The sequence below is a fragment of the Pseudaeromonas pectinilytica genome (assembly GCF_054780855.1).
Genome location: NZ_BAAGVN010000354.1, coordinates 1 through 48,826, shown reverse-complemented (window position 1 = coordinate 48,826; position 48,826 = coordinate 1). Strand labels below are relative to the sequence as shown.

Annotated in this window: 49 protein-coding genes; 23 read left to right on the top strand and 26 right to left on the bottom strand. The window is 57.0% G+C overall.

Going from position 1 to position 48,826, the window contains the following annotated elements:
• Positions 1 to 150: 150 nt before the first annotated feature.
• From nth to rsxA, 7 genes are read right to left on the bottom strand one after another with little or no spacing between them, the layout of a single operon-like run.
• Positions 151 to 783 carry an endonuclease III gene (gene nth, locus ACYVG7_RS18545; RefSeq protein ID WP_460884579.1) on the bottom strand — a complete coding sequence of 211 codons (633 nt, stop codon included), beginning with the start codon at positions 781 to 783 and terminating at the stop codon, positions 151 to 153.
• 23 nt (positions 784 to 806) lie between these two features.
• Positions 807 to 1,520 (bottom strand): electron transport complex subunit E, encoded by a 714-nt coding sequence (locus ACYVG7_RS18540; protein WP_460884578.1) that lies wholly within the window; start codon positions 1,518 to 1,520, stop codon positions 807 to 809.
• Positions 1,517 to 2,149, bottom strand: coding sequence for an electron transport complex subunit RsxG (gene rsxG, locus ACYVG7_RS18535; protein ID WP_460884577.1), 633 nt, complete (start codon positions 2,147 to 2,149; stop codon positions 1,517 to 1,519). Before rsxG ends, ACYVG7_RS18540 begins: the two co-directional genes overlap by 4 nt.
• A gap of 3 nt (positions 2,150 to 2,152) precedes the next feature.
• Positions 2,153 to 3,235 carry an electron transport complex subunit RsxD gene (gene rsxD, locus ACYVG7_RS18530; protein ID WP_460884576.1) on the bottom strand — a complete coding sequence of 361 codons (1,083 nt, stop codon included), beginning with the start codon at positions 3,233 to 3,235 and terminating at the stop codon, positions 2,153 to 2,155.
• 2 nt (positions 3,236 to 3,237) lie between these two features.
• Positions 3,238 to 5,541: an electron transport complex subunit RsxC gene (gene rsxC, locus ACYVG7_RS18525; RefSeq protein ID WP_460884575.1), complete on the bottom strand. Its 2,304-nt coding sequence runs from the start codon at positions 5,539 to 5,541 to the stop codon at positions 3,238 to 3,240.
• Positions 5,538 to 6,089, bottom strand: a complete 552-nt coding sequence (gene rsxB / locus ACYVG7_RS18520; protein ID WP_460884574.1) for an electron transport complex subunit RsxB — start codon at positions 6,087 to 6,089, stop codon at positions 5,538 to 5,540. Before rsxB ends, rsxC begins: the two co-directional genes overlap by 4 nt.
• Before the next feature lies 1 nt (position 6,090).
• Positions 6,091 to 6,672 (bottom strand): electron transport complex subunit RsxA, encoded by a 582-nt coding sequence (rsxA, locus tag ACYVG7_RS18515; protein WP_460884573.1) that lies wholly within the window; start codon positions 6,670 to 6,672, stop codon positions 6,091 to 6,093.
• 263 nt (positions 6,673 to 6,935) lie between these two features.
• Here rsxA and ACYVG7_RS18510 point away from each other — a divergent pair, with 263 nt between their 5' ends.
• Both ACYVG7_RS18510 and tyrR read left to right on the top strand, forming a co-directional pair.
• Positions 6,936 to 7,832 (top strand): DMT family transporter, encoded by an 897-nt coding sequence (locus ACYVG7_RS18510; RefSeq protein WP_460884580.1) that lies wholly within the window; start codon positions 6,936 to 6,938, stop codon positions 7,830 to 7,832.
• 170 nt (positions 7,833 to 8,002) lie between these two features.
• Positions 8,003 to 9,586: a transcriptional regulator TyrR gene (gene tyrR / locus ACYVG7_RS18505; RefSeq protein WP_460884572.1), complete on the top strand. Its 1,584-nt coding sequence runs from the start codon at positions 8,003 to 8,005 to the stop codon at positions 9,584 to 9,586.
• 110 nt (positions 9,587 to 9,696) lie between these two features.
• Here tyrR and ACYVG7_RS18500 read toward each other — a convergent pair whose 3' ends face one another.
• Together ACYVG7_RS18500 and ACYVG7_RS18495 are read right to left on the bottom strand one after the other, a co-directional pair.
• Complete coding sequence (locus tag ACYVG7_RS18500; RefSeq protein ID WP_460884571.1) at positions 9,697 to 10,440, bottom strand: UDP-2,3-diacylglucosamine diphosphatase; 744 nt, start codon at positions 10,438 to 10,440, stop codon at positions 9,697 to 9,699.
• Positions 10,441 to 10,527: 87 nt separating this feature from the next.
• Positions 10,528 to 11,019 carry a peptidylprolyl isomerase gene (locus ACYVG7_RS18495; RefSeq protein WP_460884570.1) on the bottom strand — a complete coding sequence of 164 codons (492 nt, stop codon included), beginning with the start codon at positions 11,017 to 11,019 and terminating at the stop codon, positions 10,528 to 10,530.
• A gap of 238 nt (positions 11,020 to 11,257) precedes the next feature.
• On the opposite strand from ACYVG7_RS18495, the gene ACYVG7_RS18490 reads away from it, so the two are divergent.
• The 10 genes from ACYVG7_RS18490 to pmrB all read left to right on the top strand — a co-directional run bounded on the left by ACYVG7_RS18490 (position 11,258) and on the right by pmrB (position 19,491).
• Positions 11,258 to 11,461, top strand: coding sequence for a hypothetical protein (locus ACYVG7_RS18490; protein WP_460884569.1), 204 nt, complete (start codon positions 11,258 to 11,260; stop codon positions 11,459 to 11,461).
• Positions 11,462 to 11,555: 94 nt separating this feature from the next.
• Positions 11,556 to 11,756, top strand: coding sequence for a hypothetical protein (locus ACYVG7_RS18485; protein WP_460884568.1), 201 nt, complete (start codon positions 11,556 to 11,558; stop codon positions 11,754 to 11,756).
• A 107-nt stretch (positions 11,757 to 11,863) separates the two neighbouring features.
• Entirely contained in the window at positions 11,864 to 13,243 is a 1,380-nt protein-coding gene (cysS, locus tag ACYVG7_RS18480; RefSeq protein WP_460884567.1) for a cysteine--tRNA ligase, read from the top strand.
• A gap of 209 nt (positions 13,244 to 13,452) precedes the next feature.
• Positions 13,453 to 14,094, top strand: a complete 642-nt coding sequence (locus ACYVG7_RS18475) for a thermostable hemolysin (RefSeq protein WP_460884566.1) — start codon at positions 13,453 to 13,455, stop codon at positions 14,092 to 14,094.
• Positions 14,094 to 15,551 (top strand): AMP-binding protein, encoded by a 1,458-nt coding sequence (locus ACYVG7_RS18470; RefSeq protein WP_460884565.1) that lies wholly within the window; start codon positions 14,094 to 14,096, stop codon positions 15,549 to 15,551. Before ACYVG7_RS18475 ends, ACYVG7_RS18470 begins: the two co-directional genes overlap by 1 nt.
• Positions 15,548 to 16,207: a TenA family transcriptional regulator gene (locus ACYVG7_RS18465; protein WP_460884564.1), complete on the top strand. Its 660-nt coding sequence runs from the start codon at positions 15,548 to 15,550 to the stop codon at positions 16,205 to 16,207. The genes ACYVG7_RS18470 and ACYVG7_RS18465 overlap by 4 nt, the downstream gene beginning before the upstream one ends.
• On the top strand, positions 16,204 to 17,046 hold the full coding sequence (locus tag ACYVG7_RS18460) for an SDR family oxidoreductase (protein ID WP_460884563.1): 843 nt from the start codon (positions 16,204 to 16,206) through the stop codon (positions 17,044 to 17,046). The genes ACYVG7_RS18465 and ACYVG7_RS18460 overlap by 4 nt, the downstream gene beginning before the upstream one ends.
• Positions 17,043 to 17,687, top strand: a complete 645-nt coding sequence (locus ACYVG7_RS18455; RefSeq protein WP_460884562.1) for a hypothetical protein — start codon at positions 17,043 to 17,045, stop codon at positions 17,685 to 17,687. Before ACYVG7_RS18460 ends, ACYVG7_RS18455 begins: the two co-directional genes overlap by 4 nt.
• A 41-nt stretch (positions 17,688 to 17,728) precedes the next feature.
• Complete coding sequence (locus ACYVG7_RS18450; protein WP_460884561.1) at positions 17,729 to 18,391, top strand: response regulator; 663 nt, start codon at positions 17,729 to 17,731, stop codon at positions 18,389 to 18,391.
• Complete coding sequence (gene pmrB, locus ACYVG7_RS18445; protein ID WP_460884560.1) at positions 18,388 to 19,491, top strand: two-component system sensor histidine kinase PmrB; 1,104 nt, start codon at positions 18,388 to 18,390, stop codon at positions 19,489 to 19,491. The genes ACYVG7_RS18450 and pmrB overlap by 4 nt, the downstream gene beginning before the upstream one ends.
• Here pmrB and ACYVG7_RS18440 read toward each other — a convergent pair whose 3' ends face one another.
• Complete coding sequence (locus tag ACYVG7_RS18440; RefSeq protein ID WP_460884559.1) at positions 19,492 to 20,010, bottom strand: WbuC family cupin fold metalloprotein; 519 nt, start codon at positions 20,008 to 20,010, stop codon at positions 19,492 to 19,494.
• Positions 20,011 to 20,211: 201 nt separating this feature from the next.
• Here ACYVG7_RS18440 and ACYVG7_RS18435 point away from each other — a divergent pair, with 201 nt between their 5' ends.
• Complete coding sequence (locus ACYVG7_RS18435) at positions 20,212 to 20,463, top strand: TIGR02647 family protein (protein WP_460884558.1); 252 nt, start codon at positions 20,212 to 20,214, stop codon at positions 20,461 to 20,463.
• On the opposite strand, the gene ACYVG7_RS18430 is transcribed toward ACYVG7_RS18435, so the two are convergent.
• The 6 genes from ACYVG7_RS18430 to ACYVG7_RS18405 form a co-directional block, all read right to left on the bottom strand.
• The gene (locus ACYVG7_RS18430; protein WP_460884557.1) at positions 20,430 to 20,810 is read right to left on the bottom strand and encodes a hypothetical protein; all 381 of its coding nucleotides are present in this window, start codon (positions 20,808 to 20,810) and stop codon (positions 20,430 to 20,432) included. The two genes, ACYVG7_RS18435 and ACYVG7_RS18430, sit on opposite strands and share 34 nt — an antisense overlap.
• Entirely contained in the window at positions 20,807 to 21,835 is a 1,029-nt protein-coding gene (locus tag ACYVG7_RS18425) for a substrate-binding domain-containing protein (protein ID WP_460884556.1), read from the bottom strand. The genes ACYVG7_RS18430 and ACYVG7_RS18425 overlap by 4 nt, the downstream gene beginning before the upstream one ends.
• Positions 21,836 to 21,863: 28 nt before the next feature.
• Complete coding sequence (locus ACYVG7_RS18420; RefSeq protein WP_460884555.1) at positions 21,864 to 23,273, bottom strand: glycoside hydrolase family 32 protein; 1,410 nt, start codon at positions 23,271 to 23,273, stop codon at positions 21,864 to 21,866.
• A 13-nt stretch (positions 23,274 to 23,286) separates the two neighbouring features.
• On the bottom strand, positions 23,287 to 24,657 hold the full coding sequence (locus ACYVG7_RS18415) for a sucrose-specific PTS transporter subunit IIBC (protein ID WP_460884554.1): 1,371 nt from the start codon (positions 24,655 to 24,657) through the stop codon (positions 23,287 to 23,289).
• Positions 24,658 to 24,763: 106 nt separating this feature from the next.
• On the bottom strand, positions 24,764 to 26,275 hold the full coding sequence (locus ACYVG7_RS18410; protein ID WP_460884553.1) for a carbohydrate porin: 1,512 nt from the start codon (positions 26,273 to 26,275) through the stop codon (positions 24,764 to 24,766).
• Positions 26,276 to 26,699: 424 nt separating this feature from the next.
• Positions 26,700 to 27,629: an aminoimidazole riboside kinase gene (locus ACYVG7_RS18405; protein WP_460884552.1), complete on the bottom strand. Its 930-nt coding sequence runs from the start codon at positions 27,627 to 27,629 to the stop codon at positions 26,700 to 26,702.
• Positions 27,630 to 27,878: 249 nt separating this feature from the next.
• Here ACYVG7_RS18405 and ACYVG7_RS18400 point away from each other — a divergent pair, with 249 nt between their 5' ends.
• The 5 genes from ACYVG7_RS18400 to ACYVG7_RS18380 all read left to right on the top strand — a co-directional run bounded on the left by ACYVG7_RS18400 (position 27,879) and on the right by ACYVG7_RS18380 (position 34,821).
• The gene (locus ACYVG7_RS18400) at positions 27,879 to 28,415 is read left to right on the top strand and encodes an arsinothricin resistance N-acetyltransferase ArsN1 family B (RefSeq protein ID WP_460884551.1); all 537 of its coding nucleotides are present in this window, start codon (positions 27,879 to 27,881) and stop codon (positions 28,413 to 28,415) included.
• Positions 28,416 to 28,578: 163 nt separating this feature from the next.
• The gene (gene ydiJ, locus ACYVG7_RS18395) at positions 28,579 to 31,632 is read left to right on the top strand and encodes a D-2-hydroxyglutarate dehydrogenase YdiJ (protein ID WP_460884550.1); all 3,054 of its coding nucleotides are present in this window, start codon (positions 28,579 to 28,581) and stop codon (positions 31,630 to 31,632) included.
• An 88-nt stretch (positions 31,633 to 31,720) separates the two neighbouring features.
• On the top strand, positions 31,721 to 32,143 hold the full coding sequence (locus ACYVG7_RS18390; RefSeq protein ID WP_460884549.1) for a hotdog fold thioesterase: 423 nt from the start codon (positions 31,721 to 31,723) through the stop codon (positions 32,141 to 32,143).
• 144 nt (positions 32,144 to 32,287) lie between these two features.
• Complete coding sequence (locus ACYVG7_RS18385) at positions 32,288 to 34,201, top strand: DEAD/DEAH box helicase (protein ID WP_460884548.1); 1,914 nt, start codon at positions 32,288 to 32,290, stop codon at positions 34,199 to 34,201.
• Positions 34,202 to 34,461: 260 nt separating this feature from the next.
• On the top strand, positions 34,462 to 34,821 hold the full coding sequence (locus ACYVG7_RS18380) for a hypothetical protein (RefSeq protein ID WP_460884547.1): 360 nt from the start codon (positions 34,462 to 34,464) through the stop codon (positions 34,819 to 34,821).
• Between the two features lie 73 nt (positions 34,822 to 34,894).
• On the opposite strand, the gene ACYVG7_RS18375 is transcribed toward ACYVG7_RS18380, so the two are convergent.
• Together ACYVG7_RS18375 and ACYVG7_RS18370 are read right to left on the bottom strand one after the other, a co-directional pair.
• A complete protein-coding gene (locus ACYVG7_RS18375) occupies positions 34,895 to 36,232 on the bottom strand; it encodes an RsmB/NOP family class I SAM-dependent RNA methyltransferase (protein ID WP_460884546.1) in 1,338 nt (445 codons plus the stop codon).
• 176 nt (positions 36,233 to 36,408) lie between these two features.
• Positions 36,409 to 36,870, bottom strand: coding sequence for a methyltransferase family protein (locus tag ACYVG7_RS18370; protein ID WP_460884545.1), 462 nt, complete (start codon positions 36,868 to 36,870; stop codon positions 36,409 to 36,411).
• Positions 36,871 to 37,041: 171 nt separating this feature from the next.
• Between ACYVG7_RS18370 and pdxH the strand changes: the two genes are divergently transcribed.
• Positions 37,042 to 37,680 (top strand): pyridoxamine 5'-phosphate oxidase, encoded by a 639-nt coding sequence (pdxH, locus tag ACYVG7_RS18365; protein ID WP_460884544.1) that lies wholly within the window; start codon positions 37,042 to 37,044, stop codon positions 37,678 to 37,680.
• A gap of 64 nt (positions 37,681 to 37,744) precedes the next feature.
• Positions 37,745 to 38,200, top strand: coding sequence for a GNAT family N-acetyltransferase (locus ACYVG7_RS18360; protein ID WP_460884543.1), 456 nt, complete (start codon positions 37,745 to 37,747; stop codon positions 38,198 to 38,200).
• Between the two features lie 98 nt (positions 38,201 to 38,298).
• Here the strand turns inward: ACYVG7_RS18360 and purB are convergent, their stop codons facing one another.
• The 4 genes from purB to ACYVG7_RS18340 all read right to left on the bottom strand — a co-directional run bounded on the left by purB (position 38,299) and on the right by ACYVG7_RS18340 (position 42,036).
• Entirely contained in the window at positions 38,299 to 39,666 is a 1,368-nt protein-coding gene (gene purB / locus ACYVG7_RS18355; RefSeq protein ID WP_460884542.1) for an adenylosuccinate lyase, read from the bottom strand.
• 24 nt (positions 39,667 to 39,690) lie between these two features.
• Positions 39,691 to 40,311, bottom strand: a complete 621-nt coding sequence (gene hflD / locus ACYVG7_RS18350; RefSeq protein ID WP_460884541.1) for a high frequency lysogenization protein HflD — start codon at positions 40,309 to 40,311, stop codon at positions 39,691 to 39,693.
• 2 nt (positions 40,312 to 40,313) lie between these two features.
• A complete protein-coding gene (gene mnmA / locus ACYVG7_RS18345) occupies positions 40,314 to 41,423 on the bottom strand; it encodes a tRNA 2-thiouridine(34) synthase MnmA (RefSeq protein ID WP_460884540.1) in 1,110 nt (369 codons plus the stop codon).
• An 82-nt stretch (positions 41,424 to 41,505) separates the two neighbouring features.
• Positions 41,506 to 42,036, bottom strand: coding sequence for an NUDIX hydrolase (locus tag ACYVG7_RS18340; RefSeq protein ID WP_460884539.1), 531 nt, complete (start codon positions 42,034 to 42,036; stop codon positions 41,506 to 41,508).
• A gap of 292 nt (positions 42,037 to 42,328) precedes the next feature.
• On the opposite strand from ACYVG7_RS18340, the gene icd reads away from it, so the two are divergent.
• The gene (icd, locus tag ACYVG7_RS18335; RefSeq protein ID WP_460884538.1) at positions 42,329 to 43,582 is read left to right on the top strand and encodes an NADP-dependent isocitrate dehydrogenase; all 1,254 of its coding nucleotides are present in this window, start codon (positions 42,329 to 42,331) and stop codon (positions 43,580 to 43,582) included.
• A gap of 102 nt (positions 43,583 to 43,684) precedes the next feature.
• Here the strand turns inward: icd and cspD are convergent, their stop codons facing one another.
• On the bottom strand, positions 43,685 to 43,903 hold the full coding sequence (gene cspD / locus ACYVG7_RS18330) for a cold shock domain-containing protein CspD (RefSeq protein ID WP_460884537.1): 219 nt from the start codon (positions 43,901 to 43,903) through the stop codon (positions 43,685 to 43,687).
• Positions 43,904 to 44,153: 250 nt separating this feature from the next.
• Between cspD and clpS the strand changes: the two genes are divergently transcribed.
• Together clpS and clpA are read left to right on the top strand one after the other, a co-directional pair.
• On the top strand, positions 44,154 to 44,474 hold the full coding sequence (gene clpS, locus ACYVG7_RS18325) for an ATP-dependent Clp protease adapter ClpS (protein WP_460884536.1): 321 nt from the start codon (positions 44,154 to 44,156) through the stop codon (positions 44,472 to 44,474).
• Positions 44,475 to 44,520: 46 nt separating this feature from the next.
• Complete coding sequence (clpA, locus tag ACYVG7_RS18320) at positions 44,521 to 46,812, top strand: ATP-dependent Clp protease ATP-binding subunit ClpA (protein WP_460884535.1); 2,292 nt, start codon at positions 44,521 to 44,523, stop codon at positions 46,810 to 46,812.
• 56 nt (positions 46,813 to 46,868) lie between these two features.
• Here clpA and infA read toward each other — a convergent pair whose 3' ends face one another.
• The 3 genes from infA to aat all read right to left on the bottom strand — a co-directional run bounded on the left by infA (position 46,869) and on the right by aat (position 48,572).
• Positions 46,869 to 47,087 carry a translation initiation factor IF-1 gene (infA, locus tag ACYVG7_RS18315; protein ID WP_460884534.1) on the bottom strand — a complete coding sequence of 73 codons (219 nt, stop codon included), beginning with the start codon at positions 47,085 to 47,087 and terminating at the stop codon, positions 46,869 to 46,871.
• A gap of 67 nt (positions 47,088 to 47,154) precedes the next feature.
• Positions 47,155 to 47,868, bottom strand: a complete 714-nt coding sequence (locus ACYVG7_RS18310) for an arginyltransferase (protein ID WP_460884533.1) — start codon at positions 47,866 to 47,868, stop codon at positions 47,155 to 47,157.
• Positions 47,865 to 48,572 (bottom strand): leucyl/phenylalanyl-tRNA--protein transferase, encoded by a 708-nt coding sequence (aat, locus tag ACYVG7_RS18305; protein WP_460884532.1) that lies wholly within the window; start codon positions 48,570 to 48,572, stop codon positions 47,865 to 47,867. The genes ACYVG7_RS18310 and aat overlap by 4 nt, the downstream gene beginning before the upstream one ends.
• Positions 48,573 to 48,826: the final 254 nt, after the last annotated feature.

The following is a 48,826-nucleotide window of genomic DNA, read 5'->3' as shown; positions in this document are numbered from 1 at the left end:
TTTTGGCGATTAAATCAGATCACAAACGAAGCCTTTTTTCTATCTATTTCAATTGGTTGTAGCTAAAGATCCTGTACATGAATGACTATTAAATAAAAAAGCCCCGGCATAGTGACCGGGGCTTTAATTCGAATTAATTGTTTATCTCTGTTATTCAGCCTTTTCCTTGAACTCGCACAGATCTTCAATCAGGCAGGAGCCACAACGGGGTTTACGGGCGATGCAGGTATAACGGCCGTGCAGAATAAACCAGTGATGCACATCCAGCTTGAATTCCGCCGGGACATGCTTGAGCAGTTTCTGCTCCACTTCGTCGACATTCTTGCCGGGGGCAAAACCGGTGCGGTTGGCAACGCGGAAAATATGGGTATCCACGGCGATGGTGGGCCAGCCGAAGGCGGTATTGAGCACCACGTTGGCAGTCTTGCGGCCCACACCGGGTAGTGCCTCTAGTGCGGCTCGATCCTCCGGTACTTCACCGCCGTGCAGGGTCAACAACTGCTGGCAGGTCTTGATCACATTTTCGGCCTTGGCGTTATACAGGCCTATGGTCTTGATATAGGACTTGAGGCCATCCAGGCCGAGCGCCAGGATGGCGGCCGGGGTATTGGCGACCGGATAGAGCTTGGCGGTGGCCTTGTTCACCCCGACATCGGTGGCCTGCGCCGAGAGGATCACCGCAATCAGCAGCTCGAACGGTGAGCTGTAATGCAGCTCTGTGGTCGGGTGGGGATTGGCCTCGCGCAGACGCTCGAGGATCAGTCGACGTTTATCCTTGTTCATGGAGCCAGATCCTCGTATCCGTCCTAGAGAGTCGTCATCCGTGCGCGCTCGACCTGTGCCTTGACCCGCAAGGTGCGGCGGGAGAGGCGGGCATCGATCAGATTCTTGATGGCGATGATAAAGCCCAAGGCCAGAAACGCGCCCGGTGGCAAGATGGCCAGCAAGAAGCCGCTATCGGCGGTAAACAGTTCAATCTTCAATCCGGCGGCCCATGGCCCGAGCAGCTGCTCGGCACCGGCAAACAGGGTGCCTTGGCCGAGGATCTCGCGCAGCCCGCCCAAGACCAGCAGCACCAGAGTAAAACCGAGCCCCATCATCAGGCCATCAAACAGCGCCAGCAGTGGCGGGTTGCGGTTGGCGAACGCCTCGGCCCGGCCAATGATGACGCAGTTGGTCACAATCAAGGCGATAAAGATCCCCAGAGCCTGGTACAAGTCATAGAGGTAGGCGTTCATGACCAGCTGCACGCAGGTCACCAGGGCCGCAATGATCATCACATACACCGGGATCCGGATTTCATTCGGCACCCAGTTGCGCACCAGGGAGATGGCCAGGTTGCTGAGCATCAGCACGGCAGCGGTTGCTACTCCCAGTCCCAAGGCGTTGGTCGCCGAGGTGGTGACGGCGAGGGTCGGGCAGAGACCGAGGATTTGCACCAGCGCCGGGTTATTTTTCCATAACCCTTGCTTGGCGATGTCGGCGAGTTGCCCTGATGCTTTGAGTTCGCTGTCGCTCATGGTGTCTCCTGGCAAGCCGGGGCCTGCGTCAGTTCCTGGGCATGTTGTTGCAGCAGCAACAGCACATTTTTAACGCCTTTGACCACGGCTCTGGGCGTAATGGTGGCGCCGGTGAACGAGTCGAACATACCGCCATCTTTACGCACGGCCCAGCGGGGATCTGGATCACCCAGCAACGCCTGACCGGTGAAACTATCGATCCAGTTCGATTTGCTGCGCTCTATCTTGTCGCCCAGTCCCGGGGTTTCGCGGTGAGCCAGTACCTGGACCCGACTGATTTTTCCATCCGTGGTCACCGCCGTCAGTAAGCGGATCGCCCCGGAGTAACCCTGGGGCGCCACCGACTCGATGATATACCCGGTCACCGTCTCGCCCTTGCGTGCGATATACACCGGATGCGGCAAGTCGTCGCCCAGCAATTCGGGCAGGCGCAACTGCACGCAGCTGGCAGACAAGTCGTTATCGTACAGCTGCGCAGGCAGTAGCTCGCCCAGCGTTTGCTGCAACTGTTTCTGGCTCTGTCCGGCAATGCGACCACGGGTGAAGTGGTCGGTGACAGCCACCAGTGCGGTGCAGCCCAGGGCAAACAGGGCCAGACGTACGCCATTTTTTGTCATGGAATGAAACATCGTCTAGCCTCCTTTCGAATTGCTGCGGGTGCCATAAACCGCCGGCCGCGTCATGGAATCGAGCAGGGGCGTGCATATATTGGCCAGCAGCACGGCAAATGCCACGCCATCGGGGTATCCGCCCCAGTGGCGGATGAGGAACACCAGTCCACCGATCAGGGCGCCAAACAGTAAGCGGCCCCGGGGTGTGGTGGCGGCGGTCACCGGATCGGTGGCGATAAAGAAGGCTCCCAGCATGGTCGCGCCGGATAACAGCTGCAGCGTCGGGGAGATAAAGTGGACCGGATCCAGATGCCAGGCGATGGCGGAGCAAGCCGTCAGGCTGAGCAAAAAGGCGGTGGGAATATGCCAGGCGATGGTGCCCAGTCCGATGAGAAACAGGCCGCCTGCCAGGAAGGCCAGATTCACCCACATCCAGCCGATACCGCCTGCGCCCCACTGACCGAGTGCGGTAAATTGCGGCTCTTGTTGCACCTGTTGTACCGCTTTACCAAGGCCGAGCTGGGTCTTCATGGTATCCAGCGGCGTGGCGCTGGTGGTGCCATCCACGCTCTGGCGGATCTGCATCAGGCTCACTCCGTCACCTGTGCTGCCGTGGAGGATCAGCGCCGCGGCGCGGGTCAGATCCGGTTGTTGCTGGCTCACCCCCTGGGGCGGCATCCAGCTCGTCATCTGGCTGGGAAAGGAGACCAGCAGCAACACATAAGCCACCATGGCCGGATTAAACGGATTCTGACCCAGGCCGCCGTAGAGCTGCTTGGCAACGATGATGGCAAAGGCCGTCCCCAGAACCACCAGCCACCAGGGGGCCAGCGGCGGCAGGGCGACGGCAAGCAACGCCGCGGTCAGAATGGCACTGCTATCGCGCAGCGCGGGTCCTATAGAACGTTGCCGCAACAGCAGCACCAGGGATTCAGTCAGCAGGGCGGTCAGAGTGGCCAGCAACAGCTGGATGATGACGCCATAGCCGAAGAAATGAACTTGTACCGCCACACCAGGTAACAGGGCCAGCAGGACCATCCGCATCATGGTGGTGGTGGTCTGCTGGCTATGGCCATGGGGCGCGCTTGCAATGGTAAATGCCATGGTCAGTGAGACTCCGTGGAAGAGGGTGGGGTTGGGTCGGCGGGTGCGGACGCTGATTGCTCGGCTTGCTGGGCCGCCACTTGCTCGGCCTTGCGCGCCTTGGCGCGGGCCACAGCCGCAGCAATGGCCGCTTTCTTGGGATCCTCGTGCGCTGGAGCCTCGGGCGCGGCGGGTGACTCGTCTGCGGCGGACATCGCAGGCTGGGTCGCAGCGGCTTGTTGCTCCGCTTTGCGAGCCTTGGCACGGGCCACAGCCGCAGCAATCGCCGCTTTCTTGGGATCCAGCGCCGCAGTTTCGGACGCTGGTGCCTCGGGCTCGGGTGTCTCGGCTGGCTGGGTCGCAGCCGCTTGTTGCTCCGCCTTGCGAGCCTTGGCGCGAGCGACAGCCGCGGCAATCGCCGCCTTCTTGGGATCCAGCTCCGTAGTCTCGGGCGCTGGTGCCTCGGTAGCCGTGCTAATAGCAGGCTGAGTGGCCGCAGCTTCCGAAGGTGTGACGGGGGCGTCCGACGCCGCTTGTTGCTCCGCCTTGCGCGCCTTGGCACGGGCCACAGCGGCGGCAATCGCTGCTGTTTTCGGGTCAGTGCTGGTTTGAGCCGGGTTGTCTTGGGCTGGGCTGGCAGCCGTCAAAACCGGGGTAACCGCAGGGGGCTGAGTCGCGGACTCTTGCTGGCGTTGCAGAGCCTGCTGCTTACGGGCCGCGCGAGCGGCCTGAATGGCTTCACTGCCCAGATTGGGGATCCCGGGAGTGGTCGCACTGGCCGCCAATTCTGCTTGCCGGGCCTTGACCCGGGCCAGGGCGGCGGCAATCGGATCACTACCGCCAGCTTGTTGGGTCATCTGCTCACGGCGGGCCTGACTGGCTTGCTGGTGGCGATTTTCCCGGCTCAGACGGTCCGCTTCGAGTCGCTGTTTCTTGGCCTCAAAGCGCTGCTTGGCACGTTCGGCTTGCTGCGCTTCCTCCTCCAGTCGACGCAATTCGGCTTTTTCTTCCCGATAGTACTGCACCAGCGGAATGCTGCTGGGACAGACCCAGGCGCAGGCACCACATTCGATGCAGTCATCGATATGGTACTCCTGGGCCTTATCGTGCTCGCCGGCTTTGCTGTACCAATAGAGCTGCTGCGGCAGCAGGCTGACCGGGCAGGCGTCGGCACATTGGCTGCAACGAATACAATTCATCTCTTCGCCCGGCGGCGGCAACTCCACCTCGCTGGGGGCCATCAGGCAGTTACTGATCTTGACGATAGGCACATCGGCATGGGGCAGGGTAAAGCCCATCATGGGGCCACCCATAATGATGCGTTGCCGGGGCTCGGGATTGAGTTGGAACTGGCCCAGTAACCAGCGCACCGAGGTGCCCAGGCGCACCCAGGCGTTGCCCGGCTTGCCGAAGCGATCCCCGGTCAGCGTGACCACGCGGCGGATCAGGGGTTCATCGTCTATGACCGCCTGGCGCACGGCGAACACGGTGCCGACGTTGAGCATAATGATCCCGAGGGTCAGGGAGCGTTTGCCCGACGGCACCTGGCGCCCGGTTAGAACTTCGATCAGTTGCCGTGCGGCGCCCGAGGGGTACTTGGTCGGGATCACCCGGACCTGGACCTGCTCGCCATCGACCACGGCCTGCATGGCGGCAATCGCCTGAGGCTTGTTATCTTCAATGGCGATCAGCACTAGCCGGGGTTTGAGGATATGGCGGACCACCTCGATCCCCTCGGCGATGCGTTGTGCCTCCTCGCGCATCAGGCGATCATCGCAACTGATGTAAGGCTCGCACTCCGCGCCATTGATGATCAGGATTTCAACCTTTTCTCGCCCTGTGGCCAGTTTCACATCGGTGGGGAAACCGGCGCCGCCCAAACCGGCGATCCCGGCTTCATGGATGCGACCAACGAGCTCCAGCGGTGTCAGGCTCTGATAATCCGGCAGCGGGAAGCGCTCACGCCACTCATCCAGACCATCGGGTTGGAGATGAATACACAGCTCGCTGAGTCCGGAGGGGTGGGCCACGGTATGGGGCTCTATGCTGCTGATGATGCCCGAGGTCGGGGCATGGATCGGCACCTGCATCCGGGATTCGGGTCGGGTCAGCGGCTGGCCGGTAAGGACCCGGTCGCCCGGTTTCACGATCACCTCTGCACTGGAGCCGATATGTTGCTTGAGGGGCAGTACCAGCAAGGGTGGAATTGCCGCTTCGACCAGCGGCACCTCACTGGATTCGAGCTTGTGTTCTTCAGGATGGATACCACCGTGGAAGTCCCAGAGCTTGCCACTCCAGATCTTGTCAATGACACGACTCAGAGTCATTTGATCATCCTTACCGGAATAGTTTCCAGATCCCAGTTCCAGGAGTCCGGGGTGGTGGGAACGTCGATCATCTCGATGCAGTCGGTCGGGCAGGGATCGACACAGAGATCACAGCCGGTACATTCACTCTTGATCACGGTATGCATCATCTTGGCGGCACCGACAATGGCATCCACCGGGCAGGCCTGGATGCACTTGGTGCAGCCGATACACAGATCCTCGTGGATAAAGGCGACCCGTTTGATGGGGCGTTCGATTTCGTCGCTACTGGGCACCTCAACCCCCATCAGGTCAGCGATGCGCTTGATGGTGGGTTCCCCGCCGGGAACACATTTGTTGATGACATCGCCATTGGCAATCGCCTCGGCGTAGGGGCGACAGCCCGGATAGCCGCACTGCCCGCACTGGGTCTGGGGCAGCAGGGCGTCGAGTTTTTCCACAACCGGGTCGGCGTCGACCCGGAAGCGAACAGCGGCGTAGCCCAGCAGCAGGCCGAATAGCAATGCCAGCAGCGCAAATAGCGCGAGAACAATCAGAATATGGCTCATGTCAGGATTTGATCAGTCCGGTAAAGCCCATAAAAGCCAGCGACATCAGGCCGGCAGTAATCATGGCGATGGCGATGCCACGAAACGGCAAGGGCACGTCCGCGGCGGCCAACCGCTCCCGCAGGGTGGCAAACAGCATCAGAACCAAGCTGAATCCCAATCCGCCACCCAGGCCGTAGACCACACTCTGCAAGAAGTCATGACGTTCGGTGACGTTGAGCAGTGCCAGGCCCAGAACGATGCAATTGGTGGTGATCAGCGGCAAATAGATGCCCAGCAGGCGATAGAGATCCGGGCTGGTTTTGTGCACCACCATCTCGGTAAATTGCACCACTACGGCGATGACCAGGATAAACGCCATGGTGCGCAGATAGGCAATATCCAGCGGGATCAGCAGCCAGTGATCCACCAGATAGGAGAGAGCCGAGGTCAAGGTCAATACGAAGGCGGTAGCCAGTCCCATGCCGACCGCGGGCTCCAATTTTTTGGAAACCCCCATGAAGGGACATAAGCCGAGAAATTTGACCAGTACGAAGTTATTGACCAGCACAGTACTGATGAACAGCAGCAAATATTCACTCATAACATCGGTTGGCTCCGGAAAAATGGCCGTCATTATCGTCCCTTGGCGAGCCCATAACAACCTCAAAAACCGTATAACAACTCGGGATCGGCGGTATATGGCTGGCGATCCTGAGGTCTGCTCGCTAGACTGACCGCCCGTCTCTCAATACCAGCGTTTTATGCTGTATTTCTCCCGGATTCTCCCTGGAATTACCGCGTATTGGCTGTGGATATAGCAAGGAATGATGAAAAGTGTCTAACTCCTCGCCAAGCTGGCTGCCGATGGCCGCGCTGACTCTGGCAATGGCGCTCTGGTCCAGTGCTTTTATCGCCTTGAAGAACATTCTGGCGGTCTGGGGCCCGGGACAGGTTATTTTTGCCCGTATGCTGGTGGCCTCGATCTGCTTCTTGCTGCTGCTGAAATATTGGCGGCGCATCCGTTATCAAGCCGGGGATTGGCGCTGGCTGGCACTGATGAGCCTGGCCGAGCCCTGTTTGTACTTCTCTCTGGAGGCCAATGCCCTGACTTATACCAGCGCCGGGCAGGCTGGCATGGTTACTGCGACTCTGCCGCTGATGGTGTCGTTCACCGCATTTTTCATGCTGGGGGAGCGTATCTCCTCCCGTCAGTTACTCGGCTTTTTGCTGGCCATCAGCGGTGTGGTGTGGCTCACCATGGCCGGTGACCATCAGGCCAGTGCGCCTGCGCCCTTGCTGGGTAACCTGCTGGAGCTGGGAGCCATGGCCTGTGCCTCGTTTTATGCCGTGTTGTTGAAGAAATTATCCAGTCGTTACAGCCCGCTGTTTCTCACTGCCATCCAGGCGTTTACCGGCGTGCTATTTTTCGCCCCCATGGCCTGGTTTGAACCGGTGCCTTTGCAGCTGGGCTGGCAAGAGTTCAGCTATGTGCTCTATCTGGGGGCTTGTGTCACGCTTGGTGCCTATCTGTTGAATAACTGGGCGATCACCAAGCTGCCGGTCACCATGGCGGCGGCCTACAGCAACCTGATCCCGGTCTTTACCCTGCTGCTGGCTTATCTGCTGCTGGGTGAAACCATGAATAGCCAACAGTTGCTGGCCTGCGGTGTGGTGTTTGCCGGTGTCGTTCTGAGTCAGTTGCGCTCCCGAACGGCGCTCGCCACGGCACAGCCTGTGACTGCCGGGGAAGGCGCTTCCTGACCGGGCCCAGCCTTCGGTCGATAAGCTGTCGCCAGCTTTGCGCTATCGCCAGACTGTTTTACTATGCAGATCAAAGCAGAAGCCGGACGTGCGTTGGGGGATAGGCTTATTTCTCAGCGCCGTACTGATGTCCGGGTCTGGAATCTTCGTTGTTACTCCGCTGAGGTCTCATGCGTCTACAAGTCAGTTGTGAAGATCGGCTCGGCCTGACCCGCGAATTGCTGGCTCGGCTGGAAGAGCATGCCATCGACTTGCGCGGGATCGAGCTGGATGTCAGTGGTTTTATCTACCTGCACTTTCCGGAATTGGGTTTTGAGCGCCTGCAGCAGCTGATGCCGGAAATTCGCCGCATCAAGGGCGTGCTGGATGTCAAAACGGTCCCCTTCATGCCCTCGGAGCGCGAGCACCATCAGGTGCAGGCGCTGATGAAGGCGTTGCCGGATCTCATCTTCACCATCGATGTCCGCGGGAAGATCTCCCATGTCAACGATGCGGTGCTGAACATATTGCGACTGGATCTCAAAGATGTACTCGGCCTGCAAGTCGGCTCCTTTCTCAAAGGATTCAACTTCCCATCCTGGCTGCAGGAGGGCGCGCGGCAGGGGGAAACCTGCAAGCTGGCCTTTGCCGGTGAGGATTATCTGGGCGATATCTTGCCGATCGCCATTCCCGAGCCGCGACTGGCTGGCGCGGATAGTCACTCGGTACCGGCCAGTGCGCTGGCCGGTGCTCTGGTGATCCTCAAGTCAGCCCGTCGGGTCGGCCATCACTTCAATCTGCTGCAATCCCGGGATGAGAGTCGCTTCGAGCTGTTTATGGCCCACAGCAGCGTGATGCAAGCCTTGCTGCATCAGGCTCGCCGACTGGCGGCCCAGGATTTGCCGCTACTGATCCAGGGTGAAACCGGCTCTGGCAAGGAGATGCTGGCTCGGGCTTGCCATCGCGAGAGCCTGCGGGCGCAAGGCCCTCTGCTGGTGCTCAATTGTGCCGCCTTGCCGGATGAAGTCGCCGAACATGAACTATTCGGCTCGGCACCTGGAGCCTTCGGTGCCCAGTGGCCGGGTAAGAAGGGGCTGCTGGAGCAGGCCAGTGGCGGCTCTTTCTTGCTGGATGAGGTCTCCGGGATGTCACCGCTGCTGCAGAGCAAATTGCTGCGGGTGCTGCAGGATGGCCGCTTCCATCGCGTCGGCCAGACCGAGGAGGTGCGGGTCGATGTGCGGATCCTCTGTACCTCGCGGCATTCATTGCAGGAGCGGGTGCAGCAAGGGTTGTTTCGTGAGGATCTGTTCTTTCGCCTCAGCGTGTTGCAACTGGAGATGCCGCCCCTGCGTCAGCGTCAGGCGGACATACTGCCGCTGGCCCAACAATTGGTGGTCCAGATCTGCGATGAACTGCAGCGCTCTCGACCGCGTTTTTCCCGCCATCTGGATGAATTCTTGCTCGGTTATCCCTGGACAGGCAATGTGCGCCAACTGCGCAATGCCCTCTATCAGGCGTTAACCCTGCTCGAAGGCGATGAGTTGGAGCCCCGGGATCTGCGTTTGCCCCATGTGGAGGCGGCGGCGCACTCGCTGGAGCAGTGGTTTGATGGCTCCTTGTCTGATGCGAGTAAACGCTTCGAGAAGGCGATGCTGGAGCGGCTCTATCCGCTTTATCCATCCAGTCGGCAATTGGCGGTTCGTTTGGGCGTCAGCCATACCGCGGTGGCCAATAAACTGCGGGAATATGGCATTGGCAAAAAGCATGAACCCTGATGAGTGTTGGCTGGGGGAGAGAATGCGGGTCAGTGAAGGGGCTAGGGTGAGCGGTTTGCGCTAGGAAAAATCAGCCCCACCGCGAGCGGCGAGGCTGACAGATATGAAGACTAATCGGCGGTAGTGACCGCTTTTTCGATCAGTTGCAACCCTTGATGGCTGGCTTCCAGATAGGTGAACTTTTCATCCCAATCCCCCAGTACGATACGCTCGGCCGGTCGGCGGCGACCGCTGGTTTCCAGCACCTCGAATCCCAGATCATGGCGAGCCGGTTTATGGGTATGACCGTGGATCATCAGGCTGGTCTGGTGATGGTGCATGATGTGGGTGACGGCTTCCGGGGTCACATCCATCAGCATCAGGGATTTGCCCTTCTTGCCCTGCCGCATCTTGCCGGCAATCTCCATCCGTTTGGACAGCGGGAGGCGCAGGAAGATCCAGCGTAGCCAGCGCCAACTGGTGATGCGGCGAAAGCGCTGGTACTTCTCATCCAGGGTGCACAGTTGATCCCCATGTAACAACAAGGCTCGACGACCGTAGAGCTCGAGGACGAACTCGGCGGGTAGCAGAGTCATGCCCGCTGCCCGGGCGAAGGCCTTGCCGATCATGAAATCCCGGTTGCCATGTATGTAGAAGAGGGCCGTGCCCTGCTGACTCAAGGTTGCCAAGGCGCTGGCAACTTCCAGCTGCAGCGGTGAGCGCTCGTCATCGCCAATCCAGAATTCAAAGAGATCGCCCAGGATATAGAGTGCCTCGGCTTGAGGCGCTTGTTGCTGCAAAAAACGCAGGAAGGCAGCAGTCAGATCGGGTCTGTGCTCGCTTAAATGCAGATCAGAGATAAACAGGGTTGTCATCGCGGCTCGGTACTGAGGGCTGGGTTCGCCCGCTAGAGAGAAATAAGGGCATGGTCGCAACCATGCCCTCGATACATCAGGCTGCCTTTAGGCAACGGTGACGCGTTCGATGATCACATCTTCCTTCGGCACATCGCTGTGGCCACCGGCACGGCCAGTCTTGACCAGCTTGATCTTGTTGACCACGTCCATGCCTTCGGTGACGGCACCGAACACACAGTAGCCCCAACCTTGGGTCGATTCGTTTCTGAAGTTCAGATAATCGTTATTGACCAGGTTGATGAAGAACTGGGCGCTGGCAGAGTGGGGATCGCTGGTGCGAGCCATCGCCAGGGTACCGACTGTGTTACCCAGGCCATTGTTGGCTTCGTTCTTGATGGGGGCGCGGGTCTCTTTTTCTTTGAGCCCTGGCAGGTAACCACCGCCCTGGATCATGAAGTCGTTGATCACCCGATGGAACAGGGTGCCATCGTAATGGCCGTCACGGCAGTATTGCTCGAAGTTGGCACAAGTTTCCGGTGCCTTGTCGGCAAACAGTTCGATGGTGATATCACCGTGATTGGTGTGCAGTGTGATCATGAAACGGTCCTCGTCACTGGGGGCGGATTGAAAGCCGGAGCCTGATGCTCCGGGTGCATGGAGCGACTTTAATGCTGCCCCATGCCAAGTGAGAGCGATTCTGCGGTCTTGGCTTCCGAATGTCTACCCTTTGCCCCCGAGTTGAAGTGGTCCGGCAGGCCAGCAAGACGAAGCCCTTCTATACTTGTAGCAGCGCAACAGACGAGGCTGGCAGGTTAGAGCCCGCCGGGAGGTGGTGATGATGTACGAGGAGCGGGATGTCGTGCTGGAGTTACCCATCGGCTATATCCGGGAACATTGCACCTCCTGGTCACGCTTGTGTCACGAGCTAGGGTTGGAGGCCGAAGGTCTGGAGCAGGGGGTCTACCTGAGCAATGATCGGGTGAGCCTGGATCTGGCGATGGCCAAACGCTACGGCCTGTGTCAGGAGTGGTGGCTGTAGTCTGGAGCTGATGCGGTGTCGAGTGCACCGCAGAGTCGAAACAGTGGGTTGGTCACCTGGCTGAACGTCATCCGCGTGGTGACAGGAGGTGGTTGTGCTGCACGACAATGAGGTGTTTATCGAGTTGCCCTTAAGCTATCTGCATGACAAGTGCACTGGCTGGGATTCCTTGTGTGAGGAGGTTGGTTTGCCGCCAGATTGCCTCGAATATGGTTACTGCGAGCCGGATCAGACCGTGCGGTTGAGCCTTGAATTGGCCAAGAGTCATGATCTGTGTCGGGGCTGGCAGCTATAGGCGCGTCGGATTTATCCTATCGAGGGGGCTCGCGGTGCGGCCCCCTCGTCAATTCTGCCGATAGCCGCTAGAATGTCCGTTCGCTTTTTTAGGGACAGGTCATCTCCATGCTGAAGATTTACAACTCACTCACGCGTCAAAAAGAAGAGTTCAAGCCAATTCGCCCCGGCCAGGTGGGCATGTATGTGTGTGGGGTGACCATTTACGATCTGTGCCATATCGGTCATGGCCGCACCTTCGTCGGTTTCGATGTGGTGGTGCGCTATTTGCGCTACCTCGGCTACAACGTCACCTTCGTGCGCAATATCACCGATGTGGATGACAAGATCATCAAGCGCGCCGCCGAGAATCAAGAATCCTGTGAGGCGCTGACCGAGCGGCTGATTGGCGAGATGCATGCCGACTTTGATGCCCTGAACCTGCAACGTCCAGATATCGAACCCCGTGCCACTCTGCATATCGATGAGATCATTGCCCTGGTCGAGCAGTTGCTGGCCAATGGTAACGCCTATGTGGCCGAGAACGGTGATGTGTTGTTTGCCATCGACAGCTATGCCGACTACGGTCGTCTCTCGGGCCAGGATCTGGAACAGCTGCAAGCCGGAGCCCGAGTCAGTGTCGAGGAGGCCAAGCGTAATCCGCTGGATTTTGTGCTGTGGAAGATGTCCAAGCCGGGTGAGCCGACCTGGGAATCGCCCTGGGGGCCGGGACGTCCGGGCTGGCACATCGAGTGTTCAGCCATGAACTCCAAGCATCTGGGCAATCATTTTGATATTCACGGCGGTGGCTCGGATCTGATGTTCCCGCACCACGAGAACGAGATTGCCCAAAGCTGCTGCGCCCACCATACCCAGTACGTCAATACCTGGATGCACACCGGTATGGTGATGGTCGACCGGGAAAAAATGTCCAAGTCCCTGGGCAACTTCTTCACCATCCGTGATGTGCTGAAGGTCTATGACGCCGAGACGGTCCGTTACTTTTTGATGTCGGGTCACTATCGTAGCCAGCTCAACTATTCCGATGAGAATCTCAATCAGGGCCGTGCGGCTCTGGAGCGTCTCTACACAGCGCTGCGTGGCCTGCCGGTAGTGGCGGCGGCTGGTGGAGAGAGCTTTGTTGACCGTTTCCGTGCCGCCATGGATGATGATTTCAACACGCCGGAAGCCTATTCGGTGCTGTTCGATCTGGCCCGTGAAGTGAATCGATTGAAGAGTGAGGGCGCAGCGGAGGCTCCGTCCTTGGCTGCCCGGCTGCGCGAGTTGGGCGGCGTGCTGGGTCTGCTGGAGCAGGATCCGCAAGCCTTCCTCCAGGGCGGAGCCGAAACCGATAGCGAAGTGGCGGAGATTGAAGCCCTGATCAAGGCTCGTAATGATGCACGGGCGGCGAAGGATTGGCCCGCCGCCGATGCGGCCCGCAACCGTCTCACCGAGATGGGCATAGTGCTGGAAGATGGCGCCCAAGGCACTAGCTGGCGCCGTAAGTAACCGAACCGATTGCCCAATGGATAAGGAGACAAGCCAGCGCTTGTCTCTTTTTTTTGCAACTTGATGCAGTGTCGCTTCCTTTAATCCGGTGCGTCATTTCAGCATGCCAGCATGCTGCTCCACACTATTTCCTATTTTTTTCATCACATAAGCAATCGTTAAGCTTGGCTCTCTAGTCTGCAGATATAGCATCCATCGTGGAGAGCGATATGCAACTAGCCACTCAATCTTCTGTTCCCCCATATCATCTGGATCTGCATCTGGCGCCGGATGATGCCACCTTGAGTTTTGTTCGCCAGCGTTTTGCCCGGCACCATGGGGCCAACATTCAGCAGCTACTGCCCTGGCAGTGCACGTTACGGGATGAACAAGGGCAACTGCTGGCCAGTGCCGGACTCAACCCTGCGGGCAGTGGACCACTGTTTCTCGAACATTATCTGGAGTCTCCGGTTGAACAACAGCTGGCGGCCCGTTTGCAGCAACCTGTAGTGCGGGACGACATTCTGGAGGTGGGGAATCTGGCCGCCTGGGATGGCCATGCCCGCTTGCTGATCCTGTCCTTGATCCAGTACCTGGCTGAACAGCGCTATCGCTATGTGGTGTTTACCGCCACCGATCAGGTGCGAGCACTTTTTCGGGCATTAGGGCTTAAGCCTCAATATCTGCAGACGGCCAGTCGGGAGCGGATCCCGCATCCGGAGCAATGGGGTCGTTATTACGAGCATGACCCACAAGTGGTGGCTGGCGATATCCGTCTGGGACATCAGCAATTGCTGCAACATCCCCAATGGCAAGCCAAATTACAGCAATTACCACGCTGCGAGCAGCGTTTACCTCGGGTGGAGGTGTGATGAAATTACTCCATAGTCTGGCCGTATGGTCTGAATTACAGGGCAATAGCGTTGCCTTGCGCGATGAGCGCGATGAAGTGACCTATGGTGAGCTCTGGTCGCGAGTGACCCGGGAAGCCGAGGCGTTAACCCAGCGGCTGGAAGAGCGTCATCTGTCAGGACGTCCGGTGGCACTGTTGGCCGACAACGGTATCGATTGGGTGGTGCGCGATCTGGCGTGCATGCTGGCCCAGATCCCCTGCGTCCCGGTTCCTCCCTTCTTCAATGCCGAGCAACGAGCCCATTTGTTGCGGGATAGTGGCTGCGTGCTGTTATTAGCGCAGACGGAGCAGGGCTGGACCGAGCAGTGGCTCGATAACCAGGCGGTTTCTCTGCCTTCCGGTACCTGCAAGATCACCTACACCTCGGGCAGTACCGGTGAGCCCAAAGGCGTCTGCCTCGGGGCCGGATCGCTGCAAAATACGCTGGAGGCATTGGCCGAGCGTATCGGCTCTTCGGGCGTCACAGAGCATCTGTGCACCATGCCATTGGCCGTGTTGCTGGAGAATCTAGCCGGGGTTTATCTACCGCTGTGGCTGGGCAAGCGGGTCTCGTTGCCGGGATTGAGCAGCCTGGGGCTCGGCTCCATGCAGCGCCCGGATCCGGCGCGATTTATCGCCACCCTGGCTGCGAGCCATGCCGATAGTCTGATCCTGTTGCCTGCCACCTTAGGGTGGTTAGTGACCGCAACCCAGTCGCACCTGTTGCCAGCTGAACGCTGGAAGCTGCTGGCTGTCGGTGGCGGCAAGAGTGGGCAGCAACTCTTAGCGCAAGCCGATGCGCTGGGCTTGCCCGTCTATGAAGGCTATGGCTTGTCGGAAGTCGGCTCTGTGGTGGCTCTCAATGGGCCTGAGTGCCGTCGACTGGGGAGTGTGGGTAAACCCTTGTCTCATTTGGAAGTCCGTCTGGCCGATGACGGCGAGGTTCTGGTCCGCGGCAATGCCATGCTGGGTTACATCGGTGACCCGGAGGTTCCGTCCACGGCTGACTGGCTGGCCACCGGGGACTGGGGTGAATGGGATGCCGATGGCTTTTTGACCATCCAGGGGCGGAAAAAATCGACACTGGTCACCGGCTTTGGTCGCAACGTGGCTCCGGAATGGGTGGAGGCCGAGTTGGCCACTGTGCCCGGAGTCTTGCAGTGCTTTGTCTACGGGGATGAAGAGCAGGGGATCCAGGCGCTGTTGTTTGCTCCCACCCTGGCAGGTACCCAGGAAGGCGACGAGTTGTTGCAAGCCTGCAATAACCGATTACCCGACTATGCGCGCCTGCGCGGATGGCAATTTATCCGTGACCCATTGAGCCGTGAGCGCGGTGAGCTCACCGCCAATGGTCGAGTTCGACGCCACATTATATTCCAGCAACGCATCCAGCAGGGTGCAGCGAGCTCAGTGATTTTGAATGAGGAAGTATCATGAGTTTTTATCAGCGACTGGTGAGTGAAACAGCGGCAGGCCGCGATTATCTGCTCTCGGCTCCGGCCATTCTGGCGTGTCAGCGCGGCGAGGTCACGCTACCTCGCTATATCGCCTTTCTGACCCAGGCTTACTACCACGTGCGGCAAACCATTCCGTTGCTGATGGCCTGTGGTAGCCGCCTGGGAGAGCCCCATCGCTGGCTGCAGGATGCGATCACCGAATATATCGAGGAGGAGAAGGGGCATGATCGCTGGATCCTGAATGATATCGCGGCGTGTGGCGGAGATGCTGCACAGGTGGAGCGGGGGATGCCGCACTTTACCACCGAGCTGATGGTCAGCTACGCCTGGGATAGCGTGACGCGCGGTAATCCGGTGTCATTTTTTGGCATGGTCTATGTGCTGGAAGGAACCAGCGTCAACCTGGCAACCCCGATGGCGGAACTGATCCGGGCACGACTCGGCCTGCCGGAACAAGCCATGAGTTATCTCACTTCCCACGGCAGCCTGGATCAGGAGCATATCGTGTTCTTCCAGCGGTTGATGGATCAGTTGACTCATGAAGCCGATCAGCGAGCGGTGATCCATATGGCCAATGCCATGTTCCGCCTGTATGGCGATCTGTTCCGCGCCTTACCCATGGAGTCTGCAGCATGAAATTCGCCATCATCACGGGTGCCAGTGGCGGTATCGGCCGCGCCGTTGCCGAGCGGTTGGCCGCCGAAGGCTGGTCCCTGCTGCTGATTGCCCGGGATGGGGCCCGCCTCTCCCAGCTGCGGCTGGAGCTGGGAGAGGCCTATCCGGCGTTGCGGGAGCAGATTGCCTGGCTGGCATTGGATTTGACCGCTCTTGATGCCATGGACGAGTTGCTCAGTTATCTGGGCGAAACCCAGCAGACGGTGGACTTAGTGATCCATGCCGCCGGTTGCCAACGCTTTGCCTGTCTTGGGGATCAGGATGACAGTGCCATGGAGCAGCAACTGGCGCTGAATTTGCGGGTGCCGATGCAGCTGACTCGCAGCCTGCTACCCGTCATGGCCCCTGGCAGCACCATTGTTACCGTGGGGTCAACCTTCGGAGCCATCGGCTATCCGGGTTTTAGCGTCTACTGCGCGACCAAGGCCGGATTACACGCATTCAGTGAAGCCCTGGCCCGCGAGTTGGGACCTGATGGCCCGCGAGTCTGTCTGTTAGTGCCGCGCGCCACGGCTACCGAACTGAATCACGGCGCGGTCGATGCCATGAATCAGGCGCTGGGCACCGCAGTTGACTCACCGGCTCGCGTCGCCAGCGAGTTGATGCAATTGTTGGCCAGCCGTCAGCGTCGCCGTTTTATCGGCTGGCCGGAGAAGTTCTTCGTGCGCCTCAATGCTTTGCTGCCCTGGTTGGTGGATCGGGCCATCGGCGCCCAGCGCGAGCAGATCTGTGGATTTGCAACCATTCGTCCGGCGGCCCGTCAGGCGCCGGTGTTACCTACTGAGGAGAAACAATCATGAAATTTTGGTCCGTAACATGGCTCGGTGGCGCTCTGCTGGCCGGCTCTTTGGTGGGTATCTCCCTGCAGGCCGCTGAGACCGAACCCTATCTGGCTTTTCAGCAGCGCTGGGCCGAGGCTCAGTACCAGCAACAAGGCGATGCGCAGGAACAGGCTCTGGCCAGCCTGGCGGATGAAGTTCGAGCAGCCAGCGCCGCACGCCCCGATGATTTGCCCCTCAAGACCTGGGCCGGGATCATCGTCGGTAGCTATGCGGGCGCCAAAGGCGGGCTAGGCGCGCTGTCATTGGCGGAGGAGGCCAAGGCTGATTACGAGGCAGTGATCGCCAAGGATGCCTCGGTGCTCAAGGGCTCTGCCCTGACGTCGCTGGGAGTACTCTATTACAAGGTTCCCGGCTGGCCGTTGGGCTTTGGTGATGAAGAGCGCGCTGCCTTCATGCTGCAGCGCGGTCTGAACCTGAACCCGGAGGGTATCGACAGCAACTACTTCTATGCCGATTTTCTGGTCAGTCAGGGCAAGAAGGAAGAGGCAAAATCCTATTTACTCAAGGCCAAGGCGGCGGCTCCTCGTCCGGGCCGGGAAATTGCCGATGCCGGTCGGCAACGCGAGATCGCGGCGTTACAGGAAAAACTCGAGCAGTGATAGCATGCGAGGTAGTAACGGCCTCGTGATGGGATTGAGCCATGAAAATTCTGGTAGTTGAGGATGACACCCTGCTGCGGCAGGGGTTGCAACAGGCGTTGAGTCAGGAGCAGTACAGCTGTGATGTCGCGGTCAATTGCGCCGAAGCGGACTCGCTGATCAAGGTGAGTGAGTATGGGCTCATCATTCTGGATCTAGGTTTACCGGATGGCGACGGCATGAGCCTGCTCAAACGCTGGCGGCAACGGGGCATGGTACAACCGGTGTTGATCCTGACTGCCCGTGATGCGCTGGATGAACGGGTCGCCGGGCTGGATCGCGGGGCTGATGACTATATGGTCAAACCTTTCGCCCTGGCCGAGTTGTTGGCCCGGGTGCGGGCCTTGTTGCGGCGGGATCAAAAACTGGCCAGCAACCAGATCATCAGCGGCGATTTGATGCTCGATCTGCAGCAAAAAACCGTCACCCTGGCCGGGGCGCCGGTGGTCTTGACCCGTCGCGAGTTCGCCTTGCTGCGGCGGCTGGTGATGCAGGCGGGCAAGCTGGTCAGCCGTGAGCGCCTGCAGGAAGATATTTATGACTGGCAAGACGATATCGGCTCCAACGCTTTGGAGGTACATATCCATCATCTGCGGCGTAAATTGGGTACAACCCGGATCCGGACGGTGCGTGGTGAAGGATATTGCCTGGAGCTGCAGGCATGAGTGCGTTGTCACGAGGACGTAACTGGCTGAGGCAGCAAGGATTGCGCAGTCGTCTGTTGTGGTTGTTAGCCTCGATTTTGTTACTGACTCACTGTGCGTCCACCTACTGGGTCTGGCACGAAAGCCAGGAGCAGATTAGCGAGCTGGTGCATCTGGCGCTCGATCCCGGCCACTCCAGCCATGAGCTAGCCAAAGAACAGCGGGAGACCATAGCCGCCTTGTTTGTGCCACCCATGGTGTTTGGTAGTTTGGGGCTGCTGCTGGCCTATCTGGCCATCAGCTGGTTGACCAGCCCTCTGGAGCGATTGCGTGATTTGTTGCAACAGCGCAGCTCCAGCAATCTGGAGCCCTTGCAGATGGACGCCTCGGGGCCGGAGTTACAGGCGGTCGTCGATGCGATGAACGGTGTCTTGTCCCGACTGTCCCTGGCATTGCAGCGGGAGCGGCAATTCAGTGCCGATGTCGCCCATGAGCTGCGCACACCGCTGGCCGGGGTACGGCTTAATCTGGAGCTGATGCAGCAAGCGGGTGTTCACGGAGTGATAACGCTCATTGAGCGGCTGGATGGTCTGCATCATACCGTCGAGCAGTTGCTGAATATGGCGCGGGTGGAGCGCAATCTGATCATCGGCGTGGCGGGGGATGTCGAGTTCGCCCGGGATGTGTTTGCGCCTCTGGAAGCGGAATGTCGGCAGATGCTGGCACGGCGTGGTTTGACGTTGGTGGCAGAGGTCGAGTCGCTGCGCCTGCAAGGTGAGGTGTCACTCCTGCAGATGCTGGTTCGTAATCTGGTGGAGAATGCCAGCCGTTACGCGGATGCAGACAGTGAAGTCCGTCTGCAGTTTCGGCGACTGGTGTTACCTGAAGGCGAATTTGCCGAACTGGTGTTGAGTGATCAGGGCCCGGGAGTGGCGGCCGATAAGCTGGCCCGTCTTACCGATGCCTTCTCGCGACTCGACAGCCGGGGGAACGGTATTGGTTTGGGGCTGAATATCGCCGCCCGGATCTGTGCCTTGCATCAAGCGAGCCTGCAGTTTGACAACATTGCCCAACCTCGAGGCTTGCGGATCCAGGTCCGCATTCCGCTGCATTCATCCTGATCATCGCCAGGTTGTTTTGCAGCCCGAGTTTGATGACTCAGGATTAACCTGGGCCAACGTCAGATGGGTCATGTCCATGCCCGGTGTCGCCTGTTGCAACCAGTCGCGAGCGAGCGTCGCCTGAGGGCTGGTTTCTTGCGGAGACCAAGCCGGAACTTGGGCTTCGACAAAGGGGCCGGGTTTGACTTCAAAAAAGCAGAATGGCTGGTGGACACTCAGGGTGTGGATCAGTCCGGGCGGAAGTTCGAGCACTTGGCCGACCGTCAGTGTCTGCCGGGTCATGATCATGCCTTGCTCATCCAGCGTCAGCAAATCCCCCTCACCGAAGAGTGGCTGGAGTAACTCCCATTGTCCTGAATGGAGATGTGGGCGGAAATAGGTGCCCGGTTGTGCGGCCACGACTAATCGCTGAACCCGATCCTGGTGGTCACTATGCCATAGCTGGTGTGTCCGGAGTCGTGGAGAACTAAGAGCCTGCGTCAGCAGTTGCTGGCAAATATCGTGATCAATCATTTTCATGGCAACTCCTGATCTGTATCTGAACAGTGGTGATTCCCGAGGCCAGGGCTGGAGCTGTCTCTGCTTCACCGTCATTACGAGCTGTAAGCTGTCCACCCTCGATGGAGATGAAACCAGAGAGTTTGCGCTGACACGCATTTGTGAAGGGGTGGCTCTGTTATGGTGAAGCTGTCCCCAGTTGTCCTCGTAAGGAATCACACTATGCGCGCAAAACAGCTTTCGCAATCGGCCTTCATTCAAGATCTGGCCTTGTTAGCTCGTTACGATCTGACCAATCTCGAGTTGGGCATCAAATTACGTCAGGACTCCGATCCCGAGCTGCGGGAATCGGCGATGCGTCTATTTCAGAAGGGCATCATCACTGCCGCAGACGGTGGTTACCTGACCCCGTTCGGGGTCAGCCTGCTGGAGTATCTGGATCATCTGTTGAATGCACTGACCGACGCGGATTGAGCCAACGTCGGCTCGGCCAGTTGTAACAGATCCAGTTTTTCTAACTCCCACCCTTGGTTTCCCGGCCGCATATAGCAGATGAAACTGATGGCGGGAGTTTTGCTTTTATCCTCGCCGATGACGACCCAGCTGCGGGCGGGCGGCTTGGGTACCGAGACATCATTGATATGTAATGACAACAGAGAGCCCAAACGAAAGCTGACATAGGTTTTGCAGCTGTCGGCGGCGGCTTGCTGTTGTGGGGTCAATGCTTTATTGGCTGCCGGGGCCAGCGTCGTGGCGCACGTTGGCGCCATGACCAACAGTAGGGACATGGCCACTAGCGTGACGATTGGCATTTTGGTCATAGTTTTCGTTGCCGAGATGCAGGATGACGCCAGTGGATTTGCGCTGGAAGCAAGAGCCCGCTCTGGTCCACGGTTTCCTGTTCGATGAGTTGGCGCAATAGATCGAAGGCTCGGCCTGCCATGGCCGGACAATCTTGGGCTATGGTATCGATGCGCAGCGGCAGGCAATCAAACAGATAGTGATCATCGAAACTGCAGAGATGAATGTCGGCAGCCATCAGTTGATGTTGGTTCAGATAGCGCAAGACTCCCTCTAACAGGCCACAGGCGGCGGTGAACAAGGCCTTGGGCGGGCGACCCAGTTCGGCACACAGCTGCGCCATCATTTCATAGCCGGAGCTGGGGCTGAAGTTGCCGTGGCGAACCCAATGCGGTTTACCAGATACGCCTGCCCGTTGCAGCCCTAATTCATAACCGGCCAGTCGCTCCCGGCTTGGTTCCAGCCGCAGCTGGCCGCCCAGATAATAAATTTCCTCCGGATGCAGGATCGCCAGGTTCTCTACCAACTCGGCAGTTGATTCAATGGAGTCGGTAATTACCCAGGGCAGACTGGATTCCGCGATCCGTCGATCCAGTTGCACGACAGGTAAGCGGGCACTGATTTTCTGGTATTCACTATCCGACAGTGAACTGGAGGCCACGATCAGTCCATCCACCTGGCGCTGCATCAGGCTGTTGACCGCCATCATCTCCTGACTGGGGTTTTCATCGGAACAGGCGATCAGTAGCTGCAATCCTGCTTCACGACACAGGGTTTCCAATTCCCGGGCAACCGAGGCGAAACCGTAATTGGTCATTTCCGGCACCACCAGCCCCACAGTCTGTGAACGGTTGGAACGCAGGGCCCGGGCATGAATACTGGGTTGATAGTGTTGTTCGGCGGCGATGGCCAGAATGCGATCGCGGGTTTCGTCGGCAACGCGATACTCTTTACTGCGGCCATTGAGTACCAGACTGGCGGTTGCTTTGGAGACGCCCGCCAATCCGGCTACATCGCTGATGGTGATTCGTTTACTTGTCTTCACGGCATCGTTCTATGCGTAAAATGAGTCCTCATTCTATCACGGGCATGGCCAGCGGCCAGTGCTGGAGGTTCAGTTGTGCGTCGCCAGTAAAATCAAAACTCAATTTATGCTGTGGGAAGTAGCGTGCTGACATCACAGCGGCTCCTCCATTGATAAAGATCTCCACGCTGGAGTGGTCGGACAGGATCTGCAACTCGGTCAGGTTACCGCGCCAGTAACGGTGTTCCAGCTCTGCGGTTCGCACATGAGGGCGGCTCAGGGTCAGACGGGTGCCATTCCATTCCAGACTCAGCGCTTGGGCTAATTGCAGGCGGAAGGGGCCATCACATTGCAGCCAGAGTTCGGCACTGTCGGCGGTATAGAGGGGCGCATCATCGGCACGGCCCTGCCAATAGCGGCGTTCGCCACGCAACTGCTGCAGCTCCCGAGCCGGTCGTTGATAGAGCTGGCCATCGTGATAGCTTAACTCGCGGGGGCAGGTCATGGTGTGGATCCAGCCCTGGGCTACCGTCGGTTGCAGCAATTCATCCTGATCCGGGATGCCCATCCAGCCGAACAGTAGGCGACGACCATCCTCGGCCTGGGTAGTTTGCGGCGCGTAGAACTCGAAACCTAAATCCAGTTCGTGAAACTCACCATGGGGGAAATGGGCCTGCACATAGTCCAGCTGGCCGACAAAATAACCAGCCTGATGGGTATTGAGATAGCGTTCTGCTTCGGCGGGTAGACCTTGCGGACAGCAGATCAGGATATCTTGCCCCTCCAACTCGAACAGATCCGGACACTCCCACATATACCCGAAATCGCCCAGCCCGTTGAGCTGGCTACCGGCGATGTCGCCACGCGAGTGCCACTGCTGCAGGTCATCGGAAACCAGTAGGATCACCTTGCCTTGCTGCTGCAAGTCCTGAGCGCCCAGCACCATGTACCAGCGTCCATCATGCTGCCAGACCTTGGGGTCCCGGACATGACCGCTATAGCCTGCAGGCAATGGCAGAACAGGGCCCAACTTGTCAAATTCATCACGCTCATTGGCGATAGCCAGGCATTGGTTGGCGGTGCGGGAGCCGTCAGGATATTTCACATTCCCGGTATAGATCAGTACGATGCGATTATCCTGCATCACGGCCGAGCCGGAGTAGCAACCATGACTCTCGTAGGGCTCCGAAGGCACCAGAGCAACCGGTTCATGGCGCCAATGCAACAGATCGGTGGAGCTCCAGTGGCCCCAGAATTTGGCGCCATGTGCACAGGCAAACGGATTCCACTGGTAGAACAGGTGGTAGCGCCCCTGGTGCTGGATGAAGCCATTCGGGTCATTGAGCAGACCGACCGGGGGGGCCAGATGCCAGCAAGGTCGCAAGGGGTCGGCGGCGGCAATAGGTTGCCCGGTCATCAAGGACCGGGCCAGTTGTTTGAGTAAACTTGTTTCGTCCATCAGCAGGCGTCCATTATTCGCTGTCGGTCTGATATTTCAGTACGAAGGAGATGATGAAGGCGGCACCAAAGGCAATGACCAGACCAATCAGATAGCTGATGACCGAGTTGGCCTGCACGATGGCAATCCCCGGAATACCGGTCAGGCCTACAGCGGTCATGCCCACATGGTTGGCAACCACCCAAGCACCGCCTAATGCACCGCCCGCCAGCGCGGCCAGGAACGGCTTCATGAAGCGCAGATTGATACCAAAAATGGCGGCTTCGGTGATCCCCAGCAATGCGGACAGTGCGGAGGGAACGGCAATCGCCTTGATTTTGACATCCCGGGTCTTGAAGTAGACCGCCAGGCAAGCACCGCCCTGAGCGACGTTAGCCATGGACCAGATCGGCAGCAGGAAGTTGACGCCAATATTCGGGTTACCGAGCAAACCTGCTTCGATGGCGTGGAAGCTGTGGTGAATGCCGGTGATCACGATGGCGGAGTAGGTTCCGCCGAAGACCAGACCTGCCAACCAGCCCGCCTGATCGATCAGGGTGCTCAGCACAAAGGAGATACCATCACCGAGAGCGCGACCGGCTGGGCCAATGAACAACAAGGCGACAAAGCCGGTGATGATCACGGTCAGGAATGGTGTCAGGATCAGATCCAGAGCATTCGGGATCACCTTGCGCAGGCGCTTTTCCAGGAAACTCATGAACCAGACCGCCAGCAGTACCGGGAAGACGGTGCCCTGATAACCGATCATGGCCACATCCAGACCAAAGAAGTCCATGGTCTTGAAGCCACCGGCTACGCCCCAGGCATTGGTCAAGGCCGGATGGGTCAGGATGCCCCCCAGCGTCGCCCCCAGATAGGGATTGCCACCGAATTCGCGCGCTGCGGTGAAACCAATCAGCACCGGTAAAATGATAAAGGCCGCCGAGCTGAACATATCCAGCATGATAAAGATGGCGCTATCCGGATTGGCCCAGCCATAGGTGCGGACCATTCCCAGCAGACCCATCAACAGACCGGAGGCCACAATCGCCGGAATGATGGGCACAAAGATATTCGACAGCAGGCGCGCAACCCGTTGCAGTGGATTCAGTTTCTGAGCCGCTAAATCCGTGAGTTCGGCTTTGCTGGTTTCGGTAATACCGGCCACTTTGCTGAACTCGGCAAAGACCTTGTTGACGATGCCGGTACCGAAAATAATCTGGATCTGACCAGCATTACTGAAGCACCCCTTGACCCCGTCCAGGCGATCGATAGCCGTTTTGTCAATCTTGCTGTCATCGACCAGTACCAGACGCAAGCGGGTGGCACAGTGTGCGGCACTGGCGATGTTTTCCTTGCCGCCCAGTAAGGGCAACAGGGCTGTGGCTGTGGTGTGATAATTCATATTGATCCTCGCTGGTGGGTGAACCGCTCAGGCTCACGACACGCTTGTCCTATGGTTCATAGTCAAGCAGCTCCAGCGTGGAGCTGCTTGCTATTGTGAAAAGTGATTAGAACCAGGTTTCCATCTGGACACCAAAATTCCACTGCCCACCCGAGCCGAAGCCGGTTTCACCCAAGGAATCATCTTGGGCGTAGGCATCCAGCTTGCTGTCCCAATCCATATAGGTAGCGAACATGCGCAATTCTGGGCGACTGAAGAAATTGGCAATATCACCGGCCTTGAACGTTGGGGCGAAGGTCAGCTTATAGAAGCCACCATCCACGGCCTGGCGGGAGTTATAACCCTGTGGATCCAGATCCATGTACTGGTAGCTACCCTCGTAGGCCAGTGCGAAGTTCTGGTTGATCTCCTGCACCACTCGGGCATTCAGCGTGACCCAACCATAATCATCGTCTTTCACGTAACGGTCCTGGCTGCGTTGCGCCATCAATACCGGGGCTATGCTCCAGTTGCTGGCCAATGCTGTTGTGCCGTAAGTCGCAAAGCGTACGGTCTGGGCATCTTCCGAGAGATTGCTGTCAGAGCCTAAGCCCTTGACCTCGGCCCCCAGCCCCTGACCATACAACAAGGCGGTTTTGGAACTGCCATCTTTGAGGCCATAAAAGCTGGTGGCATGGTAGGCCAGCAGGGTATGGACACCCGTATCGGCGGCGTCCTGTACGCCTTGGCTTCCCGTATTGCTCCGGGCTTCGTTATCCTTCGCCTTGAGGCCGCTGATCATCCACTGTACTTTACCAAACGTGTTATTGGCGGTGAGGATGTAATTCTGGATGTCGCCGTTGACATCATCGATGGCGCCAAAGCTGCGGCCATAGAGTGAAAAATTACTCTTGACGCTGTCGCTCCATTTGACGTCGTAGATGCCCGCGCCAGTACCGGCCAGGAAAATGATATCGGAATCGAGCCAGTGGATATCAAAGTTATCCCGGTCGAAGCGCTTACCGGCCCACAAGGTTGAGTCTTTAAATACACCGGTAAACGTCGGCATGCTGCCCAATTCGGCGAACAACTGACGGACGTTGAGAGTGCTGCTGGAGCCGGTCCAGTCGTTATAACTGCGTTGGCCATCTGCCAGCATCACCTTGAAGCGGGTCGTAGCGCCGTTATCCAGGGTGGATTTCTTTTCCAGATTCAATTCGACGTAGCTATCCGGTTCATTGCCCAGACGACCTACTGCACCGCCGGTTTCTCCGGCTGGAGTCAGATAGGGTCCGCCTTCCGTTCCGGTGCCACCGTCGCCGATCAGCAAGCCGGAGCGGGCATAGCCATGGAACTCCACACCACTGCCAGCGAGGGTTTTAGTGGTCAGATCCTCGGTACGCTTGGCGACCTCTGCGGTAGCCGCTTCGCTCTGCGTGGTTCGGGCTTCGAGCTGTTGGGTCTGTTGTTCGGCCGCCGTGGCTTTGGCTTCGGCGGCCATGGCGCGTTGTTCTGCTTCTGCCAGACGTTGCTCCAGAGCTTGCAGACGCAGTTCGACCGCGCTTGGCGAAGCGGCCTGAGCCATGTTCATGGTGGTAGCCAGGGCGACGGCCGTGGCGAGGTAGCTGATTTTTATCATGTGGGTATCTTCCTTTGATCGGGCACAGAGTTTTTTGTTATGGCTAACGGTTTAGCTAAACCGGTTTTGCTGATTTGAAAATTAGCCAAAACAATTCCGCTTTGCAAAGAAGTTTGCTAACCCCTTTCAGCCTTTGTGATCTGCCTAGCATTCATCCTGTTTCAGTATCGAAGAGGGGGGGGTGAACGGCGCTGGTTCACGTGTCTTGGAGTTCAGTTCGCCTTCGGAGCCGGGCTCCATGTCCTGCAGAAGAGCCGAGGAAAAACCATATAGGGATTGCCGCTGATACCGCGTGGACCACCGGAGGGGATAGAGCAGGAGGGGATAGAGTAGAAACAAAAAAACCGGGACAAGCCCGGCAAGACGTGGCATCCCAATCCGGGACACACAGGCTACCCCGCACTGTCAGGGCACCCTCAGGAATTTATGATTGCAAAAAGTCCGCTAGCTGCCGATGGCTTGGTAGAGCCGTCATGGCCCCTCGCGCCGTGGTAGCCAGAGCGCCACAGCCTTGGGCTTGCTGGATGATTGGGACCAGCTGATCCCAACTCGGCAATTGCGAATGCTCCGCCAGACCGGCCAGTAATCCGGCGACAAAGGCATCACCTGCTCCTGTCGTATCAACCACTTGAATGCTGCGTGCGGCCAAGTGATGCAGTTGTTGACCGTCATGGGCCAGTACGCCATCGCCACCCAGCGTGACCAGAAGTAACTGGATAGGATAACGCTCCATCAGCTGCTCGATCGCCATCTCCATCTCCAGCGGGCCACACAGGTAGATAAGTTCTTCCCGGGAGAGTTTAACCACAGTTGCCAATCCCAGTGCCTGTTCCAGGCAGGAGCGGATTTCGCGCGGGTCGGGCCAGACCTCCAGGCGGATATTGGGGTCGAAGCTGACGTAGCCATGGGCGGCGCGGATCGCTTGCATGGCTGTCAACGCAGCGCTACGGCTGGGCTCCTGAGCCAGGGCTATGGAGCACAGATGAAGCCATTGGCCGGCTTGAAATTCAGGCAATTCATCGGCTTGCAGGAATAGATCGGCACTGGGTTTAACCAGAAAGGTAAAACTGCGCTCTCCGTGATCATCCAGATCGACCAGTACAGTCGAGGTGCGGTGAACAGGATCTCCCACCATATGGCCGGTATTCACGCCTTCGTCATCCAGCACCTGACGCATAAAGTTGCCGAGGGGATCGGCGCCGACCCGACCGATAAAGGCACTGTCGCCCGCCAATCTGGCGATGCCGACTGCCACATTGGCTGGAGCTCCCCCGGGACATTTCAGATAGCGGTCATTGCCATCGGGTACCAGATCGACCACGGCATCGCCCAATACCCACACACGATTTGTCATAACTCACCTCACAAATAAACTGAATACAAGTTAGCTAAACCGATTTAGGTTTGCAATTGCTCAACGTGCGGCGCCTTGACTTTGTGAGCTAGACCCCATTTCATGGGGCCAGCGACACTCGACTCCGGCCACCCTGAATCGTGCGGCTGGCCTGACGGATGGTGAGCCTGGGGAGTGGATGCAGGTACTAGCGCTTTAGGTTAATCTGGGATCAGGCCCGCCTCAGGTCTGCCACTTTAGGAGAGCACCATGATCAGGAACGTCACCCCAGACGATGGCGCTGCCATCAGCGCCATTTACAACCATTATGTCGAGCAGAGTGATATCTCGTTTGAAGAGGTGGCGGTGACGCCCCAAGAGATGGCAGCCCGAATCACCAGTATCAGTGACCGGTATCCCTGGGTGGTGTTTTGCGAAGGCGAGCAACTGCAGGGTTACGCCTATGCCAGTGCCTGGAAGAGTCGGGCCGCCTATCGCTACAGCGTCGAAACCTCTGTTTATCTGGCTCCCAGTGCCCGGGGGCGCAATCTGGGCACCGAGTTGTATCGCGAACTGTTACCCAGATTAAGAGAGGCGGGCTACCACACGGCCGTTGCCTGCATCAGCCTGCCGAATGCCGCCAGTATTCATCTGCATGAGAAGATGGGCTTCAGTAAGGTGGCTCACTTCAAGGAAGTGGGATTCAAGCGCGAAAAATGGATCGATGTCGGCTATTGGCAACTCTCGCTGTCGCGGATTCGTCCCCATCCTACCGGTGAGAGCATGGCTGAACCGGCGTTGGAATAAGCCCCGGGATCCTGGGTTGGTTTTGTGCAGCGCAATCGTTTTTCCAAGGGCAAAAAAGCAATAATTTTGCTTTGGTTCAACGAGCGTGGCTGCTATACATATAACCCTTTTTTTTCGTGAACCTCGCCGCGGTCGCGGTGGCAACCAGGGAAGTCAGGCAGCCATGATCCCGAGACTCAATATCCAGGATGGAATTACCCCCGTTTATCACACCTTTATTGAGGCGCTGATTGACGCCGGTTTTGCCGGTGATGTCGAAAGCTCCTACTCCAGCCGTCTGGCCGTGGCCACGGATAACAGCGTCTATCAGTGGTTACCCCAGGCGGTATTGTTTCCCCGCAGCACCGCCGATGTGGTGTTGCTGACCACGCTGGCGCGAGCGCCTCAATATAGTGGTATCAGTTTTTCGGCCCGTGGTGGCGGTACCGGGACCAATGGTCAGTCCTTGAACGATGGTCTCATCGTCGATCTCTCCCGCCATATGCATGGCATTCTGGAGTTCAATCTCGAAGAGCGCTGGGTGCGGGTACAAGCGGGTCTGGTCAAAGACAAGCTCAATGAATTCCTCAAGCCCCATGGCCTGTTTTTCTCGCCCGAGTTGTCAACCAGTAACCGGGCGACCATTGGAGGCATGATCAATACCGATGCCTCGGGCCAGGGCTCTTTAGTCTATGGCAAGACGTCGGCCCATGTGCTGGCAGTAACGGCGGTCCTGGATGACGGCTCCTTACTGCAGGCCCATCCGGTTCATGGTGAGGCTCTGGCCGTCAAGTTGGCCGATGGTGGTCGGGAAGGGGCTATCTATCGTCAGGTGTTGGCCTCGGCGCGGGATAAACGGGCTGAAGTTGAAGCGACATTCCCCAAACTCAACCGCTTCCTGACCGGTTATGACCTCAAGCATGTCTATGATCCCGCCAGCGATGGTGTGGATTTGAGTCGTCTGCTGTGCGGCTCGGAAGGGACGCTTGCCTTTATTACCGAAGCCAAACTGGATCTGACGCCGATCCCGACGTTCCGCACCCTGGTCAACGTGAAATACGACAGCTTTGAATCGGCGCTGCGCAATGCCCCGGTGATGGTGGCGGCCGAGGCATTGTCGGTGGAGACCGTCGACTCGCGGGTACTGGATCTGGCCCGTGGCGACATCATCTGGCATTCGGTCAAATCACTCATCGAAGATGTCCCGGGCAAGACCATGCTGGGGATCAATATCATCGAGTTTGCGGGTGATGAGGCCAGCGAGCAGACTCGCAAGGTGCAGGCACTGACCGCCCGTCTGGATGCGCTGTTGGCTGCCGGAGAGGGCGGGGTGATCGGCTACCAGGTGTGTGATGAGCTGGCGAGTATCGAAACCATCTATGCCATGCGCAAGAAGGCAGTGGGCCTGCTTGGAAATGCCAAGGGCCGCAAGAAGCCGGTGCCCTTTACCGAAGATACTGCGGTACCACCGGAGAAGCTGGCCGATTTCATCATGGAGTTCCGTGCCCTGCTGGATGCCAACCAGCTCTCCTATGGCATGTTTGGCCATGTGGATTGTGGCGTATTGCATGTGCGTCCGGCTCTGGATCTGTGCGATCCGGAGCAGGAAGTGGTACTGCGTAAAATTTCTGATCAGGTTGTGGCCTTGACTGCCAAATATGGTGGCCTGATGTGGGGCGAGCATGGACGCGGCTTCCGCTCCGAGTATGGCCCTGCCTATTTCGGAGCCTTGTTCGATGAGTTGCGCAAGATCAAGGCGGCATTTGACCCTCTGAATCGGATGAATCCGGGCAAGATCTGTACCCCGATGGGCGTCGATACGCCGCTGGTCTCCGTGGACGCTACCAAGCGTGGTGCTTTTGATCGGCAGATCCCGGTAGCGGTACGCGACAGTTTCACCGATGCTTTATCCTGCAATGGCAATGGCCTGTGCTTCACCTTCGAACACAGCTCGCCGATGTGCCCCTCCTTCAAGCTGACAGGGGATCGTCGTCACTCGCCAAAAGGGCGAGCCACCCTGATGCGGGAATGGCTGCGCCAGCTCGAGGTGCAGGGCTATGATCCCCTGGCTGAAGAGGTGGAAATCCACCATGGCGGTGTGCGCTGGCGTGAATTGGTCGGCCGGGTCCGCAATACCCTGAGCAAGGCGCGGGGCGAGTATGATTTCTCCCACGAAGTGATGGAGGCCATGCAGGGCTGTCTGGCCTGTAAAGCCTGTGCCAGTCAGTGCCCGATCAAGGTTGATGTTCCGGCCTTCCGTTCCCGGTTCATGGAGATCTATCATCAACGCTACCTGCGTCCAGCCAAGGACTACTTCGTCGCGACGGTGGAATCCTATGCGCCGCTGATGGCCAAGGCCCCTGGCGTCGTCAATTATTTCTTGAAGCAAAATTGGGTCCAGAAGGCCACCGAGAAAACCATCGGTATGGTGGATGTGCCGATCCTCAGCGAGCCGACCCTCAAGCAGGAGCTGGCCGGACACGCCGCCTCCTTGTTCAATCTGGAACAGCTGGAGGCGCTCTCTACCGAGGAGCGGCAGAAGGTGGTGCTGGTGGTGCAGGATCCTTTCACCTCCTATTACGATGCCCCCGTGGTGCGGGACCTGGTCCTGCTGATGGAGACGCTGGGTTTCCGTCCGTTGCTGGTGCCATTCAAGCCGAATGGCAAGCCACAACATATCAAAGGCTTCTTGCGCAGCTTTGCCCGCACGGCGGCAAACGCAGCCCAGTTCTTTAATCGCCTGCATCATCTGGGCATCCCTATGGTCGGGCCGGATCCAGCCATGGTGCTGTGCTATCGGGATGAATACGCCAAGGCGTTGGGAGAGGCGCGGGGGGACTTCAACGTCCAGTTGCCCCAGGAGTGGTTACTGTCGGTATTGGCACAGCTGGACATTGCGCCTCGCGAAGCCAAGGCACCGTTTTACCTGTTTGCACACTGTACCGAGAAGACGGTCAAACCCTCGACCCATGGCGACTGGGGTAAGCTGTTCAGCCATTTTGGCGCTGAACTCAAATCCATCGCTGTGGGCTGCTGCGGCATGGCGGGAACCTATGGCCATGATGTCAAGCATCTGCAGGATTCTAAAGATATCTACCAGATGAGTTGGGGGCCGGCCATGGCCAACTTGCCGAAGAGCCAATGTCTGGCCACCGGGTATTCCTGCCGTAGCCAGGTCAAACGGATGGAAGGCGAGAAGCTGTTACATCCGGTGCAGGCGTTGTTGAGCCTGCTGTAACGCGACGCGACGGGACGTCAACCGGCAAGCCAGGTAGACTAGCAGGCGCACCGTCAGGTGCGCCTTTTTCATGGGAGCAATCGGCAACATGAGCATCTGGAAACGGGATTTCACCCTGCAGAGTCTGAATCAGGGCTCTGAAAACACCCTGGTCGCCCATCTGGGGATCCGCTACAGCAACGTGGGGGAGGACTACCTGCAAGCGACCATGTCGGTCGGCCCGCAGACGCATCAACCTCTGGGGATGTTGCATGGTGGCGCCTCAGTGGTGCTGGCGGAAACACTCGGCTCGGTGGCGGGGAATCTGTGTGTCAGTCGGGATTATTACTGTGTCGGGCTCGAGATCAATGCCAATCATGTGCGCGCGAAACGGGATGGTTTCGTGACGGGAACGACCCGGCCTCTGCACTTGGGTGCGACGACTCAATTGTGGCAGATCGAGATCCAGGATGAGCGTCAGCGGCTCATCTGTACCAGCCGCATTACCCTGGCCATCCTGAAGAAAAAGTAATTGAATGAGATAATTGTCACATTTCTAGCGACAATATGTCTAAGCTAGGTATATAATCTGCCCCCCTTGCGATACCGGGCCAGCAGCGACATGAGAGATTTGCCGCTAGGAGCCCGTTTTCATTCCTCTTAACCGGAAGAACTTATGTCTGAAATAGAAAATTTGCCGAGCTTTAGCGAGCTTGGCCTTGCTGACCCGATCCTCAAAGCCGTACTTGATGTAGGCTATGAAACCCCATCCCCCATCCAGGCGGCTGCGATTCCACCGTTGCTGGAAGGCCGTGACATTTTAGGTCAGGCGCAAACTGGTACCGGTAAGACCGCTGCCTTTGCGCTGCCGCTGCTGTCCCGTCTCAACCCTCGTGACACTGCGACCCAGATCCTAATCCTGGCTCCGACCCGTGAACTGGCGATCCAGGTTGCGGAAGCCTGCCAGAGCTACGCCAAATATCTGCCTGATTTCCATGTCCTGCCTATCTATGGCGGTTCTTCCTACGAGACCCAGATCCGTGCACTGAAGCGCGGTGCTCAAGTCGTAGTCGGTACTCCGGGTCGGGTCATGGATCTGATGCGCAAAGGCAAGCTGGACTTGTCAGCCCTGCGCGCTCTGGTTCTGGATGAAGCGGACGAAATGTTGCGCATGGGGTTCATCGACGATGTGGAATGGGTGATTGAACAATGCCCGCACGATCGTCAGATCGCTCTGTTCTCGGCCACCATGCCGGATGTGATCCGTCGTGTGGCCCATCGTCACCTGCAAGAGCCGGCTGAGGTGAAAATTGCCTCCAAGACCAGCACTGCTTCTACCGTGCGTCAGCGCTACTGGCTGGTTTCCGGTCTGCACAAGCTGGATGCGATGACTCGTCTGCTGGAAGTCGAGCCCTATGATGCCTTGCTGGCTTTCGTCCGTACCAAGACGGCGGCCGAAGAGCTGACCAGCAAGCTGGCCGCTCGTGGTCATGCCTGTGAAGCCTTGCACGGTGATATTCCGCAAAAGCTGCGTGAACGCACCGTTGAAAAACTCAAGAATGGTCAAATCGACATTCTGGTTGCAACCGATGTCGCAGCCCGCGGTCTGGACGTCGATCGCATCACTCACGTGGTGAACTACGACATTCCTCATGATACCGAGTCCTATGTTCACCGGATTGGCCGTACCGGTCGTGCGGGTCGTACTGGTGATGCCATCCTGTTCGTCGCGCCACGCGAACGCCGGATGCTGCGCGCCATCGAGCACACCACACGTCAACCGATCGAGCCGATGCACATGCCATCTGCTCAAGACATCAACAAGCACCGTATGGAAGTGTTCAAGCAACAGATCCGTGACACCCTGCTGTCTGATGATCTGGAACAGTATCAGGAAGTGGTGAACGAATTCCTGCAAGACGATAGCGTTGAGCCGCTGGATCTGTGTGCCGCATTGGCCAAGATGGTCAAGGGTGACGAGCCGTTGTTCATGGATGAGAACCAACCTGAGCCATCACAACGCACTCCGGAGCGTAATGATCGCAACGAGCGTTTCGATCGTAATGACCGCAGTGACCGCTTCAGCAGTGAAGAGCGCCCACGTCGTGAACGTAGCAAGGTTCCGTCTGCTGGTCCGCGTCCACTCAAGGATCATCCGGATGTGGCAACCCAGCGTTACCGCGTTGAGGTAGGCTATGAGCATGGCGTCAAGCCAGGCCAGATCGTTGGCGCCATCGCTAACGAAGCCGACATTGGCAGCGCCTTCATCGGCCATATCGAGATTTTCGATACCTTTACCACGGTTGATCTGCCAGAAGGTATGCCGACCGAGACTATGGATATTCTCAAGCGTGCTCGCGTTTGTGGCCGTCCGCTGGATATCAGCCATTTCACCGGTCAAATGCCGGAGCGCACCGAGCGCAGTGGCAAGCCATTTGCGGATCGTCGCCCACGTCCAGAGGGTGGCCGTGATCGTCCTCGCCCGGAAGGTGGTCGTGACCGTCCGTTTGGTGATGCCAAGCGTAGTGGTGCACCGCGCAAGTTTGATAACAAGCCCAAGTTTGACAAGGGTGGTCGTAACGACCGTTAATCCCGTCATCTGAACCACTGGTTCTGAACGCCCCTGCTGAAAAGCAGGGGCGTTTTTTTTTGAGTTTGATGTTGAAAGCAACAATCTAATGGGTTCAATCCCTCCATGTGGCTAGAAATCGGCGTGATGTGCGTGTTAGCTCGAGCCCGTTTGCATGGCCTATCCTTGTTGAGATGGCTGAGATACCCCTTGGATATTAGCCCGAGTATGGTCTCGGTATTCTGCAGCATGGTGAGCATTGATATTCGCGGGAGTGTGCTGTGTCTTCAATGGTATGGCGGTGTCTGGGTTTGTGGTTTGTCTGTTTGTCTGCGCATGCCGCGCTGTGGCAGGGGTTGTATCGGGCGGGGGCCGAGGTCAACAGCTTTCAGCCCTGCCCGGGTAATCTGGTGTATTGGCTGGATGGCAGTAATGATGTCGCGCTGTCGCTGCGGGAATATGCACTCAAGCACACGGTGCGGCCCTATCAGCCGATCTATGTTGAGTTGGTCGGAGAGTTGAGAGGCAAGCAGCGAACGGGTGTGGCGGCAGGCTATGATGATGTGCTGCAACTGCAGTCCGTCGAGGCCATCAGCTTGCAATTACCAGAAATTTGCCAACAGTTGCCGCCGGAAGGATAGGCGGCTGCAGATAGATGTGTCTTGGATAATCAAAGGGCGCCTCGAAGGCGCCCTTTGTCTCAGTTGCCGAGCATTACTCGATGCTGGCTTCTTCAGTTTGTGGCTCGGTGTGCTCGGTTGTGCCTTCGAGATCTGGCTGAACGAGATCCGGATTGTCGATATCGGTGCTGGCACAGTGACTCATCGCGGCTGCCGGTGCGGCTTCTCGGCGGATCAATGCCATATAAAAACCATCAAAACCGCTCTGGGCCGGACTGATCACGCGTTCGCGTACCAGGCTGAACTCACCCTGATGGGCTTCGAGGAACTTGGCAACCTGGTCCTGGTTTTCACAGGGGAGGATACTGCAGGTGGCGTAGACCAACTCGCCGCCCGGCTTCACCATCTTGCTGTAACGGCTGAGGATGTCGGCTTGCAGGGCCATCAGGATCGGCAAACGCTCGGCCGCATCCCGCCACTTGGCATCTGGATTGCGCTTGAGCACACCCAGACCGGAGCAGGGGACATCCAGTAACAGCCGGTCGGCACTCTCCTTGAGGCGCTTGATGGTCTTGCTGGAGCTGATAAGACGGGTTTCGATATTGTGCGCACCGGCACGGCGGGCACGCTGTTTGAGGTTATCCAGCTTCCACTGTTCGACATCCAGCGCCAGCAGTCGTCCCTTGCCATGCATCAAGGCAGCCAGGTGCAGCGTCTTACCGCCTGCACCGGCGCAGGCATCAATAACCCGCATACCTGGTTGTACGTCGAGGAATTCGGCGATCTGCTGGGAGCCGGCATCTTGTTGCTCGAACCAGCCTTCCTGAAACGAGTCGGTGCGGAACAGCGCAGCGTCATTCAGCACTTCCAGCGCATTGGCAATGCCAGATACCGGACGCACATTGACCCGCTCATCGAGCAAGCGTTGGGTCAGGGCATTCTGATCGCACTTCAAGGTGTTGACTCGCAAGAAGCGTTTGGGATGTTGAGTCAAAGCCCGCCGCTCGGCAGCCCAGCTTTCGCCTAACTGCTCTTCGCCCAATGCATCCAGCCATTCCGGGCAACCATCCCACAGGGCTGGCAGATTGCGAGCAGTGGCCTTGCGGCTCTCATAACTCTTGAGATTAAACAGGCTCGCCGCCGGGCAGGGCGGCAGTGGCAGATTGTAGAACTGGTGCCAGACACAGATCAGACTCCATCCCGCGACCGCTGCTTCATCCATGCTTACGCCAGCCAGCAGGGTGTAGAGGTTCAGGCGGCGCATCAGATCGCCGGTGACAAAGGCGATATTCGCCTGTTCAGTCGGTGCTAGACGCACCTCGGCAAATTGTCGGGCATAGGCACGGTCCAGGGTGGAACCATTACCCAGTACGTCGCTCAATACCGCCACGACCAGTTCGGCCTGGCGCAGGGTCAAGGAATTCTTCAGCATGATGACTCAACGGGAGGAGGGAAAACGGCTGCGATCATAGGGGTTAAGCGGTATAGACGCAACCCGCGCGCCGGTTTCTATGCTCGAATCTCCCCCAGTGTTGCCAGGCGACGCTGCACCTGGACTCGGTGTGTGCTTCTGGGGGCATGGCGTGGTGCTTGCTGGTCTCCGCGCCACTAGAGCCAGCGGCGCACCCGGCGTTGATAGGCATGGTAATCAACTGTGAAGCGCTGCTGTAGTTGCTGCTCTTCGGTGCGGACTTGAAAGCGATCTAGATACCAGAAACACAGGGGTAACCCCAGTAGAGCCAAACCATTGGCCAGGATCAGCGACCAGCCGAGCAGTAACAACAGCAGTGCCAGATACATGGGATTACGGCTGAGCCGGTACACGCCATGAGTGATCAGGGTGTGAGTCTGCTCCGGATGGCGGGGATCCACCGTGGTTCCTGCACGATGAAAGCTCCAGCTAGCCCAACAACTCAGCACCAGGCTGATGACCCCACAGCCGGCTGCCAGACTCCAACTGGCGTGCAGAGGTAATGGCAGCGCAGCTCCGGGACAGAGATCGGTCACCAGACTCATGGCGCCGGCCGTGAGTAGAAAAATCAGCGGTGGAGGTAGTCGAAACAGCAACATGGCGCAACGTCTGTTTGATTAAGGGAAGCCTCATCTTAGCGGCGAGGGAGATATCGGGCTAGTCCGCAGATGGCAAGTTCGAAGGAGGCAGGCAAGGGGGGCGATAAGATAACGCCTTGAGATCAGAGGGGGCTCGGCGCAAAATGCCCCCAGGTTTGAAGAAGGAATAGCATGATGGATATTGCCGATCTGCGGCGGGAATACACCAAGGGCGGGTTGCATCGCGAGGATTTGCCGGTCAATCCGTTGGAGTTGTTTGAAAAGTGGCTACGCCAGGCCTGTGATGCCAAATTGCCGGATCCGACCGCCATGAGTGTGGCGACAGTCGATGGCTCGGGTAAGCCGTATCAGCGGATCGTTCTGCTCAAGCACTATGATGAGCAAGGTTTCGTGTTTTATACCAATCTGGGCAGCCGCAAGGCACAGCATATCGCGAAGAATAACCAGGTGAGCCTGCTGTTTCCCTGGCATAACCTGGACCGTCAGGTGCACGTCACCGGAGTGGCCGAACCCTTGTCGCCGCTGGAGGTGGTGAAGTACTTCCACTCACGGCCCAAAGACAGCCAGATCGCGGCCTGGGTGAGTCAGCAATCGAGCCGTATCTCGGCGCGCAGCATGCTGGAGTCCAAATTTATGGAGCTCAAGCAAAAGTTTGCCAATGGCGAGATCCCGCTTCCCAGTTTTTGGGGGGGATATCGGGTCCGGTTCGATAGCATCGAATTCTGGCAGGGTGGAGCACACCGTCTGCACGATCGCTTCCTGTTTACCCGGATGGCGGATCTCTGGCACATTGATCGCCTGGCACCCTGATCGCGCTGGCTGAACTCGGCTCTGGCTGCCTACACTGAAGGTGATGATAACAAGACAGGAGTCAATGATGGAGTGGCAGCGCTATGAGTTTAGGGTCTCGACCGATCCGCGTTTGTTGCAGTTGGCCGTGATCCACGATTTTCTGCGCCAGACCTACTGGGCCAAGGATATCTCCGAGGCTCAGGTTCGCAAGGCGCTGGACGGTGCCCTGTGCTTTGGTCTGTATCGGGACGAGCAACAAATCGGCCTGGCCCGAGTGATCACGGATCAGGCGACTTTTGCCTATTTGAGCGATGTGTTTGTGCTGGAGGAGTTTCAAGGGCAGGGGCTTGGACAATGGCTGGTGAGTTGTATTCTGGCTCACCCTGAACTGCAAGGTTTACGACGCATCCTGCTGGCGACTCAAGACGCTCACGGCTTGTACCGCAAGCTCGGTTTTAGCGAATTGGCGCAACCGGAACAGATGATGGAAATCCGCAATTCGGCGCTCGGTCCCGAGCCGGAAAATCGTCTGAGCTAGTGGTCACACTGTATTTTTCGCATAAAAACAGGAGGCCAATGGCCTCCTGTTTGTTCATTACCGCGGATGTTGCCTGAGCGGCGTGATAGTGCTGTGAATTACAGCTCATCCACCAGTTTCACCGCTCGACCGATGTAGTTGGCGGGGGTCAGCAACTTGAGCTCGGCCTTGACGTGTTCCGGTAACTCCAGAGTATCGATAAATTCCCGCATGCCCTGAGCATCCACACGGCGACCGCGCGTCAGCTCCTTGAGCTTTTCATAAGGTTTCTCGATACCATAACGGCGCATGACGGTCTGGATCGGCTCGGCCAGTACTTCCCAGTTGCTGTCGAGGTCGGCCGCCATGGCCGCTTCGTTGGCTTGTAACTTGGAGATGCCCTTCAAGGTGGCCTGATAGGCAATCAGCGAATAGCCAACCGCAACACCCAGATTGCGCAGCACGGTACTGTCGGTCAGATCCCGCTGCCAGCGACTGACCGGCAGCTTGGCCGCCAGATGGTCAAACAGGGCATTGGCCAGACCCAGATTACCTTCGGAGTTTTCGAAGTCGATGGGGTTGACCTTGTGCGGCATGGTGGAGGAGCCGATTTCACCGGCAATGGTGCGCTGCTTGAAATGACCCAGGCAGATGTAACCCCAGATATCTCGGTCAAAATCGAGCACTATGGTGTTGAAACGAGCCACGGCATCAAATAGCTCGGCGATGTAGTCGTGCGGCTCGATCTGGGTGGTATAGGGGTTCCAGGTCAGCCCCAATCCGGTGACGAACTGCTCGGAGAACGCATGCCAATCCACTTCCGGGTAGGCGCTGATGTGGGCGTTGTAGTTCCCCACGGCACCATTGATCTTACCCAGGATCTCGACCGCCTTGATCTGCTTGACCTGGCGCTCCAGACGGTAGGCGACGTTGGCCATCTCCTTGCCCATGGTGGTCGGCGAGGCCGGCTGACCGTGGGTTCGGGAAAGCAGCGGCATGTCTCGGTATTCGTGAGCCAAACGTTTTACTTCGGCGACCAATTTTTCACAGTACGGCAGGATCACCTCTTCACGGGCAGTCTTGAGCATCAGACCGTGGGAGTTATTGTTGATGTCTTCCGAGGTACAGGCGAAGTGGATGAATTCGCTGACGGCATGGAGTTCGGCATTCGTAGCCACTTTCTCTTTGAGGAAGTATTCCACTGCTTTGACATCGTGATTGGTGGTGCGTTCAATGGCCTTGATGCGACCGGCATCTTCTTCATTGAAGTCGGTGACAATGCTGTCGAGCAGGGCATTGGCAGCGGCGGATAAGGCCGGTACCTCGGGGATCCCGGGATGGCTGGCTAATTGTTGCAACCAACGAACCTCGACTTCTACGCGAAAGCGCAGCAGGCCGTATTCGGAGAAAATGGGGCGCAGGGCCGTGCATTTGTCGCCATAACGACCATCGAGGGGGGAAACCGCTGTCAGTGCTGACAAGTCCATGGAATAAGCTCCTGAAATAGGGGTTTAGATTTGATTCAACATCGAACGAGCTGACGCCACCATCTTGCCTCGGGAGAAGAGGATATGGCGTCGGCGACCGCCGACCTGACGCCACAGGACTGTGGCGCGAATACCGGCCAGCAGCAGGGCGCGAACCTTGTGCTGGACCAGAGGTTGTTGCAGATACACCGGCGTGCCGGCGACCTGGATCCGTGGGCCAATCGGACTGATGTGCTCACTGTAGATGCTGGCCAGATTGGCGAGGACCTGCTCATCCAGCAGATCGAAGTGGTGCAGTTGACGCTTTACCTGACTGATGCGCTCGCCCAGCATATTGAGCACGTCACGACGGCCTGACAATTTGCGCTCCAGGGCGATGAGGCTGACCACGTAGCGGGTCAACTCCGCGTTTTTCGGACTGCTGCCATGGCCCAGTTGTTCAACAATGGCCTTGTAGCCCTCTTTGAGGTTGGAGCCACCAAACACATCCTGAGGCGACTCCGGGTCGGTAACCAGGATGCCGCTTAAGGTTTGGCGCAAGCTTTCATCCTCACAAGTACCGGTGCGAGACACCTGCTGCACCAGATGGGCCGCTTGGCAAATAGCGGCAAAAGCCATGGTCCGTATCGCTTGTTTATCGCTCATCTTCACTCCTGATGACGAAAACGTTGTTCGATGATGCCGCCACCCAGACAGACTTCGCCCTGATAGAAAACGGCGGATTGTCCCGGGGTCACGGCAGCTTGTGGCGTGGCAAAAATCACCCGGATGGTCTGGTCATCCAGAGGTTCCACGCGACAGGGAAGATCCTGCTGGCGATAGCGGGTCTTGACGGTACAGTCAAACGCCTCACGGATCGGTTGACGATCCACCCAGTGCAGTTGGCCGGCAATCAGGCCATCGGAATAAAGACGCGGATGTTCGTACCCTTGGGCTACGACCAGCACGTTGCGCTCGACATCTTTATCCACCACGTACCAGGGATTATCACCGGCGTCTTTCATACCGCCAATGCCCAGGCCTTTGCGCTGGCCGAGAGTGTGATACATCAGCCCCTGATGTTCACCAATGATCTGGCCGTCGACGGTTTCAATAGGGCCTGGCTGTGCCGGTAAAAACTTGGCCAGGAAATCCTTGAATTTACGCTCGCCGATAAAACAGATGCCGGTGCTGTCCTTCTTCTTGGCGGTGATCAGATCCAGCTGCTCGGCAATGCGCCGGACTTCCGGTTTTTCCAGATCTCCGACCGGAAACAGGCTCTGCCCGACTTGCTGTTCGCTCAGGGTGTAGAGGAAGTAGCTCTGATCCTTGTTGCTATCCAGACCGCGTAGCAGACGATGTTTACCGGTACTGTCATCGCGGCGCACATAATGACCAGTGGCAATATAGCGGGCTCCCAGTTCTCCGGCGGCAAATTCCAGGAAGGCTTTGAATTTGATCTCTTTGTTGCAGAGGATATCCGGGTTCGGCGTGCGACCGGCCTTGTATTCGGCAAGAAACAGCTCGAATACGTTGTCCCAGTATTCTGCGGCGAAATTGATGGTATGCAGCTCGATCCCCAGCTTGTCACACACGGCTTGGGCATCGGCCAAATCCTGAGCGGCGGAGCAGTATTCGTCCGTGTCATCCTCTTCCCAGTTCTTCATGAACAGGCCTTCTACCTGGTACCCCTGCTGTTGCAGCAGGTAGGCGGAAACTGAGGAGTCAACACCGCCGGACATACCGACGATCACCTTGATTTGGCTCTTATCTGTCATCTACTTGGCTATGGTTGCAAAAAACTGTGCGCATTGTAACAGAAAGGGGGGGCAACGATCACGCCAGCAAACATGCAAAACCTCAGTTCTTCTGTTCCGGTCCCCGCGAGCGGTATGGGTTACCTGTTGGACGCCCCGAACGATTTGGATTTTGCACCCGGCGTCGGTCTTTCAGGCTGGATAATGGTAGCCGCACGCCCTGTAAGTAGTCCTCCAGACACTCCAGCACTAACGGGCTGCGTAGCTTATGGCCCAAGGCGCGGATTTCCGGTTCTGTCAGCCAATGACAGGCAATAATGTCGTTATCGGGATCCTGAGGGAGGTGGGCGCCGGGATCCTGGGTCAGTTCGCAATAAAAGCAAAAACGCAGATAGGTGAGTTTGCGATAGGGGCTGGAATAGATATAGGTTCCTAGCCAGCCATCGGGGTGTAGCGTTAACCCGGTTTCTTCCTGTATCTCGCGACAGGCTGCCTCAATCAGATTTTCGCCGGCTTCCAGATGTCCAGCCGGTTGATTGAAAACCTGATGGCCATGATCCCGCTCTTCGACCAGCAAGAATCGATCTTGCCAGCGGATAACGGCGGCGACAGTCACGTTGGGACGAAATCTCATATCGGATTACTTCTTCTCTCGCTGAAGTCTTGACGGTCATGGCGATACATCAAGCACAGATACATAGTCATTGCCGAGGGTGCCACCCAAGATGGCGGAGTCGGATCCTGAAGTGCGGTCCATCCCCGAGTCGTTGACATAAAACGGCGCGACGCATGTTAACAAATTGCAATCACCTTCGATATCAAGGCGGTGCAGGAGCGTGATGGCGGTTTGCTTATAACATCGGTTGGGCTAAGATGACCGGCAGTATATTGACACTATGATAACAACCGGAAGTTAGGAGACACTGATGGAAAGTAAAGTCGTCGTACCCAGTGAAGGTCAGAAAATTACTCTGGACGCCAGTGGCAAATTGGTAGTACCGAATCACCCGATCATTCCATTCATCGAAGGTGATGGTATTGGTGTGGACGTCACCCCGCCAATGATCAAGGTGGTGGATGCTGCCGTTGCCAAGGCTTATAACGGCGAACGCAAGATCTCCTGGATGGAAATCTACACCGGTGAAAAATCCACTCAGCTGTATGGTCCGGATGTCTGGTTGCCTGCCGAAACCCTGGATCTGATCCGCGAATACCATGTCGCCATCAAGGGCCCGCTGACCACGCCAGTCGGTGGTGGTATCCGCTCCCTGAACGTCGCGCTGCGTCAGGAGCTGGATCTGTACATCTGCTTACGTCCGGTTCGTTACTACGAAGGGACACCGAGCCCAGTGAAACGCCCCGATCTGACCGACATGGTGATCTTCCGTGAAAATGCCGAAGACATTTATGCTGGTATCGAGTGGAAGGCTGATTCTGCCGAAGCTAAGAAAGTCATTGATTTCCTGCGCACCGAAATGGGCGTGACCAAGATCCGCTTCCCGGAAAACTGTGGCATCGGCATCAAGCCCATGTCGGCTGCCGGTACCCAGCGTTTGGTGCGTGCCGCCATTGAATACGCTATCGATAACGATCGTGAGTCCGTGACGCTGGTTCACAAGGGCAATATCATGAAGTTCACCGAAGGTGCCTTCAAGGATTGGGGCTACCAACTGGCGCGTGAAGAATTTGGTGCCGAATTGATCGATGGCGGTCCATGGTGTCAGTTCAAGAATCCCAAAACCGGCAAGACCATTGTGGTCAAGGATGTGATTGCCGATGCCTTCTTGCAGCAAATTCTGCTGCGCCCGGCGGAATATGATGTCATTGCCTGTATGAATCTCAACGGTGATTACATCTCTGATGCCCTGGCGGCTCAGGTCGGTGGTATCGGTATTGCTCCGGGTGCCAATATCGGTGATGGTGTGGCCTTGTTTGAAGCGACCCACGGTACTGCACCCAAGTACGCCGGTCAGGATAAGGTGAACCCGGGTTCTCTGATCCTCTCTGCGGAAATGATGTTGCGCCATATGGGTTGGGTGGAAGCGGCCGATCTCATCATCAAGGGGATGGAAGCTGCCATTCGTAACAAGACAGTAACCTATGACTTCGAACGGTTGATGGAAGGTGCCACTCTGCGCAAGTGCTCCGAATTTGCCGACGACATGATTGCCCAGATGTGACTAACAGTAGCGGCGAATGACTGTCGTCCTTCTCCATGCACATGCAAATGAAAAGCGGGCTTTCGGCCCGCTTTTTTCATGCTCAAATGGGGTGTTACGAGCTCAGGATTCTTGTGCCCCGGTCGGTACTATGCTCACCGCATGATACCCCTTGGGACCTGCCTGCATCTCAAAATGAACACTCTGGCCTGCTTTCAAGGTCTTGTATCCATTCATATCGATAGTGGAGTAGTGGGCGAAAATATCGTCTCCACCGCCTTCCGGGCAAATAAACCCAAATCCTTTTGCGTTGTTAAACCACTTCACCGTTCCGGTAGTCATACGCCTACGTCCTTAATCAAAAACACCTTAAAGCCGTTGAGTCAGTCACCAAGGCCATTTATAACTGAGGGGGTACCTCGAGGAATTGATGGGATTGGTCACCAAAGAACCAATCTAGTGTGAAAAATCGCCAAGTCAAGCCTTGGATTCATTGAGTGCCTAGGTGCGCATGTTATAAAAAGTTGTAAATCAAATGTGATATTGACAATGCCCGTGGTCAGGGTAGTAATTAAGTGTAAGGGTCGTGTTTATGGGTAAGTTCAAGGAAGCCGCCTCACCGCAGCATCAGGAGTCCGCAGACACTGCTACAGTGTTGCAACCCCCTTCGATGTATAAAGTGGTGCTTAACAATGACGACTACACGCCGATGGATTTTGTGGTAGAGATTTTGCAGAAGTTTTTTCGGATGAATCTGGAGCAGGCAACAGAAGTCATGCTCGCAGTGCATCATCAGGGAAAGGGGGTATGTGGTATCTACACTGCGGAGATTGCAGAGACCAAGGTGGCACAGGTCAACGAGTATGCACGGGAAAACCTGCATCCTTTGTTGTGTACCATGGAGCAGGCTTGAGTATCCCATTACAGAGCGAATTCAGTATTCTCGGGGGGAGGTGCCCATGCTGAGTAAAGAACTAGAACAAACTCTGAACCTTGCGTTCAAAGATGCCCGTGATGCCCATCATGAGTTCATGACGGTGGAGCATTTGTTATTAGCTTTGCTGGATAATCATTCTGCCAAGGATGCATTGACGGCATGTGGCGCCAATCTGGAACAATTGCGCAAGGATATTGCTGGGTTTATCCAGCAAACGACTCCGCTGATCCCGAAAGATGATTTTGAACGTGAGACTCAACCCACCTTGGGCTTTCAACGAGTATTACAGCGGGCGGTGTTCCATGTTCAGTCCTCAGGGAACAGCGAAGTCAGTGGGGCCAATGTTCTGGTGGCCATCTTCAGTGAGCAAGAATCACAAGCCGCCTATTTCCTGAAAAAATCTGACATTAGTCGCCTGGATGTGGTGAATTTTCTTTCCCACGGGATCCGCAAGGACAATCATCTGGGAGATGAGTTGCGCGGTTCCTCGCCGGGAGCAAGTCATTCCGCGGATAGCGATGGCTCGGGTGAGGAATCTGGCTCCATCCAGATGGAGCAATTTGTAACCAATCTGAACCAGCGGGTTCTGGAAGGCAAAATTGATCCGCTGATTGGTCGTGATGATGAAGTCAATCGTACCGTGCAGATCCTCTGTCGTCGCCGTAAAAACAATCCGTTGCTGGTCGGTGAGGCTGGTGTCGGTAAGACCGCCATCGCCGAGGGGCTAGCCTACCGGATTGTTAAAGGCGATGTTCCAGAAGTGATTGCCAATAATGTTATTTATTCTCTGGATATGGGCTCCTTGCTGGCTGGTACTAAATACCGGGGCGATTTTGAAAAGCGCTTCAAAGTGCTACTCAAGCAGCTGGAGAAACAGGAAGGTGCGGTTCTCTTCATCGATGAGATCCATACCATCATAGGTGCAGGTGCTGCCTCCGGTGGCCAACTGGATGCCGCTAACCTGATCAAACCGATCCTCTCGGCCGGATTGTTGCGCTGCATTGGCTCAACCACCTACCAGGAATATTCCCAAGTCTTTGAAAAAGATCATGCGCTGGCTCGTCGCTTCCAGAAGATCGATGTGCTGGAGCCATCGGTAGATGATACGACGCGTATCTTGATGGGCTTGAAGAGTCGCTATGAGGCTCATCATAACGTGCGCTATACCGCCAAAGCCTTGCGTGCTGCTGCGGAGTTAGCCGCCAAGTACATCAATGATCGTCATTTGCCGGACAAGGCCATCGATGTGATTGATGAGGCGGGCGCCAGTCAGCGGATGTTGCCGGTGAGCCGCCGCAAGAAGGTGATCAATGTTGGGGAAATTGAATCCATCGTCGCCAAGATCGCCCGTATTCCCGAGAAGTCTGTCTCCTCATCCGACCGCGAGGTATTGCGAAATCTCGAGCGTAATTTGAAGTTGGTGGTGTTTGGCCAGGACCGCGCCATTGACGTGCTGACTGACTCCATTCGTTTGAGTCGCTCTGGCTTGGGCAATGAGCGCAAGCCGGTGGGCTCCTTCCTGTTTGCAGGACCAACCGGGGTTGGCAAGACGGAAGTCACGCTGCAGCTTGCCAAAGCGATGGGTGTTGAATTACTGCGCTTTGATATGTCCGAGTATATGGAGCGTCACACGGTTTCACGCCTGATAGGTGCACCGCCCGGATATGTAGGCTTTGAACAGGGTGGTTTATTGACCGATGCCGTCATTAAGCATCCGCACTGCGTGGTGTTGCTGGACGAAATCGAGAAGGCGCACTCGGATGTGTTCAATCTGCTGTTGCAGGTGATGGATAATGGCAGTTTGACCGATAACAATGGTCGCAAGGCTGATTTCCGGAATGTGATCCTGGTGATGACCACCAATGCTGGGGTACAGGAAACCCAACGCAAGTCGATTGGTTTCCAGCAACAGGATCATAGCTTCGATGCGATGTCGGAGATCAACCGTACCTTTAGTCCGGAGTTTCGTAATCGACTCGATCATATTATCTGGTTCAATCAGCTGGATATGGTGGTGATTCACCAGGTTGTCGATAAGTTCGTGGTTGAGTTGCAGGTCCAGCTGGATGCCAAAGGTGTCTCTTTGGAAATCACGTCCGCCGCGAGAAACTGGCTGGCTGAGAAGGGATATGATAAGGCGATGGGCGCGCGACCGATGGCCCGCTTGATCCAGGATAAACTCAAGAAGCCGTTGGCGAACGAGTTGTTGTTTGGTGAGTTGGTGGGTGGTGGCTCAGTCCGTGTTGATCTGCAGGGGGATGAATTGAAATTTGACATCCAATCTGCACACCAACCGGTTGAGGCAGTTAACTAGGTAATAAACGGCTCAGCCCCCAGCATTGCTGGGGGCTGAAATGATTTTTCCTGGGCTTATCGAGAGCGGAAAACGATGCGGCCTTTAGACAGGTCGTAAGGGGTGAGCTGCACTGTGACTTTGTCACCAGTCAGGATGCGGATGTAATTTTTGCGCATCTTTCCGGAAATATGGGCGATTACCACATGTCCGTTTTCCAATTCAACCCGAAACATAGTGTTAGGCAGGGTTTCCAGGATGGTACCTTGCATCTCAATACTGTCTTCTTTAGACATTTAATCCTCGTGATAGCCACTATAAAAAACGTGCGGATCATGCCGGATTTAGCTCGCTGTGTAAAGTTTACTCCTCGTTTGCCGTGCTAGTTTTCCATTCATGACCACACAACAACTCGTGAGGGTAGAAGCGGGTCTTATATTTCATCTTGCGGCAGGCATCTACCTGATAGCCCAGATAGAGCCACTTACGGTTCATGCGCCGGGCTAAATCAAGCTGTGAGAGAACGGCATGGGTCCCCAGGGAGCGCTCTGCGTGCTCGGGTGCGAAGAAGGTGTACATGGCACTCAGGCTGTGTGGTAGCGGATCGGTTATTGCCAGCGCAATCAGATGCTGATCCAGTCGGAATTCCAGATAGTAGGGTTGGAGCCAGTCGCAGAGTAAAAAATTGTCGTACTGGTTACGGGTGGCTGGAAACATGCTGCCATCATGATGCCGTTCGTTGATATAGCGGGCGAACAGGTCGTAATACTCAGGTTTATCTTGCGTGCTCAAGACCATGTGCACATCGCGGTTGAGCTGGCGGATCCGCTTTTGACTGCGGGAGAGGGTAAATTGTGCCACCGGGATCCGCAGTGAACGGCAGGCTTCACAACGTTGACAATGAGGACGATACAGGTCGTTGCCACTGCGTCGAAAACCGGCGACCAGCAGATTTTCGTACCCAGCCGGATTTCTGAACTTGTCTTCCAGCAGCACCATCAGCCGCTCGGATTCTCCCGGCAGGTAGCTACAGCTGTGTTCCGGTGTCAGGCCAATTCGTAACGCTAATTCTGTCATAAGGCTACCTGCTGGCGCTTCCAGCAATCAGGAGTTACGGATTGGGAGCGCAATTGATGCAACCGCTGGATGAAGGTAGTTCTGGGCCACTCTTCAGCACCCAAAGAGAGTAGATGCTCAGTTTGCATCTGGCAGTCAATTAATTCACCACCACTATGACTAAAATGTCGACATAGTGCGACCAGCGCGAGCTTTGACCCATCCGCTTGCCGTGAAAACATCGATTCACCACAAAATAACCGACCCACTGAAATTCCGTACAGGCCACCAATCATCTCGTCGCCCTGCCAGACTTCAACCGAATGGGCATGGCCTGCGGCGTGCAGTTGGGCATAGCTGGCCATCAGTTCTTCGTGGATCCAGGTGTCATAACAGTCACGACGCGGCGCAGCGCAGGCCGCAACGACGGCCATAAAATCACGATTGATCCAGATAGTGACATCCTGCTTGCGGATTCGCTTTTGCAGGCTGCGGCTGATGTGTAGACGATCGGGTTGGATAACCCCTCTGGGATCGGGTGACCACCAGAGGATGGGTTGATGGGCGCCATACCAGGGGAAAATGCCATTGTGATATGCTTGCAGCAAACGAGCAGGCGTCAAATCGCCGCCAATCGCCAACAATCCATTGGGTTCGTGCAACGCCGAATGCGGCTGGGGGAACCATAGCGATCCCGGCTCTAACTGCGCCAGCGACCTAGACATAGATGCAGGATACCTTGATGAATGAGTACAGGCTGATCATAACGATAGTGCTACTGCTTGTCACCGGGACTGGTGTTCAAGCGGCTCCATACCAACGGAATGTTGCTAGGCCAGTAAATCAGGTGGTATTTGGTAAAATCGATTCCGTCAGGAATATTACCCAAACTCAAGGGCCTTGTTGATCAAATCCAAAGTCGGATACTCGCTCCCCCACCCGCCGGGCGGGCTTAGTTGACGGCCTGCCGAATGGGCAT

Excerpts from the sequence above, each read along its gene's own strand:
- ACYVG7_RS18455 (WP_460884562.1), top strand. The coding sequence starts at position 17,043 with ATGAAATTTTGGTCCGTAACATGGCTCGGTGGCGCTCTGCTGGCCGGC.
- hflD (WP_460884541.1), bottom strand. The coding sequence starts at position 40,311 with ATGAGCGATAAACAAGCGATACGGACCATGGCTTTTGCCGCTATTTGC.
- mnmA (WP_460884540.1), bottom strand. The coding sequence starts at position 41,423 with ATGACAGATAAGAGCCAAATCAAGGTGATCGTCGGTATGTCCGGCGGT.
- ACYVG7_RS18500 (WP_460884571.1), bottom strand. The coding sequence starts at position 10,440 with ATGACAACCCTGTTTATCTCTGATCTGCATTTAAGCGAGCACAGACCC.
- rsxA (WP_460884573.1), bottom strand. The coding sequence starts at position 6,672 with ATGAGTGAATATTTGCTGCTGTTCATCAGTACTGTGCTGGTCAATAAC.
- ACYVG7_RS18340 (WP_460884539.1), bottom strand. The coding sequence starts at position 42,036 with ATGAGATTTCGTCCCAACGTGACTGTCGCCGCCGTTATCCGCTGGCAA.
- rsxD (WP_460884576.1), bottom strand. The coding sequence starts at position 3,235 with ATGGCATTTACCATTGCAAGCGCGCCCCATGGCCATAGCCAGCAGACC.
- nth (WP_460884579.1), bottom strand. The coding sequence starts at position 783 with ATGAACAAGGATAAACGTCGACTGATCCTCGAGCGTCTGCGCGAGGCC.
- ACYVG7_RS18450 (WP_460884561.1), top strand. The coding sequence starts at position 17,729 with ATGAAAATTCTGGTAGTTGAGGATGACACCCTGCTGCGGCAGGGGTTG.
- ACYVG7_RS18460 (WP_460884563.1), top strand. The coding sequence starts at position 16,204 with ATGAAATTCGCCATCATCACGGGTGCCAGTGGCGGTATCGGCCGCGCC.
- ACYVG7_RS18370 (WP_460884545.1), bottom strand. The coding sequence starts at position 36,870 with ATGTTGCTGTTTCGACTACCTCCACCGCTGATTTTTCTACTCACGGCC.
- infA (WP_460884534.1), bottom strand. The coding sequence starts at position 47,087 with ATGTCTAAAGAAGACAGTATTGAGATGCAAGGTACCATCCTGGAAACC.
- cspD (WP_460884537.1), bottom strand. The coding sequence starts at position 43,903 with ATGACTACCGGAACGGTGAAGTGGTTTAACAACGCAAAAGGATTTGGG.
- aat (WP_460884532.1), bottom strand. The coding sequence starts at position 48,572 with ATGTCTAGGTCGCTGGCGCAGTTAGAGCCGGGATCGCTATGGTTCCCC.
- ACYVG7_RS18430 (WP_460884557.1), bottom strand. The coding sequence starts at position 20,810 with ATGACCAAAATGCCAATCGTCACGCTAGTGGCCATGTCCCTACTGTTG.
- ACYVG7_RS18390 (WP_460884549.1), top strand. The coding sequence starts at position 31,721 with ATGAGCATCTGGAAACGGGATTTCACCCTGCAGAGTCTGAATCAGGGC.
- ACYVG7_RS18410 (WP_460884553.1), bottom strand. The coding sequence starts at position 26,275 with ATGATAAAAATCAGCTACCTCGCCACGGCCGTCGCCCTGGCTACCACC.
- clpA (WP_460884535.1), top strand. The coding sequence starts at position 44,521 with ATGCTGAGTAAAGAACTAGAACAAACTCTGAACCTTGCGTTCAAAGAT.
- ACYVG7_RS18420 (WP_460884555.1), bottom strand. The coding sequence starts at position 23,273 with ATGGACGAAACAAGTTTACTCAAACAACTGGCCCGGTCCTTGATGACC.
- ACYVG7_RS18495 (WP_460884570.1), bottom strand. The coding sequence starts at position 11,019 with ATGATCACACTGCACACCAATCACGGTGATATCACCATCGAACTGTTT.
- ACYVG7_RS18360 (WP_460884543.1), top strand. The coding sequence starts at position 37,745 with ATGATGGAGTGGCAGCGCTATGAGTTTAGGGTCTCGACCGATCCGCGT.
- ydiJ (WP_460884550.1), top strand. The coding sequence starts at position 28,579 with ATGATCCCGAGACTCAATATCCAGGATGGAATTACCCCCGTTTATCAC.
- ACYVG7_RS18440 (WP_460884559.1), bottom strand. The coding sequence starts at position 20,010 with ATGAAAATGATTGATCACGATATTTGCCAGCAACTGCTGACGCAGGCT.
- ACYVG7_RS18490 (WP_460884569.1), top strand. The coding sequence starts at position 11,258 with ATGATGTACGAGGAGCGGGATGTCGTGCTGGAGTTACCCATCGGCTAT.
- ACYVG7_RS18540 (WP_460884578.1), bottom strand. The coding sequence starts at position 1,520 with ATGAGCGACAGCGAACTCAAAGCATCAGGGCAACTCGCCGACATCGCC.
- clpS (WP_460884536.1), top strand. The coding sequence starts at position 44,154 with ATGGGTAAGTTCAAGGAAGCCGCCTCACCGCAGCATCAGGAGTCCGCA.
- ACYVG7_RS18385 (WP_460884548.1), top strand. The coding sequence starts at position 32,288 with ATGTCTGAAATAGAAAATTTGCCGAGCTTTAGCGAGCTTGGCCTTGCT.
- rsxG (WP_460884577.1), bottom strand. The coding sequence starts at position 2,149 with ATGTTTCATTCCATGACAAAAAATGGCGTACGTCTGGCCCTGTTTGCC.
- ACYVG7_RS18375 (WP_460884546.1), bottom strand. The coding sequence starts at position 36,232 with ATGCTGAAGAATTCCTTGACCCTGCGCCAGGCCGAACTGGTCGTGGCG.
- ACYVG7_RS18415 (WP_460884554.1), bottom strand. The coding sequence starts at position 24,657 with ATGAATTATCACACCACAGCCACAGCCCTGTTGCCCTTACTGGGCGGC.
- ACYVG7_RS18465 (WP_460884564.1), top strand. The coding sequence starts at position 15,548 with ATGAGTTTTTATCAGCGACTGGTGAGTGAAACAGCGGCAGGCCGCGAT.
- ACYVG7_RS18475 (WP_460884566.1), top strand. The coding sequence starts at position 13,453 with ATGCAACTAGCCACTCAATCTTCTGTTCCCCCATATCATCTGGATCTG.
- ACYVG7_RS18470 (WP_460884565.1), top strand. The coding sequence starts at position 14,094 with ATGAAATTACTCCATAGTCTGGCCGTATGGTCTGAATTACAGGGCAAT.
- ACYVG7_RS18435 (WP_460884558.1), top strand. The coding sequence starts at position 20,212 with ATGCGCGCAAAACAGCTTTCGCAATCGGCCTTCATTCAAGATCTGGCC.
- ACYVG7_RS18400 (WP_460884551.1), top strand. The coding sequence starts at position 27,879 with ATGATCAGGAACGTCACCCCAGACGATGGCGCTGCCATCAGCGCCATT.
- icd (WP_460884538.1), top strand. The coding sequence starts at position 42,329 with ATGGAAAGTAAAGTCGTCGTACCCAGTGAAGGTCAGAAAATTACTCTG.
- rsxB (WP_460884574.1), bottom strand. The coding sequence starts at position 6,089 with ATGAGCCATATTCTGATTGTTCTCGCGCTATTTGCGCTGCTGGCATTG.
- ACYVG7_RS18405 (WP_460884552.1), bottom strand. The coding sequence starts at position 27,629 with ATGACAAATCGTGTGTGGGTATTGGGCGATGCCGTGGTCGATCTGGTA.
- purB (WP_460884542.1), bottom strand. The coding sequence starts at position 39,666 with ATGGACTTGTCAGCACTGACAGCGGTTTCCCCCCTCGATGGTCGTTAT.
- ACYVG7_RS18310 (WP_460884533.1), bottom strand. The coding sequence starts at position 47,868 with ATGACAGAATTAGCGTTACGAATTGGCCTGACACCGGAACACAGCTGT.
- tyrR (WP_460884572.1), top strand. The coding sequence starts at position 8,003 with ATGCGTCTACAAGTCAGTTGTGAAGATCGGCTCGGCCTGACCCGCGAA.
- pmrB (WP_460884560.1), top strand. The coding sequence starts at position 18,388 with ATGAGTGCGTTGTCACGAGGACGTAACTGGCTGAGGCAGCAAGGATTG.
- pdxH (WP_460884544.1), top strand. The coding sequence starts at position 37,042 with ATGATGGATATTGCCGATCTGCGGCGGGAATACACCAAGGGCGGGTTG.
- cysS (WP_460884567.1), top strand. The coding sequence starts at position 11,864 with ATGCTGAAGATTTACAACTCACTCACGCGTCAAAAAGAAGAGTTCAAG.
- rsxC (WP_460884575.1), bottom strand. The coding sequence starts at position 5,541 with ATGACTCTGAGTCGTGTCATTGACAAGATCTGGAGTGGCAAGCTCTGG.
- ACYVG7_RS18510 (WP_460884580.1), top strand. The coding sequence starts at position 6,936 with ATGGCCGCGCTGACTCTGGCAATGGCGCTCTGGTCCAGTGCTTTTATC.